A 51,204-nucleotide genomic window follows, 5' to 3' on the forward strand; every position below is an offset into this window, starting at 1 on the left:
TGGTCGTCGACGACCACCTGGTCGTGGGCGGCGAGAACAGCCGCCTGTTCGTGGCCGCCCTCGACCGTCACACCGGCCCCGACGGCTTGGTCGCCCTCGACGCGAGGGTCGTGGCCGACGTCGCCTCGTGGGACGACGAGCTGATCGCCGACCTCGGCGACCGCAACACCTCCATCGAGTCCTCGGTCGCCGTCCACGACGGGGTGGTCTGGCTCGTGAACTCCGGCGGGCTCGTGCAGGGCTGGGACCTGTCGAGCCTGGTGGGGGAGGGGGAGCCCCGGCAGGTGTTCCGGTGGTGGGTGGGCGACGACGCCGACGCCACCGTCGTGGTCGACGAGGCCACCGGCGACCTGGTCGTGGCCGCGGAGTACGAGCGCCACACCGCCCGCAGCCGCAAGGTCGGCCAGGTGGTCCGCCTCGATCCGGACGCGGCCGACCCGCTCGTCTGGGGCGTCGCCGACCCGCGGGTCGCCGAGGGTGCGGACGTCGCCGGGGTCTGGGGCACCCCTGCTCTGTGGCGCGACGTCGTGATCGTCCCGACAACCGGCGGCAGCCTGCTCGGCCTGGACGCGGACACCGGGGCGGTGCGCTGGTCCGTCGAGCTCGGCGACCACCTCTGGTCCTCCCCCGTCGTCGTCGACGACGTCCTGATCCAGGGCGCCTGCGACGGTGTGCTCCACGCCTTCGACCTCACCGAGGACGGTCCGCCGGTCCCGCGGTGGGACCTCGCCCTCGACGGCTGCATCGAGTCGACGCCCGCGGTGTGGGACGGCCGGCTCTACGTCGGCACGCGCGCCGGCCAGGTGGCCGCGGTCGACCTCCGCTGACCGTTTGCCCCGTGACGGCCGCGGGCACGAGGGGGGCATGACTCGCATCGCCATCGCCGGAGGCCACGGCCAGATCGCCCTGCACCTGACGCGGCTGCTCGCCGCGGACGGCCACGAGGTCCGCGCGCTGATCCGCAACCCCGATCACCGCGCCGACGTGGAGGACGCTGGCGGGTCCCCGCACCTCATCGACCTCGAGGACGCTGGAGCCGACGAGCTCGCGTCCGCCCTCGAGGGCTGCGACGTCCTCGTCTTCGCCGCGGGGGCCGGCCCGGGCAGCGGCGCGGCCCGCAAGGAGACCGTCGACTACGGCGCCGCGGTGGCGCTGCGGGACGCCTGCTCAGCAGCCGGTGTCCGGCGCTACGTCATGGTCAGCGCCATGGGGACCGACGACCCGCCGGACGGCGACGACGTGTTCGACGTGTACCTGCGGGCGAAGAGCCGCGCCGACGCCGCCCTGGCGGACAGCGACCTCGACTGGACGATCATCCGCCCCGGTCGGTTGACCGACGAGCCGTCCACGGGCCGCGTGGCGCTGGCGCGGCACGTCGATGCGGGTGAGATCCCGCGAGCCGATGTCGCGGCCGTCCTGGCCGCCGTGATCGAGCGTCCCGCCTCGGCGGGGTTGACCCTCGAGGTGGTGTCAGGCGACGAGGACGTGGCCGACGCCGTCGACCGGGTCGCCCGCCCGTCGAGCTGAGACGTCGGGCCGGCGCAAGCGGCCTGACCACACGCGAGCACGACAGCGGCCCCGGCGGCGGCGCGTCCGGGGCCGGCTGGTTCGTCGTCGGTCAGTAGAGGCCGGTCGGTCAGTAGAAGCGACGCCCGCTGAACGCGCGGCCCGTCGAGGAGAGGACCCACAGCACGAGGCCGATGACGGCCAAGATCGCGCCGATGGTGTAGAGGATGCCGATGTCCAGGAGGGCACCGGCGATGATCAGGATGATCCCAAGTATCAACATGACGAGGTCATAGCCCTGGTCGGCACGGGTGAAACCCATGCGCCTTCACACTCCGTGATCGGACGGCGTCCAACGGTCATCGCGTGTTCTGAGCTATGGCGGCCGGAGGTGTCGTTCTCGATCCGGCCGCCGGCGAGGGGGACGTAGGGGAGGAAGGCGAGCCCGGCATCTGCGCAGGCGTCCAGCACCGGGTCGGACGACCGGTCGGTGAGGTTGTAGCGGTTCTGCACGCTCGCGATCGGGACGATGTCCCGCGCCTCGGCGAGCTGGTCCGCCGAGACGTTGGACAAGCCGACGTGGCGGACCTTCCCGGCGTCCCGCAGCTCGGCGAGGGCGCCGACGGTCTCGGCGAACGGCACGTCCGGATCGGGGCCGTGCAGCTGGTACAGGTCGATCACGTCCAGGCGGAGCCGGCGGAGGCTCGCCTCGCACGCCTCCCGGAGGTGGGCTGGGGACCCGTCGCGTCCCCACGCCTGCGGCGACGGGCGGGTCGACCCGCCCTTGGTCGCGATGACGAGCTCCTCTGGGCCCCGAAGCCCATGCGTCGGACGGTCATGTCGCCGCCGATGTCGAACGTGCCGTGCTCGTCGGTGATGATGCTGCCGCTGCTCATGGGCTCCACCTTCCCCGGGTAGGGGGAGCCCATGCTCCGGATCGGGACCAGCGGCTGGCACTACGACGACTGGCGAGGGGTGGTGTACCCCGACGATCTGGCGAAGAGCCGGTGGTTCGGCCACTACGCCACCCTCTTCGACACCGTCGAGATCAACGCGTCGTTCTACCGGTTGCCGACCGAGCGGATGGTCGACGGGTGGCGGGAGCAGGCCCCCGAGGGGTTCTGCTACGCGGCCAAGGGCAGCCGGTTCACCACCCACAACCTCAAGATCGGCGGGGACCGGCTCGAGGGGTCGGTCGAGCTCGTCACGGGGCGGCTGCGCGGGCTGGGTGCCACCCTCGGGGTGATCCTGTGGCAGCTCCCCCCGAACCTCCACCACGATCCGGCCCGGCTGGCGCGCTTCGCCGGCACCCTGCCGGGGTGGACCCGGCACGCGGTGGAGTTCCGCCATCCGTCCTGGACCGCCGACGACGTCGACGAGGTCCTCGCCGCCCACGGCATCGCGCGCGTGTGGACGTCGGCAGCCGACGTGCCGCAGCCCGCGCGGGCCACCACCGCCTGGGGGTACCTGCGGTTCCACGGCCTGGGCGAGGACCCCTACCGGTGGGACTACGCCGACGACGAGCTGCGCCCGTGGGCGGAGCGGGTCGCCGCGATCGTGGCGGGAGGTGAGGACGCGTTCGTGTACTTCAACAACGACTACGACGGCCACGCGGTCCGCAACGCCCAGCGCTTCGCCGAGCTCGTCGACGCCTGCCGGTGACGCTCAGGCGGTGTGCCGGCGGGTGGGCGGTCGACGGATCGGCGGCAGGAACTCCCCGACCGGCTCGACCACCCAGAAGTCACCGGTCGCACGCCGCTCGTCGGGGGTGGTGAAGCGGTAGCGGCAGCGGCGCGCGCGGATCCACCGCGGCTGGCTCGGGCTGAAGGGATCCAGGGCGAGGAGACGGCGGATGGCCGGCCGCCCCTCGAGGAGCCCCTCCACCAGGCGGCGGAACCAGACGTCGTGACGTCCGGCGTGCGGCGTCATCGCGGCGAACCACATCAGCCAGTCGAGGCGCAGGTGCCAGGGCGCGACCTGCGGTGGGCGGCGTGCCGGGTCGCCGGGCTTGCCCTTGAACGCATACGTCCGCCACTCGGTGTCCGGTGCGTCGGGATCCTCGGCGTCGGTGCCCTCCAGCACGATCTCGTAGCGGGTCCGGGTGACGGACCCGAAGGCTCCGTAGGTGCCGACGAGCCTGAACCGGTTGAACGCCGCGTTCATCAGCTGGTCGGGACTCATCATGTTCCGCACCGGGCGCCACGACATCACCAGCACCATCGCGGCGACCGCCAGGGTGACGGCCCCGAGCCAGGCGGGCAGCCCGCCGTCGCCCGCGGTGTCGACGGGCAGCCAGCCGAGCCACGCATCCGGCACCGCGCTGAGGGCGAGGACGACGGTCACCGCGTTCAGCCACGCGAAGTTCCCGGTCAGGATCAGCCAGCCCTGCGTCGCGATCACCGACACCGCGGCGATCCCGGCGACCGGTTGGGGCAGAAACAGCCCGACGGGCATGACGAGCTGGGTCACGTGGTTGCCGGCGACCTCCACGCGGTGCCACCAGCCCGGCCGGGTGTGCGCCCACCACGACAGCGGGCCGGGGATCGGTTGGGTCTCGTGGTGGAAGTCGAGGCAGGTGAGATCACGCCAGCAGGCGTCGCCGCGCAGCTTGATCAGCCCGGCCCCGAACTCGATGCGGAAGAGGAGCCACCGCACCGCGAGGATCGCCGCCCAGGAGGGGACGTCGGCATCGCTGCCGAGGAAGGCGGCGACGAACCCCGCCTCGAGGAGGATGGTCTCCCACCCGAACGCGTACCAGATCTGGCCGATCGTCACGATCGAGAGGTACAGCGCCCACAGGACCAGCCAGAGGGCCAGCGGCACCCAGGACGGTCCTCGCTGGGGGAGCCCGAGCGCCATGGCCAGGGACACCGCGGCCGCAGCCCAGCAGGTGCGGACCACGAGGTCGTCGGAGTACCGCCACGCGAAGACCGTGAGCTGGTGCCGGGGGTCGAGCCGCTCCACGACCCGACGCGCGGGCAGGAGGCCGTCGTCGCCGAGGAGGCCACGCCACCCCAGGGCCGCGTTCGCGAAGGCGAGCGCGTAGAGGGCCCCGACCAGCCGTGTGAGCAGCCAGCGGGCTCCCTCGTACCCCTCGGCGGCGAGCCAGTCCACGTCCCGCTCCTTCCCCCATGTGGGGGTGTGGTCACGCCATCCGACCCGGCGCTCGGAGCATCCGGCGCACGTGGTCCGTACGATCCGAGGTGCCGCACCCCGCGGTCCAGACGAAGGGAGCCACCATGGAGCACGTCGACGTCCACACCGCGCACGCCGCCGGGGAGGACGCCGTCCTGGTCGACGTGCGCGAGCAGGACGAGTGGGCCGCGGGACGCGCGCCCGGCGCGACGCACGTGCCCCTGTCGGCCTTCGGCGCGGCCACGTGGGACCCCGAGGTCCGGTACCTGTTCGTCTGCCGCAGCGGCGCGCGGTCCGGACAGGCGGCGATGGCCCTCTCCCGGGCGGGTTACCGGGCGGCGAACGTCGAGGGCGGCATGCTCGCCTGGGCCGCCGCGGACCTGCCGATGGAGGCTGATGACGGCGAGCCGCACGTCCTGAGCCACTGAGCCCCGCGCCACTGACGGGGACGGCGTGCTCTCCCTCGTGCTCGTCGCGGCGGCGTTCGCCACCGCTGGCATCGGCGCGCTCGGCGGCCTCGGCGGCGCGGTCCTCCTGGTCCCGGCGCTGGCGGTCGCCGGGATGCCCGCGGCGGAGGCTGCGCCGCTCGGGCTCGTGTCGGTGGCGGCCGGGTCGATCGCGGCGGGCGGGCTGCAGCTCCGCGAGCGGACGGTCAACCACCGCCTCGGCGTGACGACCGAGGCCGCCGCGACGCTCGGCGCCACCACGGGGGCGCTCGGCTCGGGGATCGTGTCGGAGCGCGTGCTCACCTGGGGTCTCGCCACCGTCGCCGTCCTCGCCGCCGCGGCGATGCTGCGGACGCGCGGGCGCCGGGGGCCGGGCGCGACGGTGCAGGACCAGACGGTGGGGGAGTGGCCGGGGCAGATCGCCGGGGTCGCGCCACCGGAGGACGAGCCCGTCCCGTACCGCGCCGCGCGCCTGCCGGTCGCCCTCGCGCTCATGTGGGTCTCCGGCGTCATCGCCGGTGTGGCCGGGGCCAGCGGCGGGTTCCTGAAGACCCCGGTGACCACCGACGTCATGCGCATCCCGCTCAAGGTCGCCGCGTCGACGACCACGTTCACGATCGGGGTCACCGCCGCGGCGGGGCTCGTCGTCTTCGTCCTCCAGGGGCGCGTCGACCCCCAGGCCGCGGCCGCGGTGATCGCGGGCAGCCTCCTCGGCGGGCAGGTCGGCGCGGCCCTGCAGTCCCGCGCGCCGGTGGCGGTGATCCGGACGGGCCTCGGGGTCCTGCTCGTCGGCGTCGCCGTCGTCCTGGTGGTGACGGGCTGATGGTCCGCCAGGACCGGCCCTTCGACGTCCAGCCCCGGGCCAACGGGGTGATGGCCGCGGTGCTGCAGCGCGCGGCGCTGGTCGCGCTCGTGCTCGGCGTCGCGGGCGCGGTGGTGCCGGGGCTCCCGGGCGAGGTCCTGGCCTGGGCCGCCGTCGCGGTCGTGGTCGTCGTGCCGCTCCTCAGGGTCCTGTGGCTCGGGATCCGCTGGGTCGACCGCCGCGACTACCGCTTCGCGGCGCTGGCCTTCGGGCTGCTGGCGATCGTCGTCGTCGGGGGCGCCCTCGCGGTGCTCGGGGCGTCGGGCTGACGCGCCTCGTCGAGGGCGCGGTCATGGTCGCTCGCGCGACCCCGGTCGTGGCCCCGGGAAGGCGCGGCGATGGCCACCGGCTCGGCGCGGTCTGTCGTCTTCGTTCCGATCTGCGCAACGAAGACGACAGGGCTCCATGCCACCCGGGACCGCACGGCCGAGGTCTGTCGGGAATGTCTCGAAGGGCGCAACGAAGTCGACAGACCCGTCCTGGCTCAGACCCCGTCCTGGCTCGACCCCCGTCCTGGCTCGCCGGCGTGCCGCGAGCCCGTCGCGGGCGGGGTGTCCCACCGGACGATGGCGCACCACTTCAGCAGACCCCGCCAGGTGACGACCAGTTCGGCGCCATGACCAGCGCACCGCTCTTCCCCACCCTCCCCCCCGACCTCGTCGCCCTGATGGCGGACGTCCTCGTCCCGATGCTGGTGGTCGTCGTCCTCAAGACCTCCGAGGTCCTCCTCCAGACCTTCCGCACGGTGTTCGTCGTGTCGGGCCGTCGGTTGCCGGCGGGCATGATCGCCCTGGTCGAGGCCTCGGTGATCATCACCGCCCTCAGCCTGGTGCTGACCGACCTGTCCCCGCCGCGCATCGCCGGCTTCATCCTCGGCATGGGCCTCGGCACGGTGGTCGGCATGGAGGCGGTCTACCGCCTGCGGCTCGGCATGGTGACCGTCCGGGCCTTCGTCCCGCCGGCCCACGCCGCCCGGTCCGCAGACGCGATCCGCGCGCTCGGCCACGGCGCGACGGTGTTCCTCGGTGAGGGGCGGGACGGTGAGGTCGCGATGGTGCTCTCCTCGGTCCGGCGCCGCGACGCCCGCCGCGTCGTCACGGCCATCGAGGCCGTCCACCGCCCGGCCTTCACCACCGTCGACAACCTCCCCGCGCCCGGTTCGGCCATCGGCGGCATCCTCGGGGCGCGGGTCTGATCCACGGCGGGACGGGCCGACTTGCTCGGCGGTAGGCAGGTTAGGTATACCTAAGATTGCCTGCCAGCCCCTCCCCGGAGACACCGTCCAATGCCACGCCCGTTCACGGGGGCACGCCGTCGCGTGCGCCCCGTCACCGCCCTCGCCCTGCTGTTGGCCCTCACCCTCCTCGCCTCGGCCTGCGGTGGCGACGACCCTGCCGGCGAAGCCGAGCCGGGCACCGACCCCGCACCCACCACAGGCGCGACGGAGGATGCCGGCCCGACGGAGTCCGCCGCCGGCGACTTCCCCGTCACGATCGAGCACGCCTTCGGCGAGACGACGATCGAGGCCGCGCCGGAGCGCGTGGTGACCTGGGGCTGGGGGACCGCCGATGCCGCGGTCGCGCTGGGCGTCGTCCCCGTCGCGATCCCCCACCAGGCCTACGGCGGCGACGAGCAGGGCCGCCTGCCCTGGGTCGTGGAGGCGGTGGAGGCCGCGGGCGCGGAGTTCCCCGAGGTCCTCCCCAACTCCGAGGAGGTCCCCTTCGAGGCGATCGCCGCGGCCGACCCCGACGTGATCCTCGCCCAGTACTCCGGCATCACCGCCGAGGACCACGAGCTGCTCTCGGCCATCGCGCCGACCGTCGCCTACCCCGGCGAGGCGTGGTCCACCCCGTGGCGGGACGTGGTCGCGAGCACCGGCCAGGCCCTGGGTCTCGACGCCGAGGCGGAGGTCCTCCTCGCCGACATCGAGGCCACGATCGCGGACGCCGCGGAGTCGCACCCGGAGCTCGCGGGGCTCACCGTCGCCAACGTCGTCGACGCCGACGGGACGTTCTACGTCTACCGGTCCGCCGACCCCCGGGTGGAGTTCCTGACCGACCTCGGCATGGAGGTCGCACCGAGCGTGGACGAGCTCGACACCGAGGAGTCGACGTTCTTCTACACGCTCAGCTACGAGCAGATCGGCGAGATCGAGAGCGACGTCCTGGTCGTGTACGCCGAGACGCCGGAGGACACGACGGCCTTCCTCACCGACGGGCCGACGGCTCAGATGGCGCAGGTCCAGGACGGCCGCGTCGCGGTGATCGAGGGGGCCCCGCTGGTCGCGGCCGTCTCCCCGCCGACCGCGCTGTCGCTCACCTGGGGCCTGGACGACTACCTCGCCGCGCTGGGCGAGGCGGCGGCGGCCGTCGGGTAGGCGCGGGCCGCAGGCGGTGCTCAGCTGCCGATGCGGTCCCGCCGTCGCCAGACGAAGCGGGCCACCAGGGCGACGAGCGCCGCCCACATCGCGTAGCTGATCCAGTCGGAGTACCGCGCCGCCTGCTGCCAGCGGCTGCCGAGCAGGTAGCCCGCCCACACCCAGATGGTGTTCCACACCGCCGACCCGACGGTCGTGAGCGCCAGGAACTGCCCGCGGTGCATGCCGGCGGCGCCGGCGGGCAGGGACACCAGGCTCCGCACCACGGGGACGCAGCGACCGACCAGGACCGACCCCGTCCCGTGGCGTCGGAACCAGTCGATGGAGCCGTCCACCTCGTTGGCTTCCACCAGCGGCAGGCGGACGAGCCAGTGCCGGGTGCGCTCCAGCCCCGCCCAGCGACCCAGCTCGTACAGCACGACCGCCCCGGCGACCGCCCCGAGGGTGGAGGCGAGCACCATCGTCCACGGGGTCGACCCCTCCTGGCCGATCACGAAGCCCGCGAAGGGCAGCACCAGCTCGCTCGGGATCGGTGGGAACACGTTCTCGAGCGCCACCATCGCGGCGACGCCGATGGGTCCCAGCGCCTCGATGACGTCGAGGATCCACCCGAACAGCCCGCTCGCCTGGGTCTCGGCTTGCGCGGCCAGCAGCATTCGGTCTCCTCGTGACGGGGTCCGTGGACGGGTCCACGGACGTCATGCCCGTCCCGGGACGCCGCGCACCGCGGCGCCGACCGCGTCAGGTCCGCGCGAGGCGGTCGAGCGCCAGGTCCTCGAGCCGGGCGACCCGGCGCCGCAGGTCGTCCAGGTCCCCTCCGGGGTCCCCGGGCCGCTCGTCCCCGACGAGCCGCTCCAGGCGGGCGATGCGGCGCACCAGGTCGTCGTCCACGACCTGGTCGCGGTCGTCGGCGTGGTCCGCTCCCGTCGCCGGCTGCGCCTCGGCGTCGACGTCGTGAGCGTCGGCCGGGTCGGGGTGGGCGTCGACGGTGCCGGGGTCGGCAGGGTCGGCGTCGCGGGTGGTCGCCGCGGCCCACGGACGCCGCGGGCGGTCGGCCCAGGGGTTGTCGTGCCCGTCGAAGAGCCGCTCGAGGGCGTCGGGCGGCCAGCCGAGGGCCTGGGACAGCGACGAGAGCGTCAGCCGGCGGAAGGACTGGCCCTCACCCCGCAGGACCTTCCGGACGGTGTCGGCGCTGATGCCCGCCTCCCGCGCCAGGGCGCTCTGGCTGAGGCCGAGCTCGTGCAGGCGTCGCATGATCAGGTCGGCCAGGTCGTCCTCACGGTCGTGCATGCCGACGACAGTACACGACTTCGGCCGAAATCGGGTGAGTTCGTGTGATGGCGCGACCGCTCGCGAGCGGTCATCCTCGGGCAGGTGACGACCCCGACGAGCGACGTGCCGCGCCTGGACGACCTCCCCCGCGAGCGGGTCGCCGAGGCCGCGGCCCTCCTGGACCTGCACGCCGTGGCCGGCCGTGCAGGGGATCGCAGCGACCCCGCGACCGTGGCTGCGGTCGTCGGGGCCGAGCAGCTGCGGCTCCTCGTCGACGCGCGACCCGACCAGGCCGGTCCGGTCGCGGCGTGGCTGCGGGCGCTCGGGGCCGATGGGCCGGTCGAGCCGCCCCCCGCGCTGGCCGGCGACCTGGCTGGATGGGTCGCGGAGGCGGTCGCCCACGTCGTGGTCGGACTCGGACGGCGTGACGACGAGCGGCGCGCCGACGCCCGGGTGGTCAACGTCGAGGCGGGCCGGCACGTCATCGCCACCGACGAGCCCCTCCTGCGCGCGGCCATCCGCGCCGGCCACCGGTCCCTGGCGGCGATGCCGTACTACGAGATGCGCTACGGCTCCCGCGGCCGGCGCTTCACCGGCAGCGACAGCGCCTGGCTGGCCGGGCTCGTCACCCGCCCGGCCGGCGTGGTCCGCGAGCAGGTCGAGTGGCTGGCGGTGGTCCTCGCCGTCCGCGGGATGCCCTCGTGGCTGCTCGAGCGCCACCTGGTCGAGCTCGGTGGGGAGATCGCCGCCACCGTGCCCGCGGCGGACGCCGGGGTCCTCCTGGCGGCCGCCGACCACCTGGCGGCACGGCGGCGGACCGCCGTCGACGACGCCGCCCTCGACGACGCGGACCGGGTCCTGGTCGGCCACCTCGACGGCGCCCCGGTCGCGGTCCCGCGCGCCGGCGCGCTGCTGGCCGCCGCGGCAGCCGACGTGGCGACCGGCGTGACCGAGGACGACACCGCCTGCGCGGACTGGCTCGCCGACCCGCACCGCGGAGGCGGCACCTGGTCGCGTGCGGTCGCGCAGGTCAGGGCCCAGCTGTCCGCGACCGTCGGGCGTCGAGCGCGCTGACGAGGTGGTGGCCGGTCAGCAGGACGACCTGGAACGCGAGGAGGTAGATCCCGATCAGGACCAGGCGCCCCACCGCCTCGGATCCCCCGAACGCCCGGCCCACCCCGACCCCGAGCCGCAGCACCGGGACCCAGCCGAGCGACATGCCGGCGAGGAAGGACGCGGTCGCCCCCGCCCCCCACGCGAGGGCCCGGGAGGACGGCGACCCCGGGGCGAACACCCGGTAGAGGAAGGCCAGCTGCAGCGTGAGGAGGGCCCAGCCGACCAGGAAGGTGAGGTAGGTGCCGAGCACCCAGGCCCCCGCCCCCTCGCCCACCAGCCGGTCGACGCCGTCGACGGCCAGCAGCGCCACGGCGGCCAGCCCCGGGTAGACGAGCACGTAGGGGACGACCATCGCGCGCCCGCGCCAGGCCGAGCCCGAGCGCGGCGCCGCGTCGTGGTAGGTCGAGATCGCTCGGAGCAGTCCCTCGCCGTACGTGAGGGCGGCCAGCAGCGACGCGGCGAGGGAGCTGAGGCCGAGGCCCGGGCCCATCCGCGCGAGCTCCTCCACGAGCTCGTCGATGCCGAGGGGCCCCTCGAGGAAGCGGGACAGGTCGTCGGCGATCGCGATCACCCGGTCGGGTCCGAGGAGGACGCCGGCGCCGTAGAAGGCCCACAGCGCCAGGGGCACGAGGGTGAGGGCGGCGTAGAAGGTGAGGCCGGCGCTGATCAGGGCGAGGTCCGCGCGGCGGGAGCGGTGCAGGGCCTCGAGTCCCGCGGCGCGCGCGACCTGCAGTGCCCGCCGCCAGCCGCTGCCCCCGTGCGCGAGCGGTGGCTCCTCGCTCACCCGCGTGTCGCGCCGGCCTGGACGTCGGCCCCGGCCGTCGCCTCGGCCTCGGCGCGGAGCACAGCCGCCCACTCGGCGGACGTGATGTCCGACGGGTCGGTGGCGTCGACGAACGTGAGGATGCGCGCGGCCACGCGGTCCGGCTCGTCGAGGTGGGGGAAGTGGCCCGCCCCCTCGATGACCTCGATCTCGCTGCCGGCGATCCGCTCGTGGGCGGCGCGCCCGTGCGCCAGGGGGATGACCGGGTCGTCCGCGCCCCACAGGAGCAGGGTGGGCACCTCCCGGGCCAGGTAGAGCTTGTCGGTGGCGGAGACGCGCTGGCCGCGCGGACCGATCGTGGCGCGGACGGTGCCCACGAACGCGCGTCGCGCGTCGGGGTCGACGAGGCCCGCCAGGCCCTGGCGGATGCCGTCCAGATCGGTTCCACGACCCCCGGGCAGGCGGCCGGCGGCACGGGCGACCCGCGCGAGCCCGGCGATCACCGGGCTGGCCAGGGGCAGGGACGCCGCCCGCAGCAGCGGGCTGACCTCAGGACCCAGCCCGCCCGCGTCCACCAGCACCAGGCGGTCCACCATCTCGGGGAACTGGTAGGCGAACTGCAGGGCGACACCGCCGCCGAGGGAGTGCCCGACCACGGTCGCCGACGGCCGCCCGAGCAGGTGCATCAGGTCCCGCAGCGTCGAGGCGTACGCCCCCATCGAGTGGTCGCCCGCGGGGTTGTCCGAGCCGCCGTGGCCGGGGAGGTCGACGGCGACGACCCGGGTCCGGGAGGCCAGGCGGTCGATGATCGGGGTCCACGTGCCCGAGTCCTGGGTGATGCCGTGCACGAGGAGCGCCGTCGGCGTCCCGGGGTCGTCGTCGCCGGCGACGCGGAACGCCACCTGCCTGCCGTGGATCACCACCGAACCGCTCTGCACCGCTGCGCTCCTCTCCGCTCGTCCGTCTGGCGGGGACCTACCCGTCAGCCGGGGGCGCGATGCCCCCGCGCCGACCGCGCGGGCCGACGGCTAGCCTGGCACGCCGACGAGGAGGTGCTGGTGCCATCCGCTGCTGAGAAGGTGCCGCTGTGGCGACAGGTGCTCGACGACCTCGAGCGCCGTCTGACGGCCGGGGAGTTCGAGCAGCGGTTCCCGACCGACCGGGAGCTCGTCGACCACTACGGCACCAGCCGGCACACCGTCCGCGAGGCGGTCCGGCACCTGAAGGCCCGCGGGGTGGTCGAGCGCGAGCGGGGGAGGGGCAGCACCGTGACGCGCAGCAGCGTCACCCAGCCCCTCGGCGCCCTCTACAACCTGTTCGCCGCGGTCGAGGACGCCGGGCACACCCAGCACAGCCAGGTGCTCGCGCTCGACCTCCGGCCGGACCCGCACGCAGCCGGCCGGTTCGGCTTCGACCCGGCCACGCCGCTGGTGCACCTGGAGCGGCTCAGGTTCATGGACGACATCCCGCTCGCCCTCGACACCGCGTGGCTGGCCCCCGACATCGGACGGCCGCTGCTCGACGCGTCGTTCGAGCACACCTCCCTCTACGACGAGCTCGCAGCTCGGACCGGCATCCGACCCGCCGCCGGGCGTGAGCACATCCAGGCGGTCACGCCGGACGCGTCGATGCGCGACGTGCTCGAGCTCGATGACGACGAGGCCCTGCTCCGCATCGAGCGGGTCACGAGCCACGCCGACCGGGTCATCGAGTGCCGGCTGACGCTGCTGCGCAGCAGCCGGATCGCGGTGACCACCACGTGGCCGGCCGCCAGCCCGATCGGCGCGGAGGTCCTCGACCCCAGCAGCTGATTGCCCGGACCAAATGTCCGGATATATTTGCACACACCGCGGATCGTCGACAGGGGAGCGGAGCGCACGTTGCGGATCACCACCATCTCGACCGAGGGGCTGGGTGACCGGTCCTACGTCGTGGACGACGGCCAGGTCGCGGTGGTCGTCGACCCCCAGCGCGACGTCGACCGCGTCCTGGCCACCCTCGCGGACCTGGACGTGCGCTTGGTGGCGGTGCTCGAGACCCACATCCACAACGACTACGTCAGCGGCGGGTTGGCGCTGGCGCGGATGACCGGCGCCCGGTACCTGGTGAACGGCGACGACCCGGTCACCTTCGACCGCGAGCCGATCGCCGACGGCGGGGTGGTCGCAGTGGGGGATCTCGCGGTCCGCGCCGTCAGCTCGCCGGGCCACACCCACACCCACCTGTCCTACGTCGTGGCCCACGACGGCGACGAGGCGGTGTTCACCGGCGGGTCGATGCTGTACGGCACGGTCGGTCGCACCGACCTCCTCGGACCCGCGCACACCGATGCCCTGAGCCGGGCTCAGCACAGCTCGGTGCGGGGCCTCGCCGGCTCGCTCGACGGCACCACCGCGGTGTACCCGACGCACGGGTTCGGGTCGTTCTGCGCCTCCGCCGGCGGCGGTGACCGCGACGCGGGGACCATCGCGGACGAGCGGCGCGAGAACATCGCCTGCACCACCGACGACGAGGACGCCTTCGTCGAGACCCTCCTCGCCGGGCTGACCGCCCACCCGCCGTACTACGCCCACATGGGACCGCTGAACCTCGCCGGCCCGCAGGCCCCTGACCTGTCGCCTCCGCAGACCTGCGACCTGGCCGAGGTCCTGGCTCGCATCGACCGCGGCGACTGGGTCCTCGACGTCCGCGACCGCCGGGCGTTCGCCGCAGCGCACGTCGCCGGATCGATCAGCGCCGAGGCGTCCGGGAGCATGGCGACCTACGTCGGCTGGGCGATCCCCTGGGGCACCCCGATCACGCTCCTGGCCGACACCGCCGAGCAGATCGCCACCGCCCAGCGCGAGCTGGTCCGCATCGGGCTCGACCGGCCGCTCGGGATGGCGGTCGGCGTGCCGGACGCCCTCGGCCCCGAGGCCCCCGTCACCACCTACCGGGTCGCGTCGTTCAGCGACGTGCCCGCCGCGGACGACGTCCTGGTGGTCGACGTCCGCCGTCCCGACGAGTGGGCGCAGGGGCACCTCGAGGGTGCGGTCCACCTGCCGCTCGAGCGGATCGCCGCCGAGGCGCACCACCTGCCGGACGACCGGGAGCTGTGGGTCCACTGCCAGTCCGGCTACCGGTCCTCGATCGGTGCGTCCCTGATGGCCCGGGCGGGCAAGGACGTGGTCCTGATCGACGACGACTGGGACAGCGGCGCGCCCCGTGCGCCACGTCCCGTCGTCACCCCCGACAGCTAGGAGCGACGCATGTCCACCTACGCCATGACCGTGTCCCTCACCGACGACCCCGCGACCGCCGAGTCCCGCGTCCGCGACGCGCTCGCCGCCGAGGGCTTCGGCATCCTCAGCACCATCGACGTGCGCGCCGCCCTGCTCGAGAAGCTCGGCGAGGACGTCGGCCACTACACCATCCTCGGTGCGTGCAACCCGCCGCTCGCGCACCAGGCGCTCGCCGCGGACCGCGACATCGGGGCGCTGCTGCCCTGCAACGTGGTCGTCCGGGCAGCCGAGGGCGGCGGCAGCGAGGTCGCGGCCGCCGATCCGCGGGCGATGGTCGAGCTCGCGGGCGACGCCCTCGCGCCTGTGGCCGCAGACGCCCGGGACCGGCTGGAGCGGGCACTGGCCGCGCTCGGCTGATCACCGACCACCGCACCCAGCCCCCCGACCACCGCTGCGAGCAACAACCGTATGGTGTACGGTTCCCTGCCGTGTCGGCAGGGGGTGGAGGAGGTGGTGATGGCAGGAACGGCGATCGAGGCGTCGGGGCTGGTCAAGACCTACGGCGAGACCGAGGCGCTGTGCGGCCTGGACCTGTCGGTCCCCCGGGGGAGCGTCCTCGGGCTGCTGGGACCGAACGGGGCCGGCAAGACGACGGCGGTGCGGATCCTGGCCACGCTGCAGCCCGCCACAGCGGGCACGGCCCGCGTGGCCGGCTTCGACGTCGCCGCGCAGCCGGCAGAGGTCCGCAAGCGGATCGGCCTCACCGGGCAGTACGCCGCGGTGGACGAGCACCTCACCGGGGCGGAGAACCTCACGATGATCGGGCGGCTCAACGGCCTGGCGAAGGCCGATGCCCGCACCCGTGCCCGGCAGCTGCTGGCCCGGTTCGGGCTGACGGAGGCCGGCGGCCGCCCGTCCCGGACCTACTCGGGTGGCATGCGCCGTCGCCTGGACCTGGCAGCGTCCCTGGTCGCCCGGCCGGACGTGCTGTTCCTCGACGAGCCGACGACCGGCCTGGACCCCGCCAGCCGCCGGTCGTTGTGGTCGGTGATCGGTGAGATCGTCGCGGACGGGACCACCCTCCTCCTCACCACGCAGTACCTGGAGGAGGCCGACGCCCTGGCCGACGAGATCCTCGTGATCGACCGCGGTCGGGCGATCGCGCAGGGCACCGCGCGCCAGCTGAAGGACCAGGTCGGCGGTGAGCGGATCGAGTTCACCGTGCTCGACCCCGCCCGCACCGAGGAGGCGCACCGCCTGGTGGCACCGTTCGCCGCAGGCGAGGTCAGCGCAGACGCCGACCGGGGGACGATCAGCTTCCCGGTGGACGCCGACGACGACCACCTGGTCGACACCGTCCGGGTGCTCGACGACGCGGGGATCCGCCTGGACGAGCTCTCCCTCCGCCGGGCCAGCCTGGACGACGTGTTCCTCAGCCTGACCGGCCGGACCGCCGAGGGCTCGGCTGCGGAGATGGAGGCGGCCCGGTGAGCGCGAGCCTGCGAGCGGTCGGCGGACCGGCCGGGGGGCGACCTCGGCGCGTCAGCGCGGAGGTCGGGCGGTGAGCGTCCCCACCGCCATCCCCGCCCCGACGATCCCGCGGGAGGGTCTCCGCGCCGCGCTCCACGACTCGGTCGTGCTGATGGGGCGCAACCTGCGGCGCTACCAGCGCCAGCCGCAGATCGCGGTGTTCATCTTCATCCAGCCAGTCATGTTTGTCCTGCTGTTCCGCTACGTGTTCGGCGGGTCCATCCCCACCCCTGGCGTCGACTACGTCCAGTACCTGATGCCCGGCATCATCGTGCAGTCGGTGACCTTCGCGACGGTCGGCACGGCCATCGGCATCGCCGAGGACCTGAAGGCCGGCATCATCGACCGCTTCCGGTCCCTCCCGATGGCGCGGGCGGCCGTGCTGGCCGGCCGGGTCCTGTCCGACGCGTTCGTGAACCTGCTGTCGTTGCTGGTGATGCTCGCCGTCGCCTACGTGGTCGGCTTCCGGATCACCACGTCGGTCGTCCAGGCAGTCGCCGCCCTGGGGCTGATCGCCGCGTTCAGCTTCGCGTTCGCGTGGATCGCCGCCTTCATCGGGTTGGCGCTGAAGGAGCCCGAGGCGGTGCAGGGGGCGGGCTTCGTCTGGCTGTTCCCGCTCGCGTTCGCGTCCAGCGTGTTCGTCGTCCCCGCGACGATGCCCGGCTGGCTCACCGCGTTCGCGACGCAGAACCCCCTCTCGCGCGTGGCCGACGCCGTCCGGTCCCTGACCGTCGGCGGCCACCCCTGCGGCACCTCGGCCGACGCGATCGACTTCTGCACCGGCGTGCAGACGAACCTCCTGTGGGGGCTCGGGTGGGCGGTCGTCATCGTGGTCGTGTTCCTGCCCCTCGCGGCGCGCATGTGGCAGCGGCTCGAGTGACCTGCCCGCGGCGCTAGTCTGACCGCGTGCTGGGACCGGTCGGGGACGTGGACGAGGGCGTGCCGGTGCTCGAGGAGTTCACCGACCTCGTCGAGCTCGGCTCCGGCGGCTTCGGCACCGTCTACCGGGCCTGGCACGACGAGCTGCAGCGCGCCGTCGCCATCAAGGTGCTCAGCCGCGCCTGGGACCCCGCGGGGGCAGCCGCTCGGTTCGCCCGGGAGGCCGCGGCGATGGGCCGGTTGTCCGGGCACCCGAACGTGGTGGTCGTCCACGACATGGTCTCCGCCGCGGACGGTCGCACCTGCCTGGTGATGCCGTTGCTCGAGGGCGGCTCCCTCGGGGATCGGATCGCGGCGACCGGGGCCCAGCCCTGGCCGAACGCGATCGAGGTCGGGGTGGAGATCGCCGGGGCCCTGCAGACCGCCCACGACGAGGGGATCCTCCACCGCGACCTCAAGCCGGACAACGTCATCTTCGACCGCTACGGGCGGCCGATGCCCGCCGACTTCGGCATCGCACACCTGGTGGACGGCGTCGACCAGACGAGCCCGGGGATGGTGATGGCGACGGTGGCCTACGCGCCGCCGGAGGCGTTCGACGGCGCTGAGCCGGCCCCGACCGCCGACGTCTACGGCCTCGCGGCCACGCTCGTCGCGGCGATCCGTGGGTGCGCGGCCTTCTGCGACGACGACCCAGGGTTCAGCACCCTCATGCGCCGTCTGGCGGAGGAGCCGCCGCCGGACCTGGTCGGGACCGGAGTGCCCCGGGCGATCGCCGACGTCCTGCACGCCGCGATGGCCAAGGACCCCACTGAACGGCCGCCGACGCCGCAGGCCCTCGCGCGCCTGCTGCAGGCAGGCCAGCACGCGGCGGGGCTGGCGGTCACGCACCTGCCGTACGCGCCGCGCTGAGCGGCCCGCAGACAGGCCCGGCTGACCGGCCTGGCCGACCGGCCTGGCCGACCGGCCGTGCGGCGTTCGCCGCCCCACGCGACGAACGGCTAGCGTCTCGGCGTGCACGTGCCCTCACCCGCAGTCACCCTCGTCGCGCTCACGCTGGCCGTCGTCCTCGCCGCCTGCGGGGGCGGGTCCGACGACATCGCCGACGAGGGGTCCCCGTCCGCGCCGCCGCCCGCCACGTCAGCGGCACCCACCGCGGCAGCGCCGTCCGAGACGGTCACCGCTGACGGCACGCCCAGCGCCGGGGGAGGGGAGCTGCGGCCCGCCTCGCCGTCGACATCCGGGCCCTCGACATCCGGGCCCTCGACACCCGCGCCCTCGACACCCGCGCCCTCGACCGAGGCCGCCGGCGGGCAGGGGGAGGCGGGGATCCTGCTGCCGGCCGAGGAGTCGCAGTCGACGGAGGAGAAGGATCCCACCACCGGCCTGACGCTCACCTTCGCCCTCGACTTCGTGGACCTCACCGGATCGCAGCAGCGCATCCCGCCCCAGGAGCTGCCCGCTGACTCGATCGTGCTCGAGGAGCACTTCGAGGACCGCGACGCCGCCGTGCTGCGGCCGTTCTCGGACCCGCCGGCGGAAGGCCTCTTCGGGAACTTCGACGACGTCTTCTTCTACGACATGGTCGTCGGGCAGCCGGACTCCATCGTCACCAGCCCGATCACCGGGGTCCCGGCCAGCGACCTGGTCGACGTCGGCCTCATCACGGCCAGCTTCTCGACGAACTTCCAGGGCGCGGAGGACGTCAGCAGCGGGCTCTTCTGCTGGGGCGGCGCCGGCAAGGGCCTCAGCGCCGCCGACCAGAGCCGCTACGAGCTGCGCGTGCAACCCGACCGGCGCCTGGTCGTCGACCGGATCAACGCCGGCGGCCAGATCAGCGCCCGGTTGCTGGAGCTCGAGCTCGCCCGCCCGCCGGACACCGCCACGTTCGCCCGTCTGCTGTGCCGCCGCGGCGACGGCGGCGAGGTGCAGATCGGCGCCGGCTGGACCCAGGGGGACGAGGGTGAGTCCGCGTGGGTCGCCGACCCCGACCCGCTGCCGGCGGGCGGCTCGGCCGGCATCCTCATGCGCTCCGGGGAGAACCCCACGTCGGCGGACACGTTCATCAGCTTCGTCCAGCTGCTGATCTTCGACGCGACCGCGATCGACTTCGGCGCCTGACGCTCAGGCGGACCACCGGACGGAGATCGCGCCGGCGTCCGGGAGCGGCAGCGCGGCCGCAGCCGCACCGGTCGCCTCGCGCTCGGCGTCGGTGAGCGGCCGCCACGGCTCCACGTCCAAGGTGGTCCGCGCCCGCCGCCAGGTCCCGGCCACCCGTCCGTCCACCAGGAGCGCCCCCGGCCACACCCGCGGCGTCCACAGCCGGTCCCTGAGCGCGGGGTCGTCGACCAGCAGCTCGCGGTCGGCGCCGTGCAGCAGCCAGTGGGCGTCGCCGCTCGGCAGGAGCCGGACGCCGTCGACCTCCCCGTCAGCCGGAGCCCGCAGCGACGCCTCGTCCGCGGCGAGGGCCCACCCCTCCCCGATGGGGGTGGTGACGCGCACGAGGTCGGGCGACAGCTCGCCGAACGTGGTGCGGGCCTGGCGGACGCCGACGGCGGCCCACCGCCCGAACCGCTCGGGCGGGGTGGGGCCGTAGACGTGCAGGTACCGACGGACGAGCTCGTGGCGGGCCTCCCGCTCGTCACCCTCCGGCGGTGGCGCGAGCCGCACCGTCGGTTGGCGCGCCCCGTCCCAGCGGACCAGCAGCGTCCCGGTCGGCGCGGCGTACCGCAGGGCGTTCGGGTCGATGCCGAGAGCCCGGCCGATCGTGGCGAAGGGCACCTCCCCGAGGTCCTCGAGGACCGACCGGGCCCGCCGCGCGGTGTCCTCGGCGCGGCGGCGGCCCCGGCTGTCGGTCGGCAGCCGGCCGAGGGTGAACACCCAGAGGTCGGCGGCCGCCACGACGTAGAGGTTGTGGCGCGGACCCCAGATCTGGACGAGGGCGGGATCGTCGAGGACGTCGGCGTCGACATCGGCCAGCCGGGCGTGGAGGGACAGCAGGGCGGCGCGCGGCATGCTGTCCTGCGCGCCGGCCCAGGCCGCCCGGCGCAGCCCGTCGGCGGTGCGCGGCAGCCGCCGATCGAGGTGGCCGGCCCGCAGCCGGTGGCGGCGCACCGCGTCGGCGTCGACCACGAGCGGCGTCCCGTCCACGGCCGGGCAGCCTAGCCCTGCCGGCCGCTGTGGGGCAGGCCCACGACGTGGCAGGATCGCCGCGGTGAGCGACCGACCGACCACGACCCCGCCCCTCGAGGACCTCGCGCGGCTGCGACGCGTGCGCGACCGGATCGACCGGGACTACGCCAAGCCGCTCGACGTGGACGCGCTGGCACGCGGGGTGCACATGTCCTCGGGGCACCTGAGCCGCCAGTTCAAGCAGGCCTACGGCGAATCGCCGTACTCCTACCTCATGACCCGACGCATCGAGCGCGCCATGGCGCTGCTGCGACGTGGCGACCTGAGCGTGACCGAGGTGTGCTTCGCGGTGGGGTACGGCTCGCTCGGCACGTTCAGCACCCGCTTCACCGAGCTGGTCGGCGTGCCCCCGAGCACCTACCGGGACCGGACCACCCGCGCGGCGGAGGGCATGCCGCCCTGCGAGGCGAAGCGGGTCACCCGGCCCCTCAGATCGATCAGGAACGGAGAAGCGCCGGCCGCCCCCGCGGACCTACCGTGACCGCCATGGACATCACCATCCACACCACGTTCCTCCCGCACAGCGACCCGGAGGCCTCGCTGGCCTTCTACCGCGACACGCTCGGCTTCGAGGTCCGCAAGGACGTCGGCTACGAGGGCATGCGCTGGATCACCGTCGGCCCTCCGGGTCAGCCGGGCACCTCCATCGTCCTGCACCCGCCGGCGGCCGATCCCGGCATCACCGACGACGAGCGCCGGACCATCACCGAGATGATGGCCAAGGGCACCTACGCCTCGATCATGCTGGCCACGAAGGACCTCGACGGGACCTTCGATCGCCTGCAGGCCGGCGGCGCGGAGATCATGCAGGAGCCGATCGACCAGGACTGGGGCGCCCGCGACTGCGCCGTGCGCGATCCCGCGGGCAGCACCGTCCGCATCCAGCAGGTCGACTGACGCCCGTGCACGTCGCCGACAGCCACGACCTGATCCGCGTCGTCGGGGCGCGCGTCAACAACCTCCGGGACGTCTCGGTCGAGATCCCGAAGCGTCGGCTGACGGTCTTCACGGGCGTGTCCGGCTCGGGCAAGAGCTCCCTGGTGTTCCACACCATCGCCGCGGAGTCCCAGCGCCTCATCAACGAGACGTACAGCGCCTTCCTGCAGGGCTTCATGCCGTCGATGGCGCGCCCGGAGGTCGATCTCCTCGACGGGCTCACCACCGCGATCATCGTCGACCAGGAGCGCCTCGGCAGCGACCCGCGGTCGACCGTCGGCACCGCGACCGACGCGAACGCGCTGCTCCGCATCCTCTTCAGCCGCCTGGGCGACCCGCCGATCGGGTCGCCCCGGGCGTACGCGTTCAACATCCCGTCGGTCACCGCGGTGGGATCGATCAAGAAGGGGAACAAGAAGGCGGAGACGGCCACCTTCGAGGTCGCCGGGGGGATGTGCCCGCGCTGCGAGGGGAGGGGGCAGATCTCGGGATTCGACCTGACCCAGCTGTACGACGACGCGAAGTCGCTCAACGAGGGCGCCGTGACCGTCCCCGGCTACAGCATGGACGGCTGGTACGGCCGGATCTTCCGGGCCTGCGGGTTCTTCGACCCCGACACGCCGATCCGCGACTTCACCGCCGACGAGCTCGACGCCCTGCTCCACAAGGAACCGACCAAGGTCAAGGTCGAGGGGATCAACGTCACCTACACCGGTCTGATCCCGACCATCGAGAAGTCGATGCTGTCGAAGGACCGCGAGGCGATGCAGCCCCACATCCGGCGCTTCGTCGACCGCGTGGTGACCTTCACCGACTGCCCCGAGTGCGACGGCACCCGGCTCAGCAAGGCCGCCCGGTCCTCACGGATCGCCGGGGTCAGCATCGCCGACTGCTGCGCGATGCAGATCAGCGACCTGGCCGAGTGGGTCCGCGGCCTCGACGAGCCCTCCGTCGCGCCGCTGCTCGAGACGCTCCAGCGCACCCTCGACTCGTTCACCGCCATCGGCCTGGGGTACCTGTCCCTCGACCGGCGCTCGGGCACCCTGTCGGGCGGGGAGTCCCAGCGCACCAAGATGATCCGCCACCTCGGGTCGGCCCTCACCGACGTCACCTACATCTTCGACGAGCCCACCATCGGGCTGCACCCCCACGACGTGCAGCGGATGAACGACCTGCTGCTGCAGCTGCGCGACAAGGGCAACACGGTCCTGGTCGTCGAGCACGAGCCCGAGACGATCGCGATCGCCGACCACGTCATCGACATCGGGCCCGGTGCGGGGACCGCCGGGGGCACCATCTGCTACGAGGGGTCCGTCGAGGGCCTGCGGGCCAGCGACACCGCGACCGGGCGGCACCTCGACGACCGGGGCGCCCTCAAGGACGCCGTGCGGACCCCCACCGGCACCCTCGAGATCCGCGGGGCGGACGTCCACAACCTCGTCGACGTCGACGTCGACATCCCCCTCGGGGTCCTGGTCGTCGTCACCGGCGTCGCCGGGTCGGGGAAGAGCTCGCTGATCCACGCCTCGATCCCACCGGGCGAGGACGTGGTCAGCATCGACCAGAGCCCGATCCGCGGGTCGCGTCGCAGCTCGCCGGCGACCTACACGGGGCTGCTCGACCCCATCCGCAAGGCCTTCGCGAAGGCCAACGGCGTCAAGGCCTCGCTGTTCAGCGCCAACTCCGAGGGGGCGTGCGAGGTCTGCAAGGGCAACGGCGTCATCTACACCGACCTGCCCACGATGGCGGCCGTGGCCACGCCGTGCGAGGAGTGCGAGGGCAAGCGGTTCAAGGCCTCCGTGCTGGACCACCACCTCGACGGCCGGGACATCGCCGAGGTCCTCGCCATGTCGGTCACCGAGGCCGAGCCGTTCTTCGCCGACGGTGACGCCCGCACGCCGGCTGCGCACCGGATCCTGCGGCGTCTGGCCGACGTCGGGCTCGGCTACCTCCGCCTGGGCCAGCCGCTCACCACGCTGTCCGGCGGCGAGCGCCAGCGGCTGCGCCTAGCCAGCCAGATGGGGGAGGGGGGCGCGGTCTACGTCCTCGACGAGCCCACCACCGGGCTGCACCTGGCCGACGTCACCCAACTCCTGGCCTTGCTGGACCGGCTCGTCGACGACGGCCGGTCCGTGATCGTGATCGAGCACAACCAAGCCGTCATGGCCCACGCGGACTGGATCATCGACCTCGGCCCCGGCGCCGGTCACGACGGCGGGCGGATCGTGTTCGAGGGCACCCCGGCGGACCTGGTCGCCGCCCGGTCGACGGTGACGGGGGAGCACCTGGCGACATACGTCGGCGAGCCGGCGGTGGCCTAGGGTCGGGGCATGGAGCACCACGCCGACGTCGACGCGTACCTGGCCGCCAGCGAGCTGTGGCCCGAGGAGGCCCGCGCGCTCTGCGAGGTCCTGCGGGGCTGCGGCCTCGAGGAGACCATCAAGTGGGGCAAGCCCACCTACGTCCACGACGGCGCGAACGTCCTGATCGTGCAGGAGTTCAAGGACTTCCTGGCCCTCATGTTCACGAAGGGCGCGCTGCTCGACGACCCCGAGGGCGTGCTGCACAGCCAGGGCGAGCACACCCGCTCGGCCCTGCGGATGCAGTTCACCTCCGTCGAGGAGGTGACGTCCCGCGCGGCGGTGATCGCGGACTACGTCGACCGGGCCGTCGCGGTCGAGGACGCCGGCCTCGAGGTCGGCCCCGCACCCGAACCCGACCTGCCCGAGGAGCTGCGCGAGCGGCTGGCGTCGGATCCCGAGCTGAGCGAGGCGTTCGACGACCTCACCCCTGGCCGCCGGCGCAGCTGGGCGATCCACATCGGCGATGCGAAGAAGCCCGAGACCCGGGTGTCGCGGGTCGACAAGGCGGTCCCGAGGATCCGCGCGGGCAAGGGCCACAACGAGCGCTGAGTGCCCGCCCAGACGATCCGCCGCATCGACGTCGGCGACACGACCCTCCCGCTGGCCGACGACGGCGGTGACGGCCCGCCGGTGCTGTTCGTGCACGGCGCGGTGGCGGACCTGCGGCTGTGGGACCGCCACCGGGCGCTGCTCGGGGGCCGGCACCGCGGGATGGCGCTGACCCTCCGGTACCACGGGCTGGACCCGTGGGCCGAGGGATGGCCGCCGTACGGCGTCGGCACGCACGCCGATGACCTCATCGCCGTGCTCGAGCAGCTCGGACCGGTGCACGTCGCCGCGTGGTCCTACAGCGGGCAGGTGGTCCTCGACGTGGCGCTGCGCCGGCCCGACCTGGTGCGGAGCGCGCTGGTGCACGAGCCGGGCGTGCCGAGCGCGGTGACCGATCCCTCGGCCCTGGCGGCGTGGCGGGCGGCGGCCGCGGCCGCGTTCGCCCCGGTGGAGGCCGCCCTGGCCGCTGGCGACGACGTGGCGGCGATGACCGCGCTGCTCGACAGCTCCGGCGGTGGGCCCGACTACGTCGCGTCCCAACCGGCGGCCTCCCGGCGGGTGCAGGTGGAGAACGCCCGGACCGTGCGGTTGCTGTTCGCCCAGCAGCCGCCGCCCCGGATCGGTCCCGCCGAGCTCGCGGACCTCGCGGTCCCGGTGCGGATCACCCTGGGGGAGCGGAGCGGTCCCCTCTACGCGGTCCCGGCCGCGGCGATGCAGGTGGCGATCGCCACCGCGACCCACCGGGTGGTCCCCGGGGCGGGCCACATGTGGCCCGACGAGGACCCGGCAGCGTTCAGCGACGCGGTCGTCGCGCTGATCGCCGAGGTCGGGTCCCCGCCGGGTTTCTGAGCTGAGTCCTCAACACCGCCCGAGGCTGTCGGTGAGGCCGTCGCCGACCTGCGCGGCGGGGACGAGGAGGAGGGTCGGGACGGGGGCGCCGGTCGCGCAGATCGCCGCGCCGGTCTCGGTGGGCAGCCGGTCGAGCTCGGTCAGCAGGATCGGCTGCTCGGTCGTCGCGGCCAGGCTGGCGCCGGTGAGGGCGAAGGCCCAGCCGTCCTCGGTGCCGCCCGGGGTGATCAGGAACCCCGCGGGCTCGACGGGCCAGAGCTGGTCGGCGATGGCGGCGGCGGTGGCGAAAAGGTTCGGCCCGGCGACGCGGGTGTGCGCAGCGCCGAGGGCGGTCGCGGTCGCATCGGTGACGGCGGCGTCGCCGCCGAGGACGACCAGCTCCGCGTCAGGCCGGTCGCTGAGCCATGCCTCGGTGGCCGGGTGGGGGGCGTCGGTCGCGGTGAGGAGGATGGGGGCTCCGCGCGGAGGCCGACCCAGCCGGCGGCGAGCAGCGTCGCGACCGCCCCCACGGCCATGGCAAGCCGCCGCGGGGGCATCGACCTCGACGAGTGACACGGGGCCGGCCGACACGGCCGCAGTTCACCAAGGCCGCCGCCGCCGACATCCGCCGCCTCGCGACAACCGACCGGGCCCTCGCGGAGATGGCGCTCCGTCTGGCAGTCCGGATCCACGACGGCCACGTCGACGGCGTCCCCCTCAACGACCGGACCAAGACCGGTGACCTCCGCGACTGCTACAAGGCGCCGTTCGGCCACGACCCGCTCAACCCCACCCACCGACTCGTCTACCGGCGAGTCGGCGCGGCCCTCGAGGTGGTGGAGGTCATCGCCGTCGGACCCCGCCAGGACGACGCGGCCTACCTGATGGCTGGACTGCGGATGGACCGGATCACCGACCCCCGCCGCTCCCTCGCCGAGAGGATCGTCCACCGCGTCCTCACCCGCTTCAGCGCGCCGACCGACGGCCCAGTGTCAGGTCTCAGTGAATCTGCGCAATGGGTAGGCCGATGAGCAGGAGTTGTGCTGCGCATCTCTGTTGCGGGGACGGCTACGACGGTGTGGGCTCCCGGGGTGGCCACACCATCTCCCCTCCCTCTCCAGGTCTCCCCGTACCCAGAGGGGTACTGAGGGCACCCGGTCTGCCTTGCTCTCGAGGTCGCCGCGGACGGGCCACCAGGCGCGCTTGGTGAGCGGCCGGCCGACGATGGCTTCGCCCGCCGCCCGCAAGCGCTGCGGGATCCGCGTGCCGTCTCCGAACGGGCGTTGGAGCAGTGCCTCGGTGAGCTCGGCGATCTCCGGAGCGAGAAGAACCGTGGGGAGGGCTGGGAGGACCGGTCGACCTCGGAGCGCCGGTGCGGCTTCCAGCACCCGCTCTTCGGCGACCGTTGCGAGGTTGCCCCACGTGCGCCAGTGTTCGACAGTGCGAAGGGCGAGGAGCACGTCGTGTTCGACATGGCGCCAGGCGTGGCGCTGAACGATGACGTTCAGACGGCGCTGGGCGTCGGCGATCGCGGGCCGCACGCTGCGCGGGCCGTTGACGAGTATCCGTTCGTGAGTGTCGCCGGCGAAGAACCAGGGCCTGAGCCAGGCGGCCCTGTGGGCATCGTCTCGTTCGATGAGGCAGTCCGTGCATGGATTGCATCGCCCGAACGGCCCGACCGGGACGTGTCGTCGTTGGATGCCGTTGGTGAACGGATCGCTCAGGTCAGCGCGGTACGGGTCACGGGGTTGCCGAGCAGGGTGGGCAGCGCGCCGCGGATGGCCCGGACCAGCTTGACCGACGCGAACAGCGTGCTGTGGAAGACCTTGGCCTGCACGTCGGTCCAGAAGCCACCTGGGTCCAGTGCCACGACATCGCGGCCGAGTCCCCGCCGGGCCATCCCGAGGACCAGGCGGGCACCCATCGACGAGCCGGCCATGTCGACGTCCTCGAGCCGCTGCGCACGCATCCACTGCTCGAGCGCGTCCGCGGTGGCGGCCACCGTCTCCTCCGACAGCGCCGGGGTCCGGCCGTGGCCCGGCAGGTCCGGCGCGATGACCGTCCGGTGGGGTCTGGTCTGGCTAGGGGAGCTTGACCGCGAGAACGTCGGCCGGGAGGATCTCCGGGGCTGCGCCGAGGAGCTGCTGGTTCGACGTCAGGGCTTCGACGATCGCGCCGTTGGCGTGGGCGTTTCGAGCGTCCTCATCGCGGAACGCGTCGAAGATCCAGAAGGTGTCGGGGTCGGTTCGGACTGCGAACCAGACGATGGTGCCCTCCTCCTGGTTCGCGAGGTCCACCGCGCTTGCCAGCAGGGTGGCGAGCGCGTCGTGCTGGCCATCGGCCGCGACGATCTTCGCAACGAAGGCGTAGGGGAGTGAAGGGGCGGACATCGGGGTCTCCTTGGGTGTCGAGTGGTTGTGGTGCGACGCCAACGTACGCGGAGCTTCCGGGCAGGACGATGGCGCATGCGACTGGTTTGCTATCGTTTGCGTCATGCGACTTGGCATGATCGCCCTCGACGGCTGTTTCGGTTCGGCCGTCGCATCGATGATCGACATCGTGCGGGTGGCTGACGGAGTTCGGGGCGACGTCGACGCAGGCGCCGGCCCGATCGAGCTCGCCATCGTCGGGCCGAAACGACGGGTGACGACGTCGACGTCGATGATCCTGCCGGTTCGGCATTCGCTGTCGGAGCTGGGTGACTTCGACGTGATCGTCGTCCCTGCCCTGGGCACCCTGACCGCCGAAGCCACCTTCGACGCACTGCGAAGCCGAGGTGCGCGTTCGGTCATCCAGGCGCTTGGCCGGCTCGATGGTGCATCCACCCGGATCGCTGCTGCATGCACCGGTGTGTTCGCAGTGGCCGAATCCGGACGTGCGCACCGCCGGCGGGCGACGACCAGCTGGTTCCTGGGCCCGGAGTTCCGGCGGCGCTACCCGACCGTGGACCTCGATCTGGACACCATGGTCGTCGTCGACGGAGGTCTTGTCACTGCGGGGGCCGCCTTCGCCCACATCGATCTCGCGCTGTCACTCGTGCGATCGATCAGCCCCGACCTCGCGCAGCACGTCGCCCAGCTGCTCCTGATCGACCACCGCCCATCGCAGGCTGCCTTCGTCGCCTACGAACACCTGCAACACGAAGATCCGATCGTCGTGGACTTCGAGCGCTACGTCCGCGCCCGCCTGGACGAACCGTTCGACGTCGCGTCCGCAGCCCAGTCGATCGGCACCAGTCGGCGAACCCTCGAACGACGAACACGATCGGCGCTCAACCTCACTCCGCTCGGCTTCGTCCAACGGCTTCGCATCGAACGAGCTCGTCACCTCTCGGCGACCACCGACCTCACCTCCGCTGAGATCGCCCTGCGGGTCGGCTACGCGAACGCCGAGACACTCCGCTCCCTCCTGCGCAGAGATCGACACCGAGCCTGAGCGCAGTGGCTGCCCCATTCGCAGGTTTCGTGAGACCTGACAGGCCCCAGACCGTTGACTCGGCCCCAGCCTGGATCCGCCCGGTGCCACATAACGTAGATTATGTAAACTGCTCCTGGATCGCACGTCCAGGATGTGCAGGTCGGCCACCTGAGCGGCCCACCTGCACATCGGACGAGCCAGCCCGCGGTCAGTCGTCCGCGCGGTCGGTGCCGGCGAACTGACGGCCGGCCCGCTCGACCTGGAGCCCGTCGTGCAGCTGGTCCTCGGTCAACCACACCGTCAGGGTCCCGTCGGAGCTGACGTGGTCGACGCGGATCGGGTCGTAGGCCGCGAGGCGCTGGACGTGGGACTCGTCGTCGTCCCACACCGCGACGGTGACGCCGCGCTGGGCGGCCGGGACGGTGTTGGACATCCGGGAGCCGATGATCCCGCCGACGAACCAGGCCCCCGTGGCCCCGAGGATCGCGCCCGTGATGACCATCCACATGATCCGCATCCACAGGGGCTGGCCCCCGAGGTCGATGGCCCACGCGAGCGGGATGAACAGCGCGCCCACGACGATGGCCGCGAGCACCGTGATGGGCACGGCGCCCCACAGCATCTCCTTGGTGTGCGCCGGCAGGCCGGGGCCCATCAGCAGGCCCTCGCTCTCCTCCTTCATCTCCGACCGCAGCTCGGCGACGACGTCCTCGCGCACGTCGACGCGCGTCTCGATGCCGTCGCGGGCGAGGTCGGCACGCAGCGCGTCGGCCGTGGGCTCGTCACGGACGACGACCAGCAGGTGGGCGGGGTCACCGACCGCGCGCGGCTGGCCTGACATCCGCTGCTCGGGTGTGGGGCGTGCGTCGTCGATGCTCATCTGGGGGGCCTTCCGGTCGTCCTCCTCGTGACCGTGGCCCTACCCGGCACCGTCCCGGCGATCACCACCCGACGGTGACCCCGGCTCCGCCCCGACCGCTCAGGCGGTCAGCTGGTACCGCTTCGGCGCCCGGCCGGCGGCGCCGGTCTCGACCGGGTCGAGCTCGGTGAGTCGCCCCATCTCCTGCAGCTTGTCGAGCACGGCGCGGACCGTCGACCGGCTCGCATCGGCGCGGTCCACCAGGTCGTTGATGGTGAAGGGCCCCTCCCCCATCGCCTCGTACACCTTCTCCATCGCGCTGCCGGCCTCGAACGGCCCCTCCCCGTCGCCACCCGGTGCGGCTGCCACCGGCGCATCGGCCGCCGGGACCGCCGCCTCGTACGCGAGCTCGGCATCGGGGTCGGCGTAGGCGCGGGCCTCCTCCGAGATCCCCATCCCGGCCTCGCGGAGCACCTGGAGGGGCACGCCCTCGTAGAAGAAGTCGTCACCCGTCACGCGGTTCGCCTGCGACCACTGCCCGGCGAAGGCGATGAAGTCCGCCTCGAGGTCCGGCAGGTAGGTGGCGGGGTCGGAGGCGCGGCGCCACTCGGCGCGGAGCAGGACGCGGCGGACGGGGTCGGTGGCCTCGGCGATCTGCGAGGCGAGCTCCTCCACCTCGTCCCAGTCGACCGCCGTGTTGGGGTCCTGCAGCGCTTCCAGGTACGCGCGCACCGCTTCGTCGGCGACTCGAGCTCCCCGAACCATCCGTTCCTCCTGTCGACGTGGCGTCACCCGGCCGGGTGGGGCCGACGGGATGCTAGCAAGACCCCGGTTCGCCCACCGCCTGGCGCGACGGAGCGGTCAGCTGCCGCCGATCTCGACCTGGATCTCCCGCGTCACGCCCTGCAGCGCGTCGAGGAGGGGGCGCAGCGCCACGTCGGTGATGTCGAGGCGGTCGATGCCGTCGCGGACCTCGGCGGTCATCTCGACCGCGGACTGCAGGGCGCGCTCCCACCGGTCCTCGTTGACCGACTCGACCAACCTGAGGGACAGCGTCCGCAGGCGCCGTTGGAGGGAGGGGTCGGTGGCCCGGAGGGTCTCCGACGCCTCGAGGACGCGCAGCACCTCGCGGGTGGCCTCGTCGACCGGCTCATCGCCGCGCACCGGGTCACCGTCGTCGTCGCGCAGCAGCGCCATCGCCGCGAGCGCGATGGCTGCCACCAGCGCGAGGCCCAGGACGCCGGCGACGAGCGCCACGAGCACCGCCCGCACGTCCCACCGCGAGCCGGCCGCTGTCGGCTGCTCCCCCGAGGTGACGTCGTCGGCGAGATCCGGTGGGGGTGCGCCTGGCGGGGGCGTCGGCGGGGGGACGCGGTGGCGGGCGCCGGAGTCGTCAGACGGCGGATCCCACGGGGACGGGCTGCTCGGGTCCGCGGTCGGGGTCACCGCCGTGGGCAGCTCGTCGGACGCGATCGCGGACGCCGTCGAGCGGGCCGTGAGCTCGAGCGGATCGAGGGGGGGCGGGGGGACCTGCCCGCGGAGGACCTGCTCGACGAACGCCGCGGTCGGTCGGCGGGCGGGGTCCCGCCGGGTCATGGCCAGCAGCAGGCCGATCCAGTTGTCGGGCATGTCCTCGGGGACGGCTGGGTCCCGACCCAGCCTGGCCATGGCCGCCTCGACCCCGGTGCCGCTGAACGCCCGCCGCCCGGTGAACGCCTCGATCAGCACCAGGCCCAGGGAGTAGACGTCCGCCGCCGGACCGACGGCGGAGTCCTGCAGCTGCTCCGGTGCCAGGTACGCCGCGGTCCCGATCGTCGTGCCCTGCCGCGTCACCAGGGTCGCGTCCACCAGCCGGGCCACGCCGAAGTCGGTCAGGTAGCCGTCGCCCGACTCGTCGATGAGGATGTTGGCCGGCTTGATGTCGCGGTGGACGACCCCCCGGTCGTGGGCGTGCGCGAGCGCCCCGGCGACCCGGGCGGCGATGCGGACCACGTCGGACTCCGCCTGCGGTCCCTCCTCGCGCAACCGGGTGGACAGCGACTCCCCCTCGACCAGCTGCATCACGAAGTAGGGGCTGTCGTCGGGGGTCCGACCGGTGTCGAAGAGGCGCACGATCGCCGGGTGCGACAGGCGCTCGAGGATCGACATCTCCGCGACGAACCGGTCGGGGTCCGCGGCCTCGCCGACCCGCATGACCTTGACGGCCACCATCCGCCCGGACTGGGTGTCCTCGGCGGAGTAGACATCGGCCATGCCACCGCGGCCGATGGAGTCGGTGAGCCGGTACCGGTCAGCGAGGACCTCGGGACGCCCCTCGGTCATCGCCCTGGCCCAGACCGTGTCTGAGGGGGCATCGACCGTAGTCTGGCAGAAGACGTCCGGGGAGATCGCCAATCGCCCCGGCCTCGTGCGACGTCCACGCCGCCGACGAGGGCGGCGTGGCAGGATGTCCCCGGCGCACGCGAGCCCCGCTCCGAGCGGCAGAACCACCCATGTCCGACGACGTCAGCGACGACCGCCTGGATCGCCTGCGGGGCGATCTCGCCGCGTTGCGCGCCAAGACGGCCGAGGAGTTCGGCGTGGAGCTGGTCGGCCGCTCCCCGGCCGCCGGCGAGGCGCCGGTCAGCGACGTCCGCACCCGCCGTCCGCCCCCAGACCGGTCACCGTCCCCGCGGGGTGCCGACCCGGACGCGACCCCGAGGGCCACCGACGTCCCCCCGATCCTCGAACCCCCCCACCCCCACCCCCCCCGCCCCCCCCGCGCCCGCGCCGGTCGTCGGCGGCCCCCGGCCGGTGGACGCGGACGAGGCGGGCGACGCGGACCACCGGGCACCGCCGCGACGGCGATGGCGCGCCGGCACCCCCCGACCGCCGCGGCCCCCGCGCCGGTCGCCGTTCCGACGACGGCCCACCCGCCCGCCGTCACGGCTCGCCGTCCCCGCCCCCATCGAGGTGCGGCGCCGTCCCGGCTACCTGGCCGGTCCGCGCTGGCCCACCTGGACGTGGGTGTCCGGCGTCGCCGTCGCGCTCGTCGCCCTGCCGTCGGTGGCCCAGCTGGCGTACCGGCTGGCGAAGGCGATGGAGCAGACCTCGTTCCTGCTCGGCGCCGACCCCACCCGCACCGACCACCTCAGGGCGGCCGCCGGGGTCGCCGGCGGCGGTATCACGATCGCCCTCGCGATCGCCGCCCTCGCCGTGGTCCGGGGACGACCGGGCTACCTCACCGCCGCGGCGAGCGCGCTGGTCCTCTTCGGCGTCTTCCCCTTCGTGGCCGCCTCCGCGAACGCCGGGATCGTCGCCGCACCGGTCCCGCCGTTCGAGGAGCTGCTGCGCCCCGTCGGCTGGGGCTACCACGGCGCCCTCACGGCGACGTTCTGGGTGTGCGCGGCGGCGCTCGTCGCGGCCGTCGCCGACCTGGTCTACCGGAGCGTGGCCGCGGTGGCGCACCACCAGGGGTCGCGTCGCCGGGAGCGCGGGCGCTAGGCGCTAGAGCCGGAACCACACCGACCCGCCGCCGGTCCCCGCGACCTCGAGACGGATCTTGGCCAGCTCCTCCTCCGGCACCACCCAGCACCACTGGCCGCGGATCTCCTGGGACTCCCTGACGGGCTGGCCGGTGTCGAGGGGGTCGGGGAGGATCCCGCAGTCCTGCCCCAGCGGGAAGGTGCGGCCCGCCGGCGTGCCGAGGGCGGCGGTGATCGTCCCGCGCACCACGGCCGGTCCCCGTCCGCGCCGCTCGAGGACGACCTCGACCATCACCTGGCGGTGCCCCTCCGGCGGCGGGGCGTTGAACTGGTTGGCCGCCGCGATGCGCTCGGCGGCGTCGTCGTCGGAGTCGACCACCCGCAGCGCCCACACCCCCACGTCGGCGGAGCGGCCCCGCGGGATCGGGTCGACCACGCTGCCGGGGGTCGGGGGCGCCGCGGCGACGTCCTCGGCCTCCGGCCCGCTCCCCCGCTCCAGCCACAGGCCGGTCGCCACCCCGGCGCCGAAGACGACGAGCAGCACGACGATCGCCGCCGCGACGCGCGGCACGTCTACCGGGGTCCCGTCGGCGTCGGCACGTGCACGACGGTGAGCGTATCCGGTGGCTCCGTCGCGGCGGCCGACCGTGGGCGCAGCCGAGCGTCGGCGCGATCGGGGCCTCCTTCGCCTCACGGCGACGTCGGGCGCGATCCTGGCGCGAGCTGGCGAACCCCGACTGACCGGCCAGACTGTGATTTCCACAAGGTGAGACCCCGTCCCAGGTCCCGGGACCCCCTGAAGTTGCGCGACAAGTCGTGGATTTGTGATTAGTCTCCCTCAACCGGTTCGCGCGATGTCCAGGATCACACCCCCTGGGCGGAGCCGGCAGGCGGCCACCACCCCCCGGCAGCCGACCCGTGGGATGAGCCGATCCGTCCCGCACCCCCAACCGGATCACCACAGGCGCCGCACCGTCGACGCCACGGCGATCCCGCACAGCACGGACCGCTTGACATGTGGAGGGCGCATGCTCGAGGTGTCGAACCTCGAAGTCGTCTACGACGACGTCGTACTGGTCCTGCGTGGCGTGAGCCTGCAGGTCCCCGAGGGCAAGATCGTGGCGCTGCTCGGCGCCAACGGAGCGGGCAAGACCACCCTGCTCCGAGCCATCTCCGGGTTGCTCGACGTCCACGAGGGCGAGATCACCAAGGGGACGATCACCCTCGACGGCCAGCCGATCGCCGGGCTGGCACCCGAGAAGGTCGTGGAGGCGGGGGTGAAGCAGGCGCTCGAGGGACGGCGGATCTTCGCCGAGTTCACCGTCGAGGAGAACCTCCGCGTCGGCGCCCACACCGACACGAGCGCGCTCAAGGAGAACATGGAGCGCGTCTACGACCTGTTCCCGGTGCTGCGGGACCGGCGGCGGTCGACGGCGGGCTACCTCTCCGGCGGCGAGCAGACGATGCTCTCGATGGGGCGGGCGCTGATGTCCAACCCCAAGTACCTGCTGCTCGACGAGCCGAGCCTGGGCCTCGCCCCCCAGCTCGTCGACCAGATCCGCGACCTGATCGTCGAGATCAACGGCCAGGGCGTCACCGTGCTGCTGGTGGAGCAGAACGCGACGATGGCCCTCGGGGTGGCCGAGCACGGCTACATCATGGAGACCGGGAAGGTCGTCATGGACAAGCCGGCGAAGGCGCTGCTCGAGGACGACGACGTCCGGGAGTTCTACCTCGGGCTGGCCGAGGAGGGGCACGCGAAGTCGTTCCGCGACGTCAAGCACTACAAGCGCCGGAAGCGGTGGCTGTCGTGACGGGGGGTGCACGGTGAGCGCCACGACCGCGGAGACCACGCAGTCGGCCACGTCCGCGCCCACGAGCGCGGCCCCGATCCTCTCCTTCGACGCGGTGCGCCTGTCCTTCTCCGGCGTCACGGCCATCGACGGGGTCTCCTTCACCGTCGGGCCGAAGGAGCTGTTCGCCATCATCGGGCCGAACGGCGCCGGCAAGACGTCCATCTTCAACGTCCTGTCGGGGGTGTACCGACCTCAGGAGGGCGCGGTCACCTTCCGCGGCGAGTCGATCCTCGGCCTCTCCCCCCACCAGGTCGCCGAACGGGGGCTGGCGCGGACGTTCCAGAACATCGAGCTGTTCAGCAACCTGACCGTCCTCGACAACCTGATGCTGGGCCGCCACCAGAAGATCGGGTACGGCTTCCTCGCGAGCATGCTCTACGTGGGCCGTGCCCGCCGGGAGGAAATTGCCAACCGGGCGGTCGTCGAGGACATCGTCGATTTCCTCGAGATCGAGCAGTACCGGAAGATGCCCGTGGGGCTCCTCCCCTACGGCATCCAGAAGCGCATCGAGCTGGGCCGAGCGCTCGCGATGGAGCCGAAGCTGCTGCTGCTCGACGAGCCGGTCGCCGGCATGAACGTCGAGGAGACCGAGGACATGGCCCGGTTCATCCTCGACATCCGCGACGAGCTCGACATCCCGATGATCCTGGTCGAGCACGACATGGGACTGGTCATGGACCTCGCGGACCGCGTGATGGTCGTCGACTTCGGCCAGCACGTCGCGACCGGACCGCCCGCCGAGGTCCAGTCCAACCCCGACGTGATCCGGGCCTACCTGGGCTCGAGCGACTCGGCCGCCGCGAGCACCCCGGACACGAGCACCCCGGACGTCAGCTCCACCGCCAAAACGGAGGACCCCCAGTGAGCCCCTTCCCCGCCATGCCGACCGGCGCCGGCCTGCCGTTCGCGAGCGTCGCCGAGTCGACCCTCACCCGCCCCGACGCCGGTGAGGGGACGACCACGACGGCGAGCCGCATCCGCGACTGGGCGGCCCGTCGCCCCGACGCCGTCGCGATGCGCGAGAAGGAGTTCGGGATCTGGCAGGAGATCACCTGGGCGCAGTACTGGGACGCCGTCCAGGACGTGGCCCACGGGCTGATGGCCCTCGGGGTCGAACCCGGTGACCGGGTCGCGATCCACGCGGAGAACCGCACCGAGTGGCTCTACACCGACCTCGCCACGGTCGCGTGCCGGGCCATCACGGTCGGGCTGTACCCCACGAACCCCGCGGACGAGGTCCGCTACCTGCTGAGCGACTCCGGCTCGAAGGTGCTGGTGGCCGAGGACCAGGAGCAGGTGGACAAGGCCCTCGAGGTCGCCGACGACCTGCCGGACCTGCGCCACATCATCTACCTCGAGCCGCGCGGCATCCGCCACCGCTACGACGACCCGCGCCTCATCTCCTGGACCGACTTCCTGGCCCGCGGCGCCGAGCACCGGGCCGCCGACTCCGGTGAGCTGGCGAGGCGGATGGCCGAGGCGCAGCCCGACGACGTGATGACCCTGGTCTACACGTCGGGCACGACCGGACCGCCGAAGGGCGTGATGCTGACCGTCGCGAACGCCGAGTTCGCCATCGACGTGCTCGTGACCGGTGGCGGCTTCACCGACCCGCCCCCGAGCGACGACGACCTGATCCTCTCCTACCTGCCCCTGTGCCACGTCGCGGAGCGGATCTTCACGATCTGGTTCAACGCCGCGGTCGGCGTGCAGGTGAACTTCGCCGAGTCGATCGAGACGGTGCAGCAGAACCTGAAGGAGGTCCAGCCGACCATCCTGTTCGCGGTGCCGCGCATCTGGGAGAAGATCCTCGCCGGCATCAACATCCGCATGCAGGGCGCGAGTCGCGTCAAGCGGGCCACGTTCCGCTTCTGGATGCGGATCGCCGACCGCATCGGCGACCAGCTGGTCGCGAACGGCGGCACGCACACCACCAGCACCCGCCTGCTGTACGCAGTCGGCTGGCTGTTCATGTTCCGCGCCCTCCGGGAGCGCATCGGCATGCGCCGGGTGCGCTACGCCGCCTCCGGCGCGGCACCGATCGCACCCGAGGTCCTCAAGTTCTTCATGGGCATCGGCGTGCCGATGCACGAGGTCTACGGGATGAGCGAGAACTCCGCCGTGGCGACGGGCAACAAGCCGGGGCGGATCAAGCTCGGCACGGTCGGGGAGCCGCACGACCGCGTCGAGGTGCAGCTCGACCCGGACACCAACGAGATCCTCACCCGCCACCCCGGCACCTTCGCCGGGTACTGGGGCAAGCCGGAGGCCACCGCCAAGGTCATGACCGACGACGGCTGGCTGCGGACCGGTGACGTCGGCGAGTGGGTCGACGGCACGCACCTGAAGATCGTCGACCGCATCAAGGACATCATCATCACGGCGGGCGGCAAGAACATCTCCCCCAGCGAGATCGAGAACTCGCTGAAGGCCTCGGAGTACATCAAGGAGGCCGTCGTCATCGGCGACCGCCGCAAGTACCTCACCGCGCTGATCGGCATCGAGCTCGACACCGTCGGCGACTGGGCCCAGCGCAGGGGCATCCCCTACACGACCTACCGGGACCTGTCGGAGAAGCCGGAGGTCGTGGCCCTGGTCGCGGATCTCGTGGAGAAGACCAACGCGAAGTTCGCCCGGGTGGAGGGGATCAAGAAGTTCCGCATGCTCCCGAAGGAGCTCGACCACGAGGACGGCGAGATGACCGCCACCCAGAAGGTCAAGCGGTCCGCCCTCTACGACATCTTCACCGACCTGGTGGAGGGGATGTACGACGGCCCCGCCAGCGGGGTCGGCGCCGACGGCACGCAGTACGTCGCCGCGGACGCACCCGCGGCCGCCCCGGAACCGGCCAACCCCCTGGCTGCCGACGGCGACGCGGGGAAGGCCTACGGCGGTGAGTGAGTTCCTCCAAGCCGTCAGCGCAGGGCTCGGCAACGGGTCGATCTACGCGCTGATCGCCCTCGGGTTCGTCATCATCTACAAGTCGACCCTGGTGGTCAGCTTCGCCCAGCCGGCGCTGATGATCACGGGTGGCCTGTTCATGGTCTTCCTGAACGGCGCGATCGGGTTCTGGCCTGCGCTCGCCGTCGCGGTCATCGGCACCGCGGCGATCGCGATGACCGCCGAGCGGGTCGCGCTCCGGCCGATGATCGGCGAGCCGGTCTTCGTCGTCGCGATCATCACGATCGGCATCGACATCGTCCTGCGGGTCGTCCAGAACCGGCTCATCGGCACCAACCTCCGCTACGTCGGCGACCCGTGGGGGCTCGCCAGCATCGACGTCGGCGGGGTGCTCGTGTACCAGCGCGACATCGCGCGGCTGGTGGCGACGCTGATCATCGTCGGCATCCTCTTCGCGTTCTTCAAGTACAGCCGCTTCGGGCTGGGCATGCGGGCGGCGGCCTTCGACCAGGAGACCGCGCTCGCGCAGGGCATCAACGTCGGGCGGGTCTTCGCCGTCTCCTGGGGCATCGCCGGCGCCCTCGCCGCGGTGGCCGGCATGTTCGTCGACGGCGGGTCCGGCATCAGCCAGCAGACCTGGATCATCGCCCTGAAGGCCCTGCCGGCGATCATCATCGGCGGGCTCGACTCCGTCGGCGGGGCCGTGCTGGGCGGCCTGGCCGTCGGGCTGGTGGAGGCCCTCGTCGGCACCTACCAGGCCGAGTACATGCCGTGGCTCGGCAACAACTTCGCGCCCGTGTCCCCCTACGTCCTGCTGCTCATCGTCCTGATCATCAGGCCCTACGGCCTGTTCGGCACCCCGGAGGTCGAGCGTGTTTGATCTGGTCTCGGGCTCGCTGCTCGGCGGGTCGGGCGTGGGCAAGCGCCCGGAGCTGTACACGTCCTACGACGCGGACATGGCGCTGTTCAACACCCGCGCCAAGGCCGTCGGGGTGTACGCCCTCCTCGCGGCGACCGCGCTCCTCCCCTTCGTGCTCACCGACGAGCTCCTCGTGCTGCTGTCCCAGGCGTTCGGGCTGGCGATCGGCGCGATCGGGCTGAACCTCGTCACCGGGTACGCCGGCCAGGTGTCCCTCGGCCACGCGTTCTTCGTGGGGCTCGGCGCGTTCACCGCCGCCGCGCTGAGCGGCGACCCGGAGGGCCGCACCCTCGGGCTCGGACTTCCCATGGCCGTCTGGCTCCCCGCGGCCGCGCTGCTCCCCGCGCTCGTCGGCGCGCTGGTGGCGCCGCTGGCTACCCGGCTGCGGGGCCTCTACCTGGCGATCGTCACCCTCGGGCTCGTGTTCCTGGGCGACCACTTCTTCCGCGAGATCGAGTTCATCACCGGTGGGTTCGGCGTCGGCCGGCCGGGTGTGCAGGCGTCGATCTTCGGCATCTCCATCACCGGCAACGGGCCGTCGTTCACCGGCCAGCAGAAGACCTTCTGGTACGCCCTCGCCATCCTCGTGGTCGTCGCCCTCCTGGGGCGCAACATCGCGCGGAGCGCGGTCGGGCGGGCGTTCCAGGCGGTCCGGGACCGCGACATCGCCGCCGAGGTCATCGGCGTGCAGGTCTTCCGCCAGAAGGTCCTCGCGTTCACCGTCTCCTCGGCCTTCGCCGGGATCGCGGGCGCGGTCCTGTACACCATCACCCGCCAGATCGTCCCCGAGGCGTTCAACCTCCAGCTCAGCGTCGAGTTCATCGCGATGATCCTCATCGGCGGCGCATCGACGATCAGCGGATCCATCGCGGGAGCGGTGTTCCTGACCGTCGTCCTGCGGCTCGCCGAGGAGCTCAGCCGCTGGACCTCCTTCATCCCGCCGCCCGGTCAGGCCGGCGGCCTCCTCAACACCGCGCAGGTGTCCACCATCCTCTACGGGTTCCTGATCGTCGGCTTCCTGCTGTTCGAGCCGCGCGGCCTGTTCGGGGTCTGGATCCGCATCCGCAACTACTGGAAGGGCTGGCCCTTCAGCTACTGAGCCGCCCCGCGGCTCGGAAGTTGGGACCCGGTCCCAGACGACTTCGCAGAGATATCCCATCCCCTCGTCCTACATCGGTAGTAGGTTGCACCCACGTGGCGGTGGAGGGAACCGCCGGAACACAAGGAGCTCGAACGATGAGGTTGCACTCGCGTTGGACCACGTTGGTCCTGATGCTCGCGCTGCTGTCGCTGCTCGCGACCGCCTGCCGCGGGTCCGATGACGACGGGGCGGAGGGCGGCGACGCCGATGCCACGGAGGACACCGCCGCCGAGGAGGAGGAGCCGGCCGAGGAGGAGCCCGCCCCCACCGAGGAGGAACCCGCGGCCACCGAGGAGGAGCCCGCGGCCACCGAGGACGAGGGAGGGGAGGCGCCAGCCGGTGACGTCACCTTCGACGTGGGTGTGACCGAGGAGGCCTGCCCCGACGCGGTCAACCCCGACAACGGCTGCATCTACCTCGGGACGCTGTCAGACCTGACCGTCGGGCCCTTCGCCGCGCTGGCCGTGCCGATCACCGACGCGCAGGCCGCGTTCTGGAACCGCGTGAACGAGGAGGGCGGCGTCGGCGGGTTCGACGTCAACGTCAGCGAGTACGTCCGCGACAACCAGTACAGCCCGGACGTCCACTCCCAGCTGTACGAGGAGATCAAGGGCGAGGTCCTGGCGCTGGCCCAGACCCTCGGCTCCCCCACCACCTTCGCGATCCTCGACGACATGGAGGCGAACGACGTGGTCGGGGCCCCGGCGTCGTGGACCTCCGCGTGGCTGTTCAGCGACGTCATCGTCGAGTCCGGTGGCACCTACTGCGTCGAGTCGATGAACGGCCTCGACTACCTCGCGAACGAGGGGGGTGCGGAGATCGGCACGGTCATGGCCGTCCACTACCCCGGTGACTACGGCGACGACGGCGCGGCCGGGGCCCGCATCTGGGCCGAGCAGAACGGCGCGGAGTTCATCGACGTGCCGAGCACGCCAGGCCAGGACAACCAGGGCGAGGCGATCGGCCAGATCGTCGGGCAGTCGCCCGACGCGGTCATCATCACCACCGGTCCGGCCGAGGCCGGCACGCTGGTCGGCCAGGCGGCCGCCCAGGGCTTCCAGGGCCGCTTCATCTTCAACGGCCCCGCCTGGAACCCGGCGCTGCTGCAGTCCCCGGCCGCACCCGCGGTCGAGGCGCAGGTGATCGTCGCCGGTCCGTGGCAGCCGTTCGAGTCCGACACGCCGGGCCACCAGGCGATGCGCGACGCGCTCGGCGACGTCGAGGGCAACGACGGCTACACCTCGGGGTGGGCGTGGTCCTACCCGCTGCTGGCCGTGCTCGAGCAGGCCGCCGAGAACGGCGACCTGACCCGCGCCGGCCTCCGCGAGGCCATCAGCCAGATCACCGAGGTCGACTACGAGGGCATGCTGCCCGAGGGCGCCGGCAACCTGTCCGGTGACCCGAACGGGTCCGCGGTCCGGATCTCCTCCATCGGGACGCCCAGCACCGAGGTCGGCAGCGGCCTCGAGAGCACCGGCTTCTACGAGGGTGAGACCGCCGCCGCGTTCGAGTTCGGCGACGTCCCCTGCTACGAGGCCGGCTGACCCGCCGACCGACCACCTGACCACCGCGACGCCGTCCCCACACCGGGGGCGGCGTCCGGCGTTGGAGGCCCAGGTCCCTGGGGTAGGGTCCCGGCCATGCGGAACTCGAAGGTCCTGGCCATGGTCCTCGCCGGCGGCGAGGGGAAGCGCCTCGCCCCCCTGACGCGGGACCGGGCGAAGCCGGCGGTCCCCTTCGCGGGGATGTACCGCATCATCGACTTCGTCCTGTCGAACCTGGTCAACGCGGACTTCACCCGCATCGTCGTGCTGACCCAGTACAAGAGCCACAGCCTGGACATCCACCTGAACCAGACGTGGCGGCTCTCGCCCCTCCTCGGCCACTACGTCACCCCGGTCCCGGCCCAGATGCGTCGTGGGAAGCACTGGTACGCCGGATCAGCTGACGCGATCTACCAGAACCTCAACATCATCGGCGACGAGAAGCCCGACCACGTCATCGTGTTCGGCGCCGACCACATCTACCGGATGAACCCGCGGCAGATGCTGCGCCAGCACATCGAGTCCGGCGCCGGCGTCACGGTCGCCGGCATCCGGGTCCCCCTCGACGAGGCGACGGCGTTCGGCGTGATCGAACCGGCGGAGGACGGCCGGAGGATCGCCGGGTGGCTCGAGAAGCCCGACGACCCGCCGCCCACGAACGACGACCCGGAGATGGCGTACGCCTCGATGGGGAACTACATCTTCTCGACCGACGCGCTGGTCGAGGCCGTCCGCCGGGACGCGAAGGACGAGGGGTCCGACAACGACCTCGGCGGCGACATCATCCCCTACCTCGTCGACAAGGGCGAGGCGGCGGTCTACGACTTCTCCGCCAACTCCTGGCCCGGTCAGACCGATGCGGACAAGGGCTACTGGCGCGACGTCGGGACCATCCGCGCCTACATGGACGCCTCCCTCGACCTGGTCAGCATCAACCCGACGCTGAACCTCTACAACGAGCGCTGGCCGATCCTCACCTGGATGCCCCCGCGGGCGCCCGCCAAGTTCGTCCACGCCGAGGAGGACCGGACCGGGCGGGCGGTCAACTCGATGGTGTGCCCCGGCGTGGTCGTGTCCGGCGGCAGCGTGTCCGGCAGCATCCTGTCTCCCGGCGTCCACGTGCACAGCTTCTCCGAGGTCACCGACTCGGTGCTGATGCACGGCGTCAACGTCGGCCGCCACGCGATCATCCGCAACGCGATCATCGACAAGAACGTCAACGTCCCCGCGGGGGCCCGCATCGGCGTCGACCTCGAGGCCGACCGCGAGCGCTTCACCGTCACCGACGACGGCATCGTCGTGATCGGCAAGAACACCAGGCTGTAGCGCCTACGGCGCCGCCGGCCCCGGACGGGCGTGGACCGTCAGTGCGCGGCGACCCCGTCGCCCCGGCGGGACGTCCAGGCCTGCTGGGCGGCGACCAGCGGGATGCCGACGATCAGGCCGAGGATGGCCGAGGCGATGGTGTTGACGATCCAGGCGAGGATCCCGCCGGCGCCGTCGACGGCCTCGCGGATCGCCTCCTCCCAGCCGTGCACCAGGTCGTACGGGGCGTGGAACCCGAGCTCGTCGAGGCCGATCAGCTCGATGTGCCCGCCGACCCACAGCATGGCGGCGGTGCCGATGATGGACAGGGCGGTCAGGACGCGCGGCATCGCCGTCACGAGCGAGCGCCCCAGCCTCGCCGACGCCCCCTCCCCGGAGGAGGCCAGCCGCACGCCGACGTCGTCCATCTTCACGATCAGGGCGACCGCGCCGTAGACCACGACGGTGATGGCGATCGCGACGATGACGAGGATCGCGAGGCGGCTGAGGAACCCCTCCTCGGCCACCTCGTTGAGGGCGATGACCATGATCTCAGCCGACAGGATCAGGTCGGTGCGGATCGCCCCGGCGACGACGGTGTCCTCCGACGGGGGCTCGTCTCCCTCCTCCCCGCCGTGCCCGTGCCCGCTGATCGCGCCCCAGATCTTGTGGACGGCCTCGTAGCACAGGTAGGCGCCGCCGACCATCAGGATCGGGGTCAGCAACCCGGGCAGGAACTCGCTGAGCAGCAGCGCGGCCGGGAGGATGATCAGCAGCTTGTTGCGGAACGACCCGACCGCGATCCGCTTGATGATCGGCAGCTCGCGCTCGGCTGCCAGGCCGTGGACGTACTGCGGGGTGACGGCGGCGTCGTCGATGACCACGCCGGCGGCCTTCGTCGCCGCCCGGCCGGCGGCGGCGCCCACGTCGTCGATCGAGGCCGCCGCCAGCCGCGCGAGGGCGGCGACGTCGTCCAGCAGGCCGAACAGCCCGCCGGCCATCAGCGGACCCCGCCGTCGGAGGGGGCGGGGGTGGGCACAGCAGCGCGGTCCATCGGGGGGAGGTTAACCGCTCGTCGGCGTGCTGGCGGCACCGGTGCGCACGTCCGGCGCGCCGAGCCGTGCGGCGTCCGCCGTGCGGTCGTCTGCCTGTGCCTGGGAGTCCCGCTCGGCCTCGACGCGGGCGCGGTAGTGCCACAGCTCCCGCTCGACGTCGTCGTCGTCCCACCCGAGCACCGGGGCGACCACGTCGATGACCGACTCGGCCGCGCGGATGCCGCGGTCGAAGGTCTCGATCGAGATCCGCGTGCGGCGGGTGAGCAGGTCGTCGAGGTGGAGCATCCCCTCCCACGCCGCTGCGTACCACGCCTCCACCAGCAGGTGGTCCGGGGCGCCGGGGATCGGCTCGGCCAGCTCCGGGCGGTCCGCGACCTCGTCGAGCAGCCGCGTGATCTCCGAGCCGTAGCGGCGCAGCAGGTGCTCGATGCGGGCCACGTGCAGGCCTGACGCGGTCGCCAGCGCCTCACGGCGGTTCCACATCGCGTGGTAGCCGTCCGCGCCGATCAGCGGCAGGTGGTCGGTGGGCGACGGCGGGACCGCGCGGTCCAGCCCGCGGGCGGCGGCGTCGACGGCGTCGGCCGCCATCACGCGGTACGTCGTGTACTTGCCGCCGGCGACGGTCAGCATGCCCGACACGCCCTGGACGACCGCGTGCTCGCGGGACAGCTTCGACGTGGCCTCGGACTCCCCCGACAGCAGCGGGCGCAGGCCGGCGTACACGCCCTCGACGTCCGCGCGGGTCAGCGGCACGTTCAGCCACTTGTTGGCCTCGCCGAGCAGGTAGTCGATGTCCGCGGCCGACGCCGCGGGATGGGCCTTGTCGAGCTCCCAGTCGGTGTCGGTCGTCCCGATGATCCAGTGGCGGGTGTGGGGCGGCGCCATCCACGGGATGACGAACAGCACGCTCGAGGCGGTGCGGGTGATGAAGCCCGCATCGGAGTGGATGCGGTCGCGCGGAACCACCAGGTGGATGCCCTTGGACGCCCGGACCTTGATGCGCCCCCGCCCCACGAGGGACTGCACGTCGTCGGTCCACACCCCAGTCGCGTTGATCACCTGCCGGGCGCGGACGGTGAACTCGTCTCCGCCCTCGAGGTCGCGGACGACGGCACCGACCACCCGCTCGCCCTCGGTCGCGAGGTCCACCACCCGGGCGGAGTTGGCGATCAGCGCGCCGTGGCGCGCCGCGGTGCGGGCCACCGCGAGGGTGTGGCGGGCGTCGTCGACCTGCGCGTCGTGGTACCGGATGGCCCCGACGAGGGCCTCTGCTCGCAGGGACGGGGCGATCTCGAGGGTCTTGCGGCGGCTGAGGTGGCGGTGGCGCGGCATGCCCGTGCGGCCGGCCATCAGGTCGTACAGCGCGATGCCCGCGCCGACGTACGCGCGCTCCCAGACCGGGTGGGCGAGGGGGTAGAGGAACGGGATGGGCCGGACGAGGTGCGGGCACAGCCGGTCGAGCATCAGCGTCCGCTCCCCCAGCGCCTCGTGCACCAGGGCGAAGTTGAGCTGCTCGAGGTACCGCAGGCCGCCGTGGATCAGCTTGCTCGACCGGCTGGACGTGCCCGCGGCGTAGTCCCGCGCCTCCACCAGCCCGACCGACAGGCCGCGGGAGGCCGCGTCGAGCGCGGTCCCGGCGCCCGTCACCCCTCCCCCGATGACGAGGACGTCGAGCTGCTCGGTGGCGAGGCGGCGCAGCGTCGCGCGGCGCACCTCCGGTGACAGGCGGCCGTCAGCGGGCACGGGGCACCTCACGCAGCTGCATGCGCCCGCAGCCTAGCCACGCCCGTCACGCGGCGGTGAGGACGTCACCCAGGTAGGTCTCCCACTCCGGGCGGACGGTCCCGACCGCGACGACCATCCAGAAGGCGGCCTTCGGCGCGAACGGCCGGCGGGTGAGGGACATCCCCGCCTCGCCGGGCGTGCGATCGCCCTTCTTCGAGTTGCACCGCATGCACGCGGCGACCACGTTCTCCCACTCGTGCGCGCCGCTGCGGCTCCGGGGGTGGACGTGGTCGATGTTCTCTGCGGGACGGCCGCAGTACTGGCACGTGTGGCCGTCGCGTATGAACACCCCGCGGCGGGTCAGCGTGGCGCGACGTCGGTACGGGACGCGGACGTAGCGCCGGAGCCTGACCACCGACGGGCTGGACATCTCCAGGTGCTCGCTGCGGTACAGGGTGCCCCCGACGTGGAGGATCTCGGCCTTGCCGGTGAGGGTCAGGACCAGCGCCCGGCGGGCCGGGACCACGCAGAGAGGCTCCATCGAGGCGTTGAGGACCAGCGACTTCTGGGGCTCCGCTCCCCGCCGGCACGTGGCCGCGGGCGGCCCGATCCGCCCCGGGATGTCCGGGGAGGTGGGTGGCGGGGTGAGGAGCGCGCTCAAGGGACCTCCGACCCCCTCGGCTGGTGCGCGAGCCCACCGGGCGGCGGGCTCGGACAGCGTCGCGGGCCGCGCCCAACGTACCCCGGTCGGGAGGGGGGAGCCATCAACAGCCGACGCCCCGCCCGGGTTCCCCGCGCAGCGGCCGTCAGGTGCGGTGGGCATCACCGAGCGCGGTCAGGTCCATCACGTCGAAGCCGGCGAGGCTGTTGATCGTGCTGCCCCAGACCAGCACGAGGCTGTCGAGTGCGGACTCCCGGTCGTAGGCGTCGCCGAGCACGAAGTGGCAGTACGCGAAGTGCTCGACCATGGCGGCCAGGGCGGCGGCGATCGACGCGGGCGGTGGCACCTGCCCGCGTCGGCCCGACACCAGCAGCACCCCCTCGACCTGCTCGGTGATCCGGTCGACGAAGCGCTGGCGCAGGTCGAGGTACAGCGCGCCGAACTCCGGGTCCTCCCGCGACGCCTGCATCCAGGTGTGCATGACGGGGGCGTCACCTTCGTAGGTGTCGAGGAACCCGCCGATGACCTTCTGGAGGGCGGTCTTGACGTCCTCGCCCTCCCACGGCTGGCTGACCAGCTCGATGAACGCCGCCATCGTGTCGGTCACCAGGTCGACGAGGACGGCGTTGCGGTTCTCGTAGTAGGTGTAGAAGGTGCCGTGGCTGACGCCGGCCCGCTCGGCGATGTCCTGCACCCGGGTGCCCTGCCAGCCGAGCTCGTCGAACGCCTCACGCGCCGCAGCCCGGAGGCGTTCACGCGTCCGGGCTGCACGAGACGTCTTGGCAGGTGCCACGCAGCCGATCCTGCCAGTCCCCGAGCCGGCGGCCAAGGGACCTGACATGCGTGTCAGGTCCGGCGCACGCCCGGTCAGGTCGACTCGCGGGGGACGATCCCGTGCAGGTGGCAGGCGACCATGCGCCCCTCGACGGGCTGGAGGGCGGGGGCCGGGCCGTCGCCGAAGCGCACGACGACGTCGCCGCCGTCGGTCGTGATGTCGGTCACGGCGGTGAAGATCCGGTGCTCCCCGGTGGTGCGGAGCGACTCGAGGAGCGCGAGCAGGTCGCGGTCCTCTCCGGCGGTGAACCGGGCGGTGTGCCGGTCGACCTCGACGGCGGTCAACGGGCCCGTCGCGGCGATCTCCCGCTCGAAGGTCGCCACGTCGGTCTCGGTCCAACGCCGCTCGAGGAAGTCGACAAGGTCCGCGCCCTCCCAGCCGCACGGCTCGAACCCGCGGGGGCACCGGGGGTGGAACTGGCACCCGGCCGGCGGATCGAGCGCATCGGGGATCTCACCGACCGGCAGCTGCTTGTCACGGCCCTTCCGGGAGGGGTCGGGCAGGGGCACGGCGCCGAGCAGCGCGTCGGTGTAGGGGTGCTGGGGATCATCGTAGATCGCCGCCGCGTCGCCCCACTCGACCAGCTCACCCAGGTACATGATCCCGATCTGGTCGCACACGAACCGGCCGCTGGTCAGGTCGTGGGTGATGTACAGGTAGGTCAGGCCGAGCTGCTCCTTCAGGTCGAGCATCAGCTCGAGCACCTTCGCCCGGACGCTCATGTCGAGCGCGGCGACCGGCTCGTCCGCGACGACCAGCTCCGGCTCGGTGATCAGCGTGCGGGCGATCACCACCCGCTGCTTCTGGCCGCCGCTCACGTCCTCGGGGTAGGTGTCGAGGTAGCGCTCGGCGGGGGTCAGACCGCAGCGCTCCAGCATCTCGGCCACACGGCGGCGGACCTCGGCGCGGTCGGTGGCGATGCCGTGGATCCGCAGGGGGTGGCCGACGCCCTGGACGATCGTCATCGCCGGGTTCAGCGACGCGTTCGGGTCCTGGAACACCATGCCCATCCGGCGGCGCAGCGGTCGGAACTCCCGCTCGGGGATGGCGGCGAGGTCGATGCCGCGCCACCACACATGGCCGGCGGTGGCCGGGGCCAGGCCCAGGATGGTGCGGCCGAGCGTCGTCTTGCCCGACCCCGACTCGCCGACCAGGCCGAAGATGTCGCCCTTGCGGAGGTCGAACGTGACGTCGTCGACGGCCTTCACGACCTGGGGCGCACCCCGGCGGAACAGGCCGCCGCCCTGGCCGAAGTGGGTCTGGAGCCCGCGGACGCGCAGCAGGATGCCGTCCTCCTCGGTCGTGTCACGTCCGGCCAGGTCCTGGTCGGCCAGGGCGGTCCTCTCGCTCATGACGCGACCTCGGTCCGGGCGGGGTACGCGGTCGGGTGCAGCAGGCAGGCCGCCCGCGTCGCCGGGGTGACCTGGCCGAGGACCGGGTCCACGACCGGGCAGTCCTCGAAGCGCTGGTCGCACCGCGGCGCGAACCGGCAGCCGTCCGGCGGGTCGATCAGGTTGGGCGGGGACCCGTCGATCGAGGCCAGCTCGGTGGTGTCGACCGAGATGACGCTGCGGAGCAGCCCCTGGGTGTAGGGGTGCGCCGGGGCGGCGAACACCTCCTCGACCGGCCCGATCTCCACGATCCGGCCCGCGTACATCACCGCCACGCGGTCGCAGGTCTCCGCGACGATGCCGAGGTTGTGGGTGATGAGGATCAGGCCGACCTCCTCGTCGCTGCGCAGGCGGTCGAGCAGGTCGAGGATCTGGGCCTCCACGATCACGTCGAGCGCGGTCGTCGGCTCGTCGGCGATCACGACCGCCGGCTGCATCACGATGCCGAGGGCGATCATGATCCGCTGGCGCATGCCGCCGGAGAACTCGTGGGGGTAGTTGTCGGCGCGCGTCGGCGGGATCCCCATGTTGGCGAGCGCCTCGCGGGCCATCCGGCGGGCATCGGCCTTGGGCGTGCGGGGCCGGTGGGCGCGGATCGCCTCGACGAAGTGGTCCGAGACCTTCATCAGCGGGTCGAGACGGGTCATGGGCTCCTGGAAGACCAGCGACATGCGGTCGCCGCGGACCCGGCGGAGGGTCCGCGCGGACGTGCCGACCAGCTCCTCGCCGTCGAGGACGACCGAGCCGGACATCTCCGCGCCGGGCGGGAGCAGCTGCATCAGCGCCTTGCCCATCGTCGACTTGCCGCAGCCGGACTCGCCGACCACGCCGAGGGACTCGCCGCGCGCGAGGTCGAAGGACACCCCGTCGACCGCGCCGAGCATGCCGCCCGGCGTGGCGTAGGCCACGTGGAGGTCGCGGACGCTGAGGGCGGCCTCACCGCCCGAGGAGGTGGGGGCCACGTCAGCGATCCCCTGCGCCCGTCCCGGCGGTGCTGCCGGCGTCGGCGGCCGGCCCCTCGTCGCGGGTCAGCGGCCCGTCGTACGCGGCGTCGCGCGTGCGCTCCCCCGCGAGCGCCATCGCCTCGCGGGCGCGCACCTTCACCTTCCCCTTGTAGCCCTTGACGCGCAGCAGCGGGTTCACGATGTCGTTGAGCCCCTCCCCCATCAACGTCAGGCCCGTCACGAGGACGGTGATGGCCAGTCCCGGCCAGAACGACGTCCACCAGAAGCCGCTGACCGCGTCGCCGAGCGCCTGGGAGACGTCGAGGCCCCACTCGGCGGAGGGGAACTGGATGCCGTAGCCGAGGAAGCCGAGGGACGCCATCGTCAGGACCGCGTCGGCGGCGTTCAGGGTGAACAGGACCGGGATCGAGCTGACCACGTTGAAGAAGATGTAGCGGCTCATGATCGTCCGCGGCTTGGCGCCGAGGGAGCGCGCCGCCTCGACGAACGGCTCCTCCTTCACGCTCAGGGTGTGGTTGCGGATGACCCTGAAGTACTGCGGGACGTAGACGGTCCCGACGCTGATCGCCGCCGGGGCGAAGGGGGCGTCGATGCCGATCTCCTCGAGCCTCGTGCGCAGCACGAAGGCGACCATGATGGCGAGGAGGAGGGACGGGAAGGCGTAGATCGTGTCCATCACCATCACGAGGACCCGGTCGACCTTGCCGCCGACGTACCCGCTGAACAGCCCGAGGGGCACCCCGATGAACATGGCGAACGCGGTCGCGAAGATGACCACCGCGAAGGCGATGCGGGACCCGATGATCACGCGGCTGAGCACGTCGAAGCGCGAGTCGGTCGTGCCGAAGGGGTGCTCGGAGGACGGCTCCCCGCGGCGCGGGATCTGCTCCTCGACGTCGCCGATGCAGGCGCGGTTCTCGGGGTTGTAGATCGCGTCGCTGCAGTACTGCGCCTCCTCGTACGGCGCGATGGTGCCGCTGAAGACGGCGAGGACGCCGAAGGACGCGACGATCAGGAAACCGGTCACGACCAGCCAGCGGGCCCCGCGGTTCGCGCGGCGCCACGGGCGGAGGGCCTTCTCGACGCGGGCGCGCATCAGTACCTCACCCGCGGGTCGATCAGGCCGTGGATGACGTCGATGAGCAGGCTGACCGCGACGATCACGATGGCGATGACGGTCACCAGCCCCTGCACGCCGACGTAGTCCCTGGCGTTGATGAAGTCGACGAGCTTCGTCCCCATGCCGGGCCAGGAGAACGTCGTCTCGGTCAGGATCGCGCCGCCGAGCAGCAGGGCGAACTGCAGGCCCATGATGGTGATGACGGGGACGAGGGCGTTCTTGAACGCGTGGCGGAAGAGGACCGGCCGGTCCCGCACGCCACGGGCGTGGGCGGACTCGACGTAGTCCGCGCGGAGGGTCTGGAGCATGTTGACCCGCACCATCCTGACGAAGACGCCGGAGATGACCAGGCCGAGGGTCACGCCGGGCAGGATCAGGTGCTCGAGCGCGGCGAGGGTGAACTCGGAGTTCCCCGCCAGCAGCCCGTCCAGGACGTAGAAGCCGGTCGGCCCGTCCACCGGCGCGATCCGTGCGGAGATCCGGTTGCCGGTGGGCAGCCACCCCAACCCGTTCGAGAACACCAGCTGGGCCTGGATGCCCAGCCAGAAGACCGGCAGGGAGTACGCCACGATCCCGAACAGGCGCCCGCCGACGTCGAGGGGGGTGTCGCGGTACCGCGCGGAGAACGACCCGACCACGATGCCGACCGGGATGGCGACGAGCATCGCGAAGAGGGACAGCTCGAGCGTCGCCGGGACGAGGTCGCCGACCAGCTCGCCGACGCTGCGGGCCTCGGTGACGGGCTGGCCGAAGTCGCCCTGGACGATGTCGCCGAGGTAGCCGACGTACTGGACCAGGATCGGCTCGTTCAGGCCCGACGCCTCGCGGACCTGCTCGATCCGCTCGGGCGTCGCCCGACCGCCGAGCGCCACCGTGACCGGGTCGCCGGGGAGGATCCGCAGCAGCACGAACAGGAGCGTCAGGAGGAGCAGCAGGAACAGCGGCGCGAGCGCCACCCGCGTCAGGATGTAGCGCCGCAGCCCCGCCGATGAGGAGCTGGTCGAAGCCATCGAGGTCTCAGTCTTCCACAGGTCCGGTGAACGACGTCGGCCGGGCACGCGGGGTGCCCGG

The 51,204-nt window shown here is 72.8% G+C and carries 53 protein-coding genes and 1 pseudogene; 31 read left to right on the top strand and 23 right to left on the bottom strand.

What is annotated here, in order from left to right:
* The coding region (locus ACEQ2X_RS18760; RefSeq protein ID WP_370327384.1) for a PQQ-binding-like beta-propeller repeat protein at window positions 1–827 on the top strand (827 nt) is incomplete at its 5' end.
* A 37-nt stretch (window positions 828–864) separates the two neighbouring features.
* Entirely contained in the window at window positions 865–1,527 is a 663-nt protein-coding gene (locus tag ACEQ2X_RS18765) for an SDR family oxidoreductase (protein WP_370327385.1), read from the top strand.
* 109 nt (window positions 1,528–1,636) lie between these two features.
* Here ACEQ2X_RS18765 and ACEQ2X_RS18770 read toward each other — a convergent pair whose 3' ends face one another.
* Both ACEQ2X_RS18770 and ACEQ2X_RS18775 read right to left on the bottom strand, forming a co-directional pair.
* Window positions 1,637–1,828 carry a hypothetical protein gene (locus ACEQ2X_RS18770; RefSeq protein WP_370327386.1) on the bottom strand — a complete coding sequence of 64 codons (192 nt, stop codon included), beginning with the start codon at window positions 1,826–1,828 and terminating at the stop codon, window positions 1,637–1,639.
* Window positions 1,783–2,526 (bottom strand): aldo/keto reductase, encoded by a 744-nt coding sequence (locus tag ACEQ2X_RS18775; RefSeq protein WP_370327387.1) that lies wholly within the window; start codon window positions 2,524–2,526, stop codon window positions 1,783–1,785. The genes ACEQ2X_RS18770 and ACEQ2X_RS18775 overlap by 46 nt, the downstream gene beginning before the upstream one ends.
* Between ACEQ2X_RS18775 and ACEQ2X_RS18780 the strand changes: the two genes are divergently transcribed.
* Window positions 2,434–3,168, top strand: a complete 735-nt coding sequence (locus tag ACEQ2X_RS18780) for a DUF72 domain-containing protein (RefSeq protein WP_370327388.1) — start codon at window positions 2,434–2,436, stop codon at window positions 3,166–3,168. The genes ACEQ2X_RS18775 and ACEQ2X_RS18780 overlap by 93 nt on opposite strands.
* A gap of 3 nt (window positions 3,169–3,171) precedes the next feature.
* Here ACEQ2X_RS18780 and ACEQ2X_RS18785 read toward each other — a convergent pair whose 3' ends face one another.
* Window positions 3,172–4,620 (bottom strand): lipase maturation factor family protein, encoded by a 1,449-nt coding sequence (locus ACEQ2X_RS18785; RefSeq protein WP_370327389.1) that lies wholly within the window; start codon window positions 4,618–4,620, stop codon window positions 3,172–3,174.
* A gap of 125 nt (window positions 4,621–4,745) precedes the next feature.
* Between ACEQ2X_RS18785 and ACEQ2X_RS18790 the strand changes: the two genes are divergently transcribed.
* From ACEQ2X_RS18790 to ACEQ2X_RS18810, 5 genes are all read left to right on the top strand, one after another.
* Complete coding sequence (locus tag ACEQ2X_RS18790) at window positions 4,746–5,069, top strand: rhodanese-like domain-containing protein (protein WP_370327390.1); 324 nt, start codon at window positions 4,746–4,748, stop codon at window positions 5,067–5,069.
* A 25-nt stretch (window positions 5,070–5,094) separates the two neighbouring features.
* Window positions 5,095–5,910, top strand: a complete 816-nt coding sequence (locus tag ACEQ2X_RS18795; protein ID WP_370327391.1) for a sulfite exporter TauE/SafE family protein — start codon at window positions 5,095–5,097, stop codon at window positions 5,908–5,910.
* The gene (locus tag ACEQ2X_RS18800) at window positions 5,910–6,218 is read left to right on the top strand and encodes a hypothetical protein (protein WP_370327392.1); all 309 of its coding nucleotides are present in this window, start codon (window positions 5,910–5,912) and stop codon (window positions 6,216–6,218) included. The genes ACEQ2X_RS18795 and ACEQ2X_RS18800 overlap by 1 nt, the downstream gene beginning before the upstream one ends.
* A 347-nt stretch (window positions 6,219–6,565) precedes the next feature.
* Window positions 6,566–7,144: a DUF5698 domain-containing protein gene (locus ACEQ2X_RS18805; protein ID WP_370327393.1), complete on the top strand. Its 579-nt coding sequence runs from the start codon at window positions 6,566–6,568 to the stop codon at window positions 7,142–7,144.
* Window positions 7,145–7,267: 123 nt separating this feature from the next.
* Window positions 7,268–8,326 (top strand): iron-siderophore ABC transporter substrate-binding protein, encoded by a 1,059-nt coding sequence (locus ACEQ2X_RS18810; RefSeq protein ID WP_370327394.1) that lies wholly within the window; start codon window positions 7,268–7,270, stop codon window positions 8,324–8,326.
* A 20-nt stretch (window positions 8,327–8,346) separates the two neighbouring features.
* On the opposite strand, the gene ACEQ2X_RS18815 is transcribed toward ACEQ2X_RS18810, so the two are convergent.
* Together ACEQ2X_RS18815 and ACEQ2X_RS18820 are read right to left on the bottom strand one after the other, a co-directional pair.
* On the bottom strand, window positions 8,347–8,982 hold the full coding sequence (locus ACEQ2X_RS18815) for a DedA family protein (RefSeq protein ID WP_370327395.1): 636 nt from the start codon (window positions 8,980–8,982) through the stop codon (window positions 8,347–8,349).
* 85 nt (window positions 8,983–9,067) lie between these two features.
* The gene (locus tag ACEQ2X_RS18820) at window positions 9,068–9,616 is read right to left on the bottom strand and encodes a helix-turn-helix domain-containing protein (protein ID WP_370327396.1); all 549 of its coding nucleotides are present in this window, start codon (window positions 9,614–9,616) and stop codon (window positions 9,068–9,070) included.
* 84 nt (window positions 9,617–9,700) lie between these two features.
* Here ACEQ2X_RS18820 and ACEQ2X_RS18825 point away from each other — a divergent pair, with 84 nt between their 5' ends.
* A complete protein-coding gene (locus ACEQ2X_RS18825; protein WP_370327397.1) occupies window positions 9,701–10,672 on the top strand; it encodes a hypothetical protein in 972 nt (323 codons plus the stop codon).
* On the opposite strand, the gene ACEQ2X_RS18830 is transcribed toward ACEQ2X_RS18825, so the two are convergent.
* On the bottom strand, window positions 10,629–11,498 hold the full coding sequence (locus ACEQ2X_RS18830; RefSeq protein ID WP_370327398.1) for a YhjD/YihY/BrkB family envelope integrity protein: 870 nt from the start codon (window positions 11,496–11,498) through the stop codon (window positions 10,629–10,631). The genes ACEQ2X_RS18825 and ACEQ2X_RS18830 overlap by 44 nt on opposite strands.
* A complete protein-coding gene (locus ACEQ2X_RS18835; RefSeq protein WP_370327399.1) occupies window positions 11,495–12,415 on the bottom strand; it encodes an alpha/beta fold hydrolase in 921 nt (306 codons plus the stop codon). Before ACEQ2X_RS18835 ends, ACEQ2X_RS18830 begins: the two co-directional genes overlap by 4 nt.
* A 120-nt stretch (window positions 12,416–12,535) precedes the next feature.
* On the opposite strand from ACEQ2X_RS18835, the gene ACEQ2X_RS18840 reads away from it, so the two are divergent.
* From ACEQ2X_RS18840 to ACEQ2X_RS18870, 7 genes are all read left to right on the top strand, one after another.
* Window positions 12,536–13,288 carry a GntR family transcriptional regulator gene (locus tag ACEQ2X_RS18840; RefSeq protein ID WP_370327400.1) on the top strand — a complete coding sequence of 251 codons (753 nt, stop codon included), beginning with the start codon at window positions 12,536–12,538 and terminating at the stop codon, window positions 13,286–13,288.
* 69 nt (window positions 13,289–13,357) lie between these two features.
* Entirely contained in the window at window positions 13,358–14,716 is a 1,359-nt protein-coding gene (locus tag ACEQ2X_RS18845) for a rhodanese-like domain-containing protein (protein ID WP_370327401.1), read from the top strand.
* A 9-nt stretch (window positions 14,717–14,725) separates the two neighbouring features.
* Window positions 14,726–15,115: a DUF302 domain-containing protein gene (locus ACEQ2X_RS18850; RefSeq protein ID WP_370327402.1), complete on the top strand. Its 390-nt coding sequence runs from the start codon at window positions 14,726–14,728 to the stop codon at window positions 15,113–15,115.
* A 99-nt stretch (window positions 15,116–15,214) separates the two neighbouring features.
* The gene (locus ACEQ2X_RS18855; RefSeq protein WP_370327403.1) at window positions 15,215–16,189 is read left to right on the top strand and encodes an ATP-binding cassette domain-containing protein; all 975 of its coding nucleotides are present in this window, start codon (window positions 15,215–15,217) and stop codon (window positions 16,187–16,189) included.
* Between the two features lie 70 nt (window positions 16,190–16,259).
* Window positions 16,260–17,108, top strand: coding sequence for an ABC transporter permease (locus tag ACEQ2X_RS18860; protein WP_370327404.1), 849 nt, complete (start codon window positions 16,260–16,262; stop codon window positions 17,106–17,108).
* A gap of 26 nt (window positions 17,109–17,134) precedes the next feature.
* The gene (locus tag ACEQ2X_RS18865) at window positions 17,135–18,019 is read left to right on the top strand and encodes a serine/threonine-protein kinase (protein ID WP_370327405.1); all 885 of its coding nucleotides are present in this window, start codon (window positions 17,135–17,137) and stop codon (window positions 18,017–18,019) included.
* Window positions 18,020–18,127: 108 nt separating this feature from the next.
* The gene (locus tag ACEQ2X_RS18870) at window positions 18,128–19,228 is read left to right on the top strand and encodes a hypothetical protein (protein ID WP_370327406.1); all 1,101 of its coding nucleotides are present in this window, start codon (window positions 18,128–18,130) and stop codon (window positions 19,226–19,228) included.
* A gap of 3 nt (window positions 19,229–19,231) precedes the next feature.
* On the opposite strand, the gene ACEQ2X_RS18875 is transcribed toward ACEQ2X_RS18870, so the two are convergent.
* The gene (locus tag ACEQ2X_RS18875; RefSeq protein WP_370327407.1) at window positions 19,232–20,257 is read right to left on the bottom strand and encodes a DNA glycosylase AlkZ-like family protein; all 1,026 of its coding nucleotides are present in this window, start codon (window positions 20,255–20,257) and stop codon (window positions 19,232–19,234) included.
* A gap of 64 nt (window positions 20,258–20,321) precedes the next feature.
* Between ACEQ2X_RS18875 and ACEQ2X_RS18880 the strand changes: the two genes are divergently transcribed.
* From ACEQ2X_RS18880 to ACEQ2X_RS18900, 5 genes are read left to right on the top strand one after another with little or no spacing between them, the layout of a single operon-like run.
* Window positions 20,322–20,780, top strand: coding sequence for a helix-turn-helix transcriptional regulator (locus tag ACEQ2X_RS18880; protein WP_370327408.1), 459 nt, complete (start codon window positions 20,322–20,324; stop codon window positions 20,778–20,780).
* Between the two features lie 5 nt (window positions 20,781–20,785).
* Complete coding sequence (locus ACEQ2X_RS18885; RefSeq protein WP_370327409.1) at window positions 20,786–21,196, top strand: VOC family protein; 411 nt, start codon at window positions 20,786–20,788, stop codon at window positions 21,194–21,196.
* Window positions 21,193–23,556 carry an ATP-binding cassette domain-containing protein gene (locus ACEQ2X_RS18890; protein ID WP_370327436.1) on the top strand — a complete coding sequence of 788 codons (2,364 nt, stop codon included), beginning with the start codon at window positions 21,193–21,195 and terminating at the stop codon, window positions 23,554–23,556. Before ACEQ2X_RS18885 ends, ACEQ2X_RS18890 begins: the two co-directional genes overlap by 4 nt.
* Window positions 23,557–23,565: 9 nt before the next feature.
* Complete coding sequence (locus ACEQ2X_RS18895) at window positions 23,566–24,147, top strand: YdeI family protein (protein WP_370327410.1); 582 nt, start codon at window positions 23,566–23,568, stop codon at window positions 24,145–24,147.
* Complete coding sequence (locus tag ACEQ2X_RS18900) at window positions 24,148–24,996, top strand: alpha/beta fold hydrolase (protein ID WP_370327411.1); 849 nt, start codon at window positions 24,148–24,150, stop codon at window positions 24,994–24,996.
* Between the two features lie 9 nt (window positions 24,997–25,005).
* Here ACEQ2X_RS18900 and ACEQ2X_RS18905 read toward each other — a convergent pair whose 3' ends face one another.
* Window positions 25,006–25,551, bottom strand: a complete 546-nt coding sequence (locus ACEQ2X_RS18905; protein ID WP_370327412.1) for a cell wall-binding repeat-containing protein — start codon at window positions 25,549–25,551, stop codon at window positions 25,006–25,008.
* Between ACEQ2X_RS18905 and ACEQ2X_RS18910 the strand changes: the two genes are divergently transcribed.
* Window positions 25,545–26,006 (top strand): hypothetical protein, encoded by a 462-nt coding sequence (locus ACEQ2X_RS18910; protein ID WP_370327413.1) that lies wholly within the window; start codon window positions 25,545–25,547, stop codon window positions 26,004–26,006. The genes ACEQ2X_RS18905 and ACEQ2X_RS18910 overlap by 7 nt on opposite strands.
* Window positions 26,007–26,695: 689 nt before the next feature.
* On the opposite strand, the pseudogene ACEQ2X_RS18915 reads toward ACEQ2X_RS18910, so the two are convergent.
* Window positions 26,696–27,037: pseudogene (locus ACEQ2X_RS18915) on the bottom strand (alpha/beta fold hydrolase); the annotation flags it as partial.
* Window positions 27,038–27,056: 19 nt separating this feature from the next.
* Window positions 27,057–27,365 carry a putative quinol monooxygenase gene (locus tag ACEQ2X_RS18920; protein ID WP_370327414.1) on the bottom strand — a complete coding sequence of 103 codons (309 nt, stop codon included), beginning with the start codon at window positions 27,363–27,365 and terminating at the stop codon, window positions 27,057–27,059.
* Window positions 27,366–27,468: 103 nt separating this feature from the next.
* Between ACEQ2X_RS18920 and ACEQ2X_RS18925 the strand changes: the two genes are divergently transcribed.
* Window positions 27,469–28,410, top strand: a complete 942-nt coding sequence (locus ACEQ2X_RS18925) for a GlxA family transcriptional regulator (RefSeq protein WP_370327415.1) — start codon at window positions 27,469–27,471, stop codon at window positions 28,408–28,410.
* A 190-nt stretch (window positions 28,411–28,600) separates the two neighbouring features.
* Here ACEQ2X_RS18925 and ACEQ2X_RS18930 read toward each other — a convergent pair whose 3' ends face one another.
* From ACEQ2X_RS18930 to ACEQ2X_RS18940, 3 genes are all read right to left on the bottom strand, one after another.
* Complete coding sequence (locus ACEQ2X_RS18930) at window positions 28,601–29,272, bottom strand: hypothetical protein (RefSeq protein ID WP_370327416.1); 672 nt, start codon at window positions 29,270–29,272, stop codon at window positions 28,601–28,603.
* Window positions 29,273–29,371: 99 nt separating this feature from the next.
* Complete coding sequence (locus ACEQ2X_RS18935) at window positions 29,372–30,016, bottom strand: hypothetical protein (RefSeq protein ID WP_370327417.1); 645 nt, start codon at window positions 30,014–30,016, stop codon at window positions 29,372–29,374.
* A 96-nt stretch (window positions 30,017–30,112) separates the two neighbouring features.
* Complete coding sequence (locus ACEQ2X_RS18940; RefSeq protein WP_370327418.1) at window positions 30,113–31,573, bottom strand: serine/threonine-protein kinase; 1,461 nt, start codon at window positions 31,571–31,573, stop codon at window positions 30,113–30,115.
* 471 nt (window positions 31,574–32,044) lie between these two features.
* On the opposite strand from ACEQ2X_RS18940, the gene ACEQ2X_RS18945 reads away from it, so the two are divergent.
* Window positions 32,045–32,734 carry a hypothetical protein gene (locus ACEQ2X_RS18945; protein WP_370327419.1) on the top strand — a complete coding sequence of 230 codons (690 nt, stop codon included), beginning with the start codon at window positions 32,045–32,047 and terminating at the stop codon, window positions 32,732–32,734.
* Between the two features lie 3 nt (window positions 32,735–32,737).
* Here the strand turns inward: ACEQ2X_RS18945 and ACEQ2X_RS18950 are convergent, their stop codons facing one another.
* Entirely contained in the window at window positions 32,738–33,286 is a 549-nt protein-coding gene (locus ACEQ2X_RS18950) for a hypothetical protein (protein WP_370327420.1), read from the bottom strand.
* Window positions 33,287–33,743: 457 nt separating this feature from the next.
* Between ACEQ2X_RS18950 and ACEQ2X_RS18955 the strand changes: the two genes are divergently transcribed.
* From ACEQ2X_RS18955 to glgC, 7 genes are all read left to right on the top strand, one after another.
* Window positions 33,744–34,529 carry an ABC transporter ATP-binding protein gene (locus ACEQ2X_RS18955; RefSeq protein ID WP_370327421.1) on the top strand — a complete coding sequence of 262 codons (786 nt, stop codon included), beginning with the start codon at window positions 33,744–33,746 and terminating at the stop codon, window positions 34,527–34,529.
* A 13-nt stretch (window positions 34,530–34,542) separates the two neighbouring features.
* Window positions 34,543–35,436, top strand: coding sequence for an ABC transporter ATP-binding protein (locus ACEQ2X_RS18960; protein ID WP_370327422.1), 894 nt, complete (start codon window positions 34,543–34,545; stop codon window positions 35,434–35,436).
* Window positions 35,433–37,472, top strand: coding sequence for a long-chain fatty acid--CoA ligase (locus ACEQ2X_RS18965; protein ID WP_370327423.1), 2,040 nt, complete (start codon window positions 35,433–35,435; stop codon window positions 37,470–37,472). Before ACEQ2X_RS18960 ends, ACEQ2X_RS18965 begins: the two co-directional genes overlap by 4 nt.
* The gene (locus tag ACEQ2X_RS18970; protein ID WP_370327424.1) at window positions 37,465–38,352 is read left to right on the top strand and encodes a branched-chain amino acid ABC transporter permease; all 888 of its coding nucleotides are present in this window, start codon (window positions 37,465–37,467) and stop codon (window positions 38,350–38,352) included. The genes ACEQ2X_RS18965 and ACEQ2X_RS18970 overlap by 8 nt, the downstream gene beginning before the upstream one ends.
* Complete coding sequence (locus ACEQ2X_RS18975; RefSeq protein ID WP_370327425.1) at window positions 38,345–39,490, top strand: branched-chain amino acid ABC transporter permease; 1,146 nt, start codon at window positions 38,345–38,347, stop codon at window positions 39,488–39,490. The genes ACEQ2X_RS18970 and ACEQ2X_RS18975 overlap by 8 nt, the downstream gene beginning before the upstream one ends.
* A 137-nt stretch (window positions 39,491–39,627) precedes the next feature.
* The gene (locus tag ACEQ2X_RS18980) at window positions 39,628–41,076 is read left to right on the top strand and encodes an ABC transporter substrate-binding protein (protein WP_370327426.1); all 1,449 of its coding nucleotides are present in this window, start codon (window positions 39,628–39,630) and stop codon (window positions 41,074–41,076) included.
* 96 nt (window positions 41,077–41,172) lie between these two features.
* The gene (glgC, locus tag ACEQ2X_RS18985; protein WP_370327427.1) at window positions 41,173–42,402 is read left to right on the top strand and encodes a glucose-1-phosphate adenylyltransferase; all 1,230 of its coding nucleotides are present in this window, start codon (window positions 41,173–41,175) and stop codon (window positions 42,400–42,402) included.
* 38 nt (window positions 42,403–42,440) lie between these two features.
* Here glgC and ACEQ2X_RS18990 read toward each other — a convergent pair whose 3' ends face one another.
* The 8 genes from ACEQ2X_RS18990 to ACEQ2X_RS19025 form a co-directional block, all read right to left on the bottom strand.
* Window positions 42,441–43,382 carry a DUF808 domain-containing protein gene (locus ACEQ2X_RS18990; protein ID WP_370327428.1) on the bottom strand — a complete coding sequence of 314 codons (942 nt, stop codon included), beginning with the start codon at window positions 43,380–43,382 and terminating at the stop codon, window positions 42,441–42,443.
* A 63-nt stretch (window positions 43,383–43,445) separates the two neighbouring features.
* Complete coding sequence (locus ACEQ2X_RS18995) at window positions 43,446–45,179, bottom strand: glycerol-3-phosphate dehydrogenase/oxidase (protein ID WP_370327429.1); 1,734 nt, start codon at window positions 45,177–45,179, stop codon at window positions 43,446–43,448.
* Between the two features lie 46 nt (window positions 45,180–45,225).
* Window positions 45,226–45,822, bottom strand: coding sequence for an HNH endonuclease (locus ACEQ2X_RS19000; protein ID WP_370327430.1), 597 nt, complete (start codon window positions 45,820–45,822; stop codon window positions 45,226–45,228).
* Between the two features lie 145 nt (window positions 45,823–45,967).
* Window positions 45,968–46,615, bottom strand: coding sequence for a TetR/AcrR family transcriptional regulator (locus tag ACEQ2X_RS19005; protein ID WP_370327431.1), 648 nt, complete (start codon window positions 46,613–46,615; stop codon window positions 45,968–45,970).
* 74 nt (window positions 46,616–46,689) lie between these two features.
* Window positions 46,690–48,009, bottom strand: coding sequence for an ABC transporter ATP-binding protein (locus tag ACEQ2X_RS19010; protein WP_370327432.1), 1,320 nt, complete (start codon window positions 48,007–48,009; stop codon window positions 46,690–46,692).
* Complete coding sequence (locus tag ACEQ2X_RS19015; RefSeq protein WP_370327433.1) at window positions 48,006–49,010, bottom strand: ABC transporter ATP-binding protein; 1,005 nt, start codon at window positions 49,008–49,010, stop codon at window positions 48,006–48,008. The genes ACEQ2X_RS19010 and ACEQ2X_RS19015 overlap by 4 nt, the downstream gene beginning before the upstream one ends.
* Before the next feature lies 1 nt (window position 49,011).
* Window positions 49,012–50,109, bottom strand: a complete 1,098-nt coding sequence (locus tag ACEQ2X_RS19020; protein WP_370327434.1) for an ABC transporter permease — start codon at window positions 50,107–50,109, stop codon at window positions 49,012–49,014.
* Window positions 50,109–51,143, bottom strand: a complete 1,035-nt coding sequence (locus ACEQ2X_RS19025) for an ABC transporter permease (RefSeq protein ID WP_370327435.1) — start codon at window positions 51,141–51,143, stop codon at window positions 50,109–50,111. The genes ACEQ2X_RS19020 and ACEQ2X_RS19025 overlap by 1 nt, the downstream gene beginning before the upstream one ends.
* Window positions 51,144–51,204: the final 61 nt, after the last annotated feature.

It is taken from the genome of Euzebya sp. (assembly GCF_964222135.1).
Lineage (GTDB): Bacteria > Actinomycetota > Nitriliruptoria > Euzebyales > Euzebyaceae > Euzebya.

Excerpts from the sequence above, each read along its gene's own strand:
- ACEQ2X_RS18800 (WP_370327392.1), top strand. The coding sequence starts at position 5,910 with ATGGTCCGCCAGGACCGGCCCTTCGACGTCCAGCCCCGGGCCAACGGG.
- ACEQ2X_RS18920 (WP_370327414.1), bottom strand. The coding sequence starts at position 27,365 with ATGTCCGCCCCTTCACTCCCCTACGCCTTCGTTGCGAAGATCGTCGCG.
- ACEQ2X_RS18930 (WP_370327416.1), bottom strand. The coding sequence starts at position 29,272 with ATGAGCATCGACGACGCACGCCCCACACCCGAGCAGCGGATGTCAGGC.
- ACEQ2X_RS18980 (WP_370327426.1), top strand. The coding sequence starts at position 39,628 with ATGAGGTTGCACTCGCGTTGGACCACGTTGGTCCTGATGCTCGCGCTG.
- ACEQ2X_RS18935 (WP_370327417.1), bottom strand. The coding sequence starts at position 30,016 with ATGGTTCGGGGAGCTCGAGTCGCCGACGAAGCGGTGCGCGCGTACCTG.
- ACEQ2X_RS18770 (WP_370327386.1), bottom strand. The coding sequence starts at position 1,828 with ATGGGTTTCACCCGTGCCGACCAGGGCTATGACCTCGTCATGTTGATA.
- ACEQ2X_RS18780 (WP_370327388.1), top strand. The coding sequence starts at position 2,434 with ATGCTCCGGATCGGGACCAGCGGCTGGCACTACGACGACTGGCGAGGG.
- ACEQ2X_RS19020 (WP_370327434.1), bottom strand. The coding sequence starts at position 50,109 with ATGCGCGCCCGCGTCGAGAAGGCCCTCCGCCCGTGGCGCCGCGCGAAC.
- ACEQ2X_RS18925 (WP_370327415.1), top strand. The coding sequence starts at position 27,469 with ATGCGACTTGGCATGATCGCCCTCGACGGCTGTTTCGGTTCGGCCGTC.
- ACEQ2X_RS18855 (WP_370327403.1), top strand. The coding sequence starts at position 15,215 with ATGGCAGGAACGGCGATCGAGGCGTCGGGGCTGGTCAAGACCTACGGC.
- ACEQ2X_RS18765 (WP_370327385.1), top strand. The coding sequence starts at position 865 with ATGACTCGCATCGCCATCGCCGGAGGCCACGGCCAGATCGCCCTGCAC.
- glgC (WP_370327427.1), top strand. The coding sequence starts at position 41,173 with ATGCGGAACTCGAAGGTCCTGGCCATGGTCCTCGCCGGCGGCGAGGGG.
- ACEQ2X_RS19025 (WP_370327435.1), bottom strand. The coding sequence starts at position 51,143 with ATGGCTTCGACCAGCTCCTCATCGGCGGGGCTGCGGCGCTACATCCTG.
- ACEQ2X_RS18940 (WP_370327418.1), bottom strand. The coding sequence starts at position 31,573 with ATGACCGAGGGGCGTCCCGAGGTCCTCGCTGACCGGTACCGGCTCACC.
- ACEQ2X_RS18790 (WP_370327390.1), top strand. The coding sequence starts at position 4,746 with ATGGAGCACGTCGACGTCCACACCGCGCACGCCGCCGGGGAGGACGCC.
- ACEQ2X_RS18885 (WP_370327409.1), top strand. The coding sequence starts at position 20,786 with ATGGACATCACCATCCACACCACGTTCCTCCCGCACAGCGACCCGGAG.
- ACEQ2X_RS18955 (WP_370327421.1), top strand. The coding sequence starts at position 33,744 with ATGCTCGAGGTGTCGAACCTCGAAGTCGTCTACGACGACGTCGTACTG.
- ACEQ2X_RS18850 (WP_370327402.1), top strand. The coding sequence starts at position 14,726 with ATGTCCACCTACGCCATGACCGTGTCCCTCACCGACGACCCCGCGACC.
- ACEQ2X_RS19010 (WP_370327432.1), bottom strand. The coding sequence starts at position 48,009 with ATGAGCGAGAGGACCGCCCTGGCCGACCAGGACCTGGCCGGACGTGAC.
- ACEQ2X_RS18805 (WP_370327393.1), top strand. The coding sequence starts at position 6,566 with ATGACCAGCGCACCGCTCTTCCCCACCCTCCCCCCCGACCTCGTCGCC.
- ACEQ2X_RS18895 (WP_370327410.1), top strand. The coding sequence starts at position 23,566 with ATGGAGCACCACGCCGACGTCGACGCGTACCTGGCCGCCAGCGAGCTG.
- ACEQ2X_RS18820 (WP_370327396.1), bottom strand. The coding sequence starts at position 9,616 with ATGCACGACCGTGAGGACGACCTGGCCGACCTGATCATGCGACGCCTG.
- ACEQ2X_RS18815 (WP_370327395.1), bottom strand. The coding sequence starts at position 8,982 with ATGCTGCTGGCCGCGCAAGCCGAGACCCAGGCGAGCGGGCTGTTCGGG.
- ACEQ2X_RS18990 (WP_370327428.1), bottom strand. The coding sequence starts at position 43,382 with ATGGCCGGCGGGCTGTTCGGCCTGCTGGACGACGTCGCCGCCCTCGCG.